At 62.3% G+C, this 56986-nt stretch carries 51 protein-coding genes, 1 tRNA gene and 2 riboswitches (2 of these 54 running past the window's edge); of the genes, 33 read left to right on the forward strand and 19 right to left on the reverse strand.

What is annotated here, in order from left to right; translation table 11 throughout:
* On the reverse strand, positions 1-123 hold the beginning of the coding sequence (locus AC07ZH_RS02035) for a DUF2946 family protein (protein ID WP_495198340.1). Its footprint begins 273 nt before the window's first position; 123 of the gene's 396 nt are visible here — the first part of the coding sequence; its start codon is at positions 121-123; its stop codon lies beyond the left edge, outside the window.
* 210 nt (positions 124-333) lie between these two features.
* Here AC07ZH_RS02035 and AC07ZH_RS02040 point away from each other — a divergent pair, with 210 nt between their 5' ends.
* Positions 334-1023 carry a glutathione S-transferase family protein gene (locus tag AC07ZH_RS02040; protein WP_495198341.1) on the forward strand — a complete coding sequence of 230 codons (690 nt, stop codon included), beginning with the start codon at positions 334-336 and terminating at the stop codon, positions 1021-1023.
* 82 nt (positions 1024-1105) lie between these two features.
* Here AC07ZH_RS02040 and AC07ZH_RS02045 read toward each other — a convergent pair whose 3' ends face one another.
* Positions 1106-1549 (reverse strand): universal stress protein, encoded by a 444-nt coding sequence (locus AC07ZH_RS02045; RefSeq protein WP_495198342.1) that lies wholly within the window; start codon positions 1547-1549, stop codon positions 1106-1108.
* Positions 1550-1658: 109 nt separating this feature from the next.
* Between AC07ZH_RS02045 and AC07ZH_RS02050 the strand changes: the two genes are divergently transcribed.
* The 10 genes from AC07ZH_RS02050 to rraA all read left to right on the forward strand — a co-directional run bounded on the left by AC07ZH_RS02050 (position 1659) and on the right by rraA (position 10265).
* On the forward strand, positions 1659-4070 hold the full coding sequence (locus AC07ZH_RS02050; RefSeq protein ID WP_495198343.1) for a heavy metal translocating P-type ATPase: 2412 nt from the start codon (positions 1659-1661) through the stop codon (positions 4068-4070).
* Between the two features lie 16 nt (positions 4071-4086).
* Positions 4087-4224 carry a cbb3-type cytochrome oxidase assembly protein CcoS gene (gene ccoS, locus AC07ZH_RS02055; protein ID WP_119107944.1) on the forward strand — a complete coding sequence of 46 codons (138 nt, stop codon included), beginning with the start codon at positions 4087-4089 and terminating at the stop codon, positions 4222-4224.
* A 62-nt stretch (positions 4225-4286) separates the two neighbouring features.
* Positions 4287-5729: a cytochrome-c oxidase, cbb3-type subunit I gene (gene ccoN / locus AC07ZH_RS02060; protein ID WP_119107943.1), complete on the forward strand. Its 1443-nt coding sequence runs from the start codon at positions 4287-4289 to the stop codon at positions 5727-5729.
* Positions 5730-5746: 17 nt separating this feature from the next.
* The gene (gene ccoO / locus AC07ZH_RS02065) at positions 5747-6376 is read left to right on the forward strand and encodes a cytochrome-c oxidase, cbb3-type subunit II (protein ID WP_119107942.1); all 630 of its coding nucleotides are present in this window, start codon (positions 5747-5749) and stop codon (positions 6374-6376) included.
* 15 nt (positions 6377-6391) lie between these two features.
* Positions 6392-6529 (forward strand): cbb3-type cytochrome oxidase subunit 3, encoded by a 138-nt coding sequence (locus tag AC07ZH_RS02070; protein ID WP_119107941.1) that lies wholly within the window; start codon positions 6392-6394, stop codon positions 6527-6529.
* 30 nt (positions 6530-6559) lie between these two features.
* The gene (gene ccoP, locus AC07ZH_RS02075) at positions 6560-7474 is read left to right on the forward strand and encodes a cytochrome-c oxidase, cbb3-type subunit III (RefSeq protein ID WP_119107940.1); all 915 of its coding nucleotides are present in this window, start codon (positions 6560-6562) and stop codon (positions 7472-7474) included.
* 131 nt (positions 7475-7605) lie between these two features.
* Complete coding sequence (gene ccoG, locus AC07ZH_RS02080) at positions 7606-9051, forward strand: cytochrome c oxidase accessory protein CcoG (RefSeq protein WP_495198344.1); 1446 nt, start codon at positions 7606-7608, stop codon at positions 9049-9051.
* A gap of 54 nt (positions 9052-9105) precedes the next feature.
* Entirely contained in the window at positions 9106-9387 is a 282-nt protein-coding gene (locus tag AC07ZH_RS02085; RefSeq protein ID WP_119107938.1) for a FixH family protein, read from the forward strand.
* Positions 9388-9425: 38 nt separating this feature from the next.
* On the forward strand, positions 9426-9719 hold the full coding sequence (locus AC07ZH_RS02090) for a hypothetical protein (RefSeq protein ID WP_119107937.1): 294 nt from the start codon (positions 9426-9428) through the stop codon (positions 9717-9719).
* Positions 9720-9740: 21 nt separating this feature from the next.
* Positions 9741-10265, forward strand: coding sequence for a ribonuclease E activity regulator RraA (gene rraA / locus AC07ZH_RS02095; protein ID WP_495198345.1), 525 nt, complete (start codon positions 9741-9743; stop codon positions 10263-10265).
* A gap of 208 nt (positions 10266-10473) precedes the next feature.
* Here the strand turns inward: rraA and AC07ZH_RS02100 are convergent, their stop codons facing one another.
* Both AC07ZH_RS02100 and AC07ZH_RS02105 read right to left on the reverse strand, forming a co-directional pair.
* Positions 10474-12684, reverse strand: a complete 2211-nt coding sequence (locus tag AC07ZH_RS02100) for an AsmA family protein (RefSeq protein WP_495198346.1) — start codon at positions 12682-12684, stop codon at positions 10474-10476.
* 125 nt (positions 12685-12809) lie between these two features.
* The gene (locus AC07ZH_RS02105) at positions 12810-13367 is read right to left on the reverse strand and encodes a hypothetical protein (protein WP_119107934.1); all 558 of its coding nucleotides are present in this window, start codon (positions 13365-13367) and stop codon (positions 12810-12812) included.
* Between the two features lie 181 nt (positions 13368-13548).
* On the opposite strand from AC07ZH_RS02105, the gene AC07ZH_RS02110 reads away from it, so the two are divergent.
* Positions 13549-14472, forward strand: a complete 924-nt coding sequence (locus tag AC07ZH_RS02110) for a pseudouridine synthase (protein WP_495198347.1) — start codon at positions 13549-13551, stop codon at positions 14470-14472.
* A gap of 71 nt (positions 14473-14543) precedes the next feature.
* Here AC07ZH_RS02110 and AC07ZH_RS02115 read toward each other — a convergent pair whose 3' ends face one another.
* The 5 genes from AC07ZH_RS02115 to gcvT form a co-directional block, all read right to left on the reverse strand.
* Positions 14544-15212, reverse strand: coding sequence for an RluA family pseudouridine synthase (locus AC07ZH_RS02115; protein ID WP_495198348.1), 669 nt, complete (start codon positions 15210-15212; stop codon positions 14544-14546).
* Positions 15205-17379: a PAS domain-containing hybrid sensor histidine kinase/response regulator gene (locus tag AC07ZH_RS02120; RefSeq protein WP_495198349.1), complete on the reverse strand. Its 2175-nt coding sequence runs from the start codon at positions 17377-17379 to the stop codon at positions 15205-15207. Before AC07ZH_RS02120 ends, AC07ZH_RS02115 begins: the two co-directional genes overlap by 8 nt.
* A 201-nt stretch (positions 17380-17580) precedes the next feature.
* Positions 17581-20463, reverse strand: a complete 2883-nt coding sequence (gene gcvP, locus AC07ZH_RS02125; protein WP_495198350.1) for an aminomethyl-transferring glycine dehydrogenase — start codon at positions 20461-20463, stop codon at positions 17581-17583.
* Between the two features lie 74 nt (positions 20464-20537).
* A complete protein-coding gene (gene gcvH, locus AC07ZH_RS02130; RefSeq protein ID WP_495198351.1) occupies positions 20538-20912 on the reverse strand; it encodes a glycine cleavage system protein GcvH in 375 nt (124 codons plus the stop codon).
* Positions 20913-21000: 88 nt separating this feature from the next.
* On the reverse strand, positions 21001-22134 hold the full coding sequence (gcvT, locus tag AC07ZH_RS02135; protein WP_495198352.1) for a glycine cleavage system aminomethyltransferase GcvT: 1134 nt from the start codon (positions 22132-22134) through the stop codon (positions 21001-21003).
* A gap of 46 nt (positions 22135-22180) precedes the next feature.
* Positions 22181-22308: riboswitch (glycine riboswitch) on the reverse strand.
* 13 nt (positions 22309-22321) lie between these two features.
* Positions 22322-22422: riboswitch (glycine riboswitch) on the reverse strand.
* A gap of 231 nt (positions 22423-22653) precedes the next feature.
* Here gcvT and AC07ZH_RS02140 point away from each other — a divergent pair.
* The 9 genes from AC07ZH_RS02140 (at position 22654) to AC07ZH_RS02180 (ending at position 34600) form a co-directional block, all read left to right on the forward strand.
* Positions 22654-23112 carry an Lrp/AsnC family transcriptional regulator gene (locus AC07ZH_RS02140; protein WP_495198353.1) on the forward strand — a complete coding sequence of 153 codons (459 nt, stop codon included), beginning with the start codon at positions 22654-22656 and terminating at the stop codon, positions 23110-23112.
* A gap of 22 nt (positions 23113-23134) precedes the next feature.
* On the forward strand, positions 23135-24055 hold the full coding sequence (locus AC07ZH_RS02145) for a LysR family transcriptional regulator (protein WP_495198354.1): 921 nt from the start codon (positions 23135-23137) through the stop codon (positions 24053-24055).
* Positions 24056-24372: 317 nt separating this feature from the next.
* Entirely contained in the window at positions 24373-25197 is an 825-nt protein-coding gene (locus tag AC07ZH_RS02150; protein WP_425453067.1) for a putative hydro-lyase, read from the forward strand.
* Between the two features lie 32 nt (positions 25198-25229).
* Complete coding sequence (locus AC07ZH_RS02155) at positions 25230-26174, forward strand: TRAP transporter substrate-binding protein (RefSeq protein WP_495198355.1); 945 nt, start codon at positions 25230-25232, stop codon at positions 26172-26174.
* Positions 26175-26278: 104 nt separating this feature from the next.
* A complete protein-coding gene (locus AC07ZH_RS02160; RefSeq protein ID WP_495198356.1) occupies positions 26279-26791 on the forward strand; it encodes a TRAP transporter small permease in 513 nt (170 codons plus the stop codon).
* Between the two features lie 16 nt (positions 26792-26807).
* Positions 26808-28109: a TRAP transporter large permease gene (locus AC07ZH_RS02165; RefSeq protein WP_425453088.1), complete on the forward strand. Its 1302-nt coding sequence runs from the start codon at positions 26808-26810 to the stop codon at positions 28107-28109.
* A 102-nt stretch (positions 28110-28211) separates the two neighbouring features.
* The gene (locus AC07ZH_RS02170; RefSeq protein ID WP_495198357.1) at positions 28212-29177 is read left to right on the forward strand and encodes a TRAP transporter substrate-binding protein; all 966 of its coding nucleotides are present in this window, start codon (positions 28212-28214) and stop codon (positions 29175-29177) included.
* A 3-nt stretch (positions 29178-29180) separates the two neighbouring features.
* Positions 29181-32843, forward strand: a complete 3663-nt coding sequence (locus AC07ZH_RS02175) for a hydantoinase B/oxoprolinase family protein (RefSeq protein ID WP_495198358.1) — start codon at positions 29181-29183, stop codon at positions 32841-32843.
* A gap of 227 nt (positions 32844-33070) precedes the next feature.
* On the forward strand, positions 33071-34600 hold the full coding sequence (locus tag AC07ZH_RS02180; RefSeq protein WP_495198359.1) for a methyl-accepting chemotaxis protein: 1530 nt from the start codon (positions 33071-33073) through the stop codon (positions 34598-34600).
* Between the two features lie 125 nt (positions 34601-34725).
* Here AC07ZH_RS02180 and AC07ZH_RS02185 read toward each other — a convergent pair whose 3' ends face one another.
* Positions 34726-36432 (reverse strand): electron transfer flavoprotein-ubiquinone oxidoreductase, encoded by a 1707-nt coding sequence (locus tag AC07ZH_RS02185; RefSeq protein WP_495198360.1) that lies wholly within the window; start codon positions 36430-36432, stop codon positions 34726-34728.
* A gap of 141 nt (positions 36433-36573) precedes the next feature.
* Between AC07ZH_RS02185 and AC07ZH_RS02190 the strand changes: the two genes are divergently transcribed.
* Positions 36574-37356, forward strand: a complete 783-nt coding sequence (locus tag AC07ZH_RS02190) for an SDR family oxidoreductase (protein WP_495198361.1) — start codon at positions 36574-36576, stop codon at positions 37354-37356.
* A 151-nt stretch (positions 37357-37507) separates the two neighbouring features.
* Complete coding sequence (locus AC07ZH_RS02195) at positions 37508-37930, forward strand: acyl-CoA thioesterase (RefSeq protein ID WP_495198362.1); 423 nt, start codon at positions 37508-37510, stop codon at positions 37928-37930.
* 98 nt (positions 37931-38028) lie between these two features.
* On the opposite strand, the gene AC07ZH_RS02200 is transcribed toward AC07ZH_RS02195, so the two are convergent.
* The 3 genes from AC07ZH_RS02200 to AC07ZH_RS02210 all read right to left on the reverse strand — a co-directional run bounded on the left by AC07ZH_RS02200 (position 38029) and on the right by AC07ZH_RS02210 (position 40950).
* Positions 38029-38619 (reverse strand): peroxidase-related enzyme, encoded by a 591-nt coding sequence (locus tag AC07ZH_RS02200; RefSeq protein WP_119107916.1) that lies wholly within the window; start codon positions 38617-38619, stop codon positions 38029-38031.
* A 125-nt stretch (positions 38620-38744) separates the two neighbouring features.
* The gene (locus tag AC07ZH_RS02205; protein ID WP_495198363.1) at positions 38745-40193 is read right to left on the reverse strand and encodes a catalase; all 1449 of its coding nucleotides are present in this window, start codon (positions 40191-40193) and stop codon (positions 38745-38747) included.
* 214 nt (positions 40194-40407) lie between these two features.
* A complete protein-coding gene (locus AC07ZH_RS02210) occupies positions 40408-40950 on the reverse strand; it encodes a PAS and helix-turn-helix domain-containing protein (RefSeq protein WP_119107915.1) in 543 nt (180 codons plus the stop codon).
* Positions 40951-41026: 76 nt separating this feature from the next.
* Here AC07ZH_RS02210 and AC07ZH_RS02215 point away from each other — a divergent pair, with 76 nt between their 5' ends.
* From AC07ZH_RS02215 to galE, 3 genes are all read left to right on the forward strand, one after another.
* Complete coding sequence (locus tag AC07ZH_RS02215; protein WP_119107914.1) at positions 41027-41734, forward strand: CoA transferase subunit A; 708 nt, start codon at positions 41027-41029, stop codon at positions 41732-41734.
* A gap of 1 nt (position 41735) precedes the next feature.
* Entirely contained in the window at positions 41736-42374 is a 639-nt protein-coding gene (locus tag AC07ZH_RS02220; RefSeq protein WP_119107913.1) for a 3-oxoacid CoA-transferase subunit B, read from the forward strand.
* 176 nt (positions 42375-42550) lie between these two features.
* The gene (gene galE, locus AC07ZH_RS02225; protein ID WP_495198364.1) at positions 42551-43585 is read left to right on the forward strand and encodes a UDP-glucose 4-epimerase GalE; all 1035 of its coding nucleotides are present in this window, start codon (positions 42551-42553) and stop codon (positions 43583-43585) included.
* A gap of 53 nt (positions 43586-43638) precedes the next feature.
* On the opposite strand, the gene AC07ZH_RS02230 is transcribed toward galE, so the two are convergent.
* The 4 genes from AC07ZH_RS02230 to AC07ZH_RS02245 form a co-directional block, all read right to left on the reverse strand.
* Positions 43639-43728 (reverse strand) — tRNA-Ser (locus AC07ZH_RS02230).
* A gap of 216 nt (positions 43729-43944) precedes the next feature.
* Positions 43945-44217 carry a diguanylate cyclase domain-containing protein gene (locus AC07ZH_RS02235; RefSeq protein ID WP_495198365.1) on the reverse strand — a complete coding sequence of 91 codons (273 nt, stop codon included), beginning with the start codon at positions 44215-44217 and terminating at the stop codon, positions 43945-43947.
* A 72-nt stretch (positions 44218-44289) separates the two neighbouring features.
* Positions 44290-45210, reverse strand: a complete 921-nt coding sequence (locus tag AC07ZH_RS02240; RefSeq protein ID WP_119107910.1) for an SPFH domain-containing protein — start codon at positions 45208-45210, stop codon at positions 44290-44292.
* Between the two features lie 41 nt (positions 45211-45251).
* The gene (locus AC07ZH_RS02245) at positions 45252-45677 is read right to left on the reverse strand and encodes an NfeD family protein (RefSeq protein ID WP_495198366.1); all 426 of its coding nucleotides are present in this window, start codon (positions 45675-45677) and stop codon (positions 45252-45254) included.
* A gap of 150 nt (positions 45678-45827) precedes the next feature.
* Here AC07ZH_RS02245 and AC07ZH_RS02250 point away from each other — a divergent pair, with 150 nt between their 5' ends.
* Positions 45828-48194, forward strand: coding sequence for an arginine/lysine/ornithine decarboxylase (locus tag AC07ZH_RS02250; RefSeq protein ID WP_119107908.1), 2367 nt, complete (start codon positions 45828-45830; stop codon positions 48192-48194).
* A gap of 155 nt (positions 48195-48349) precedes the next feature.
* On the forward strand, positions 48350-48916 hold the full coding sequence (locus tag AC07ZH_RS02255; protein WP_495198367.1) for a fasciclin domain-containing protein: 567 nt from the start codon (positions 48350-48352) through the stop codon (positions 48914-48916).
* A gap of 52 nt (positions 48917-48968) precedes the next feature.
* Here AC07ZH_RS02255 and AC07ZH_RS02260 read toward each other — a convergent pair whose 3' ends face one another.
* Both AC07ZH_RS02260 and fabI read right to left on the reverse strand, forming a co-directional pair.
* Positions 48969-49817, reverse strand: a complete 849-nt coding sequence (locus AC07ZH_RS02260; protein ID WP_495198368.1) for a DNA ligase — start codon at positions 49815-49817, stop codon at positions 48969-48971.
* A gap of 75 nt (positions 49818-49892) precedes the next feature.
* Complete coding sequence (gene fabI, locus AC07ZH_RS02265; RefSeq protein WP_119107905.1) at positions 49893-50681, reverse strand: enoyl-ACP reductase FabI; 789 nt, start codon at positions 50679-50681, stop codon at positions 49893-49895.
* Between the two features lie 107 nt (positions 50682-50788).
* Between fabI and AC07ZH_RS02270 the strand changes: the two genes are divergently transcribed.
* The 5 genes from AC07ZH_RS02270 to AC07ZH_RS02290 all read left to right on the forward strand — a co-directional run.
* A complete protein-coding gene (locus tag AC07ZH_RS02270; protein WP_495198369.1) occupies positions 50789-52615 on the forward strand; it encodes an extracellular solute-binding protein in 1827 nt (608 codons plus the stop codon).
* Positions 52616-52618: 3 nt separating this feature from the next.
* On the forward strand, positions 52619-53650 hold the full coding sequence (locus AC07ZH_RS02275; protein WP_495198370.1) for a microcin C ABC transporter permease YejB: 1032 nt from the start codon (positions 52619-52621) through the stop codon (positions 53648-53650).
* A complete protein-coding gene (locus AC07ZH_RS02280) occupies positions 53616-54791 on the forward strand; it encodes an ABC transporter permease (RefSeq protein WP_495198371.1) in 1176 nt (391 codons plus the stop codon). Before AC07ZH_RS02275 ends, AC07ZH_RS02280 begins: the two co-directional genes overlap by 35 nt.
* Positions 54791-56419: an ABC transporter ATP-binding protein gene (locus AC07ZH_RS02285; RefSeq protein ID WP_495198372.1), complete on the forward strand. Its 1629-nt coding sequence runs from the start codon at positions 54791-54793 to the stop codon at positions 56417-56419. Before AC07ZH_RS02280 ends, AC07ZH_RS02285 begins: the two co-directional genes overlap by 1 nt.
* A gap of 220 nt (positions 56420-56639) precedes the next feature.
* Positions 56640-56986: the start of a DUF4382 domain-containing protein gene (locus AC07ZH_RS02290; protein WP_495198373.1), read on the forward strand. It continues 817 nt past the right edge of the window; only the first 347 of its 1164 coding nucleotides appear in the window; it begins with the start codon at positions 56640-56642; its stop codon lies beyond the right edge, outside the window.

The raw sequence follows: 56986 nt of genomic DNA on the forward strand, positions 1-56986 counted from the left end.
CGATGCCTGCGCCGCCAGATGTTGGTGGCTGAGCTGCACCATCCACAGCTGCGCCAGCACAGCCAGCAGTGCAAGCAGGCTGGCCGCGCGGTAGCGGTGTTTGGGGATGCGGTGCAAAGTCACAGGGCCTGTATTGTCTGTGGGCGTGCGGGCGTTTGAACGGCCTCACCGTGCGGATGCTGGTCGATATTGCGCTGCATCAAGAGCGCGGCGTGGTGGCGCCAGGGCGCGCGCGTGGGCCCTCAGGTATTCTCGACTCGCTGCCGCCGACGGAGAGGGGACTGTGCCTTGTGCCTCGCGAACGGACGGCCTTCACCCATCAAAAGACGTGCCATGTCCCTGACCATTTACGGCATTGCCGCATCCCGCGCCGTGCGCCCCCTCTGGGCCGCCACGGAACTGGGCCTCGTCTACGACCATGTACCCCTGCGTTACCAGGAAGGCGCCACGCGCAGCGCTGAATTTCGGACGCTCAACCCCAACGGGCATATCCCCGTGCTGGTCGATGAACGCCCAGAGGGCAAGGTTGTGCTGTGGGAAAGCATGGCCTGCACGCTCTACCTTGCGCGCTACCACGGCAAGCCCGATGGCGTGGGGATCAGCCCTGTGACGCCAGAGGAAGACGCGCAGGCCTTGCGCTGGAGTTTCTGGACGGTGACCGAACTGGAGAAAGATGCCCTGACCGTGCTCATGCACCGGCGCGTCATGCCAGAAGCCCAGCGCAAGAGCGATCTGGCGGCCGCTGCGGAAAGGCGCCTCAACGTCCCCCTTGCCGTACTGGAGGCGGAACTGCGCACTCAGCATGAGCGCGGCCGAGATTGGCTGGCCGGTACCCGCTTTACCGTGGCTGACCTGTGCGTCGCCAGCGTGCTCGCCTGGGCCATGCCGGCACGCGCCCTGCTGGCAGCACACCCACTGAGCGCGCAATGGCTGGTGCGTTGCCTGGCACGTCCGGCACAGCAGGCGATGCGCGAACTCGCACGCCAGTACGGCGTGGAAGACTATCAAAAAAATAGCTGCTAACGCTTACCCTATAAGCGCTAGCAGCTATTTTTACTTGAAATTTCGCCACCCGCAAGTGGCGCAGCGACGCCTTAGAATTGCCCTAGCGCAGCACCAGCACGGGAATATGCGAATGCGTCAGCACATGCTGGGTTTCGCTTCCCAGAAGCAGGCGCTTGATGCCCTTGCGGCCGTGCGAGGCCATGACGATCAGATCGCACTTGTGCTTCTTGGCCGCGGCAATCACCGCTTCGGCCACCAGATCAGACTTGGCCACCACTGCTTTGGCCGTCACACCCTGGGCGGTTGCATCGGCCTTGATGGCGTCTACCGTTGTTTGGGCGTTTGCGGTCCATTGCGCTTCGATCTGCTTGACGTTCTGGGCGTCCACTGGCAATGCGCCCTCCATGTAGCTGCGCGGGTAGCGCGGCACCACCTTGAGCGCCACCAGCGTCGCGCCCGTCAAAGCCGCGAGGGACAGGGCGCTTTGCACCGCTTTTTTGGAGAGATCGGAGCCATCGGTGGCAACGAGAATGCGCTGGTACATGAGAGGCCTCTTGGATGAACACAACAATGGGCACAGCGTAGGCGCCGAGTGCGCTCTCGGACTTGATTCAAGTCAATTCCATGAAAGTAGTGTGGGTTAAGCTTGCGCCATGTCAAAGAGTTTTTCGGCACCAGCAACTTCGGCACCCCTGCCGCAAGCCCAAGGTGTCTCTGCCGAGCAGCTCCACAGCGTGGAAAATTTGCTCGACGACCCTGCGGAGTGGCCTGCGTTTGGCCGCCCGGTGGAGTCTGCAGGCGAAGGCAATCATTGGGAATCGCATCTTGTCATCGAGGGCATGCATTGCGCAACCTGTGCCTTGACCATAGAAGACGCGCTGCGCGCGGTCCCCGGAATTGCGCAGGTCGATGTCAGCGCCGCGACCCAGCGCGCACGCGTGGTGTGGGCTGCGGATGCCACGCGGCCTTCGCAATGGCTGAATGCCGTGCGCAAGGCGGGCTACCGCGCACTTCCTGCGGTGGATGAGGCAGCGCGCGAGCAGCGCGTGCGCGAGAACCGCCGTGCACTGTGGCGTTTGCTGGTGGCGGGCTTTTGCATGATGCAGGTGATGATGTATGCGTGGCCGGCCTACATCGCGCAGCCTGGTGACCTGAGCGTTGAAATGGAGTCGCTGCTGCGCTGGGCCTCCTGGGTCATTACCTTGCCGGTGGTGCTGTTTGCCTGCGGACCATTTTTTTCCAGCGCCCTGGCAGATGTCTACCATCGCCGCATCAGCATGGACCTGCCAGTCGCCTTGGGCATGGCGATCACGTTCGGGGTGAGTACGCTGGGCACCTTTCAGCCCGAGGGCTTGTTTGGGCGTGAGGTGTACTACGACTCACTGACCATGTTTGTCTTCTTCCTGCTGACGGGGCGTTGGCTGGAGCTGCGGCTGCGTGAGCGTACTGCCGGTGCGCTCGAAGCCGTGATGAACCGGCTGCCGGACAGCATCGAGCGACGCAGCGGCGACGGCAGCTTTGTCCGCGTTCCGGTGCGCCGCCTTGTGGCAGGCGACGTGGTGCGCGTGCTGCCCGGAGAGGCGTTCCCTTCGGATGGGCGTTTGACAGCCGGCAGCTCGCGGGTGGACGAGGCCTTGCTGACCGGCGAGTCCGCACCGCGCTGGCGCACCGTGGGGGCATCGGTTTGTGCGGGCAGCATTAACTTGGAAGCCGCCGTGGAGATGGAAGTCGTTCGCTTGGGCGCCGACACGCGCTTTGGCGAAATTGTCGCGCTGATGGAAAGCGCCTCGCTGCAAAAGCCCCGCCTGGCCCAGTTGGCTGACCGTGTGGCGCGGCCGTTTTTGGTTTTCGTGCTGCTGGCAGCGCTGGCGGCGCTGCTGTGGTGGTGGCCGCGCGACCCGCAGCATGCGCTGATGGTGGCGGTATCGGTGTTGATTGTCACCTGCCCCTGTGCACTGTCGCTGGCCACCCCCGTGGCCATGCTCTCGGCCGCTGGTGCCTTGGCGCGCGAAGGCGTTCTGGTGCGCAATCTGCAGGCGCTTGAAACCCTGGCTGGCGTTGATACGGTGGTGTTTGACAAGACCGGCACGCTGACGCTCGACCGCATGGTGCTGCGCCACACCGAGGCGACGGGCGGCTTGTCGCCTTCAACCGCGCTGGAGCTGGCGGCAGCGCTGGCGCGGCACTCGCTGCATCCGGTATCGCGTGCGCTGGTGGCGGCTGCGGAGCAAGCCTTGCCGCAAGGCGCTCCGTCTTGGGACGTGAGCGAGGTTGTCGAAATACCGGGGCGGGGCCTCAGCGCGCAAGTTCGGACTATCGGTGGCACCGGTCCAGTGCGGACGCTGCTGCTGGGCTCTGCCGAGCATGTGGGCGTGGCGTTGCCTGAGCGTGACTGCGTGCAGGTGTGCATGGGCTGGGCCGAAGACGCAGTTTCGCGTCGCGTGAGCGCACGTTTTGAATTGGACGAGCAATTGCGCGGTGATGCCGGGTTGTCGCTGTGTGCGTTGGCACAAGCCGGTATTGCAGTACAGGTGCTTTCGGGCGATCGGTCTGCATCGGTAGGCCGCGTGGCGCGGCGGGCGGGTATTGCCAATTGGCGGGGCGATTGCACGCCGGCCGACAAACTGGCTGCGCTTTGCGCCTTGCAGGCAAACGGGCATCGCGTCGCCATGGTGGGTGACGGGCTGAACGATGGCCCCGTGCTCGCCGCTGCCCACGTCTCCTTCGCTTTCGGCAGCGCTGTGCCGCTGGCGCGCTTGCGTTCCGATTTCGTGATGCTGGGTGGGCAGTTGCGTCTGATTGCGCAATCCATCGTGCTGGCGCGCAAGACGCTGCGTGTGGTGCGGCAAAACCTTTGGTGGGCGGCTGGCTACAACGCCTTGTGCGTTCCGCTGGCCATTGCTGGGTGGATGCCGGCATGGCTCGCTGGCCTGGGCATGGCCACAAGCTCCTTGTTGGTGGTGCTCAACGCGGCGCGCCTGGCGCGTGCCATGCCGCCGCTCGCGCCACTGGTAGAGACACAGGCGCAATGCACTTCCCTCGTCCATGCGCAGATGCGTGCCTGATCTTCAAGGAACTTCCATGGATATTTTGTATGTGCTCATCCCGCTGTCCGTAGGTTTGGTGCTGCTCGTGCTGCTCGGTCTTTGGTGGGCGGTCTATCGTGGCCAGTTCGAAAATATCGACCAGGAAGCGGAGCGCATTCTTCGAGAGAATTGACGTTAGTCAAAAACATTACTTACAGCACGGTTAATATTTTTGCAGACTTCCAGAGGTAATTGATGACTCCTTCAACCACAGCAAATGCCGGCTATTACAACGACACCGTTGTCCGGCAGTTTTCCATCATGGCCGTCGTATGGGGCGTGGTCGGCATGCTGGTCGGCGTGTTTATCGCCTCCCAGCTGGCTTGGCCAGAGCTGAACTTCGGCATACCCTGGCTTAGCTACGGGCGTTTGCGCCCACTGCACACCAACGCGGTGATCTTTGCCTTCGGTGGCTGTGCACTGATGGGGACCAGTTATTACGTCGTACAGCGCACCTGCCAGGTGCGTTTGTTTGGTGGGCCGTTGGCGGCCTTTTCTTTCTGGGGCTGGCAACTGGTGATTCTTGCTGCGGCCATCAGCCTTCCGTTGGGCTATACCACCAGCAAGGAATATGCTGAGCTTGAGTGGCCCATCGACATCCTCATCACCATCGTATGGGTAGCCTATGCCATCGTGTTCTTTGGCACCATCGGCATACGCAAGGTGCGCCACATTTACGTGGCGAACTGGTTTTACGGCAGCTTTATTCTGGCGGTGGCACTGCTGCACATCGTCAACAGCGCGGAAGTGCCCGCCGGCTTCATGAAGAGCTACTCGGCCTATGCCGGCGTGCAGGATGCCATGGTTCAGTGGTGGTACGGCCACAACGCGGTCGGGTTCTTCCTCACGGCGGGCTTCTTGGGCATGATGTACTACTTCATTCCCAAGCAGGCGAACCGGCCTGTGTACAGCTACCGCCTCTCGATCGTCCACTTTTGGGCGCTGATCTTCACCTACATGTGGGCGGGCCCGCACCACCTGCACTACACGGCCCTGCCTGACTGGACGCAGTCGGTCGGCATGGTGTTCTCGCTGATTCTGCTGGCTCCCAGTTGGGGCGGCATGATCAACGGCATGATGACGCTGTCGGGCGCATGGCACAAGCTGCGTGAAGACCCCATCCTGCGCTTCCTGATCGTTTCGTTGTCGTTCTACGGCATGTCCACTTTTGAAGGTCCGATGATGGCCATCAAAACGGTCAATGCGCTTTCGCATTACACGGACTGGACGATCGGCCACGTGCATTCGGGTGCACTTGGTTGGGTGGGACTGATCACCATCGGCTCGCTCTACTACCTGATTCCACGCCTGTTCGGTCGCGAGAAGATGCATTCTGTCAAGGCCATTGAACTCCACTTCTGGCTTGCCACTATCGGCATCGTGCTCTACATCGCGTCCATGTGGATTTCCGGGGTGATGCAAGGCCTGATGTGGCGTGCAGTGAACGCGGATGGCACGTTGACCTATACCTTCGTCGAGGGTGTCAAGGCCACCTATCCCTTCTATGTGATTCGGGTGATCGGCGGACTGCTGTACCTCAGCGGCATGCTCATCATGGCTTGGAACGTCTGGCTGACGGTAAGTTCCGGCCGCTCCTCCACGGTGGCGATACCGGCCCTCAAGCCCGCCCACGCCTGAGTTTTGAGGATTGATTCATGTCACATACCAACAAAGTATCCAAAGGCTTCTCGCACGAGAGCATCGAGACCAACAACTTCTTGATGATCGTGCTGATCGTTCTGGTGGTTGCGGTGGGCGGCCTGGTGGAAATCGTGCCGCTGTTCTTCCAGAAATCCACGACCGAGCCCATCAAGGGACTCAAGCCCTACACGGCGCTGCAACTGATGGGCCGTGATATTTATCAGCGCGAGGGTTGCTACAACTGCCACTCGCAAATGATTCGGCCTTTCCGTGCGGAAACTCTGCGCTACGGCCACTATTCGGTGGCGGGTGAGTTCGTCTATGACCATCCCTTCCAATGGGGCAGCAAGCGTACTGGTCCGGACCTGCAACGCGTAGGCGGCAAGTACAGCGACGAATGGCACCGCATCCACCTGAACAACCCGCGGGACGTGGTGCCTGAATCCAACATGCCTGCCTACTCCTGGCTCAATACCGGCATGGTCGATCCGCAAGATGTTGCGCCGCACATGAGAGCCCTGCGCAGAGTAGGTGTTCCGTACACCGACGAGGAGATTGCCGCCGGAGCCAACGAAGTCAAGGGCAAGACGGAAATGGACGCCGTCGTGGCCTATCTGCAAGTGCTGGGCCGCTCGCTCAAATAACGGCAGGAGAACACCATGGATATCACTACCTTGCGCATCGTGTTCACGCTGCTGTCGTTCGCCTGCTTTCTGGGTATAGGCATATGGGCATTTTCCAGCCGCAACCGCGAGCGCTTTGAAGAAGCGGCGCGCCTTCCCTTCGAACAAGATTGATCCGATCAGCTCCGAAAACGAGAACATCCCATGAGCGATTTCACCCACAATTTCTGGTCGATCTACGTCGCCGGCATGACGCTGGCCGGGATCATCGGCTGCCTGCTGCTGCTGTGGTTCACCGCCCGCAAGAAAGTCGATGCCACAACCGACAACACCACCGGCCATGTCTGGGACGAGGACCTGACAGAGATGAACAACCCCATGCCGCGCTGGTGGATGTGGCTGTTTGTCATCACCATCGTTTTCGGCCTGGGCTACTTGGCGTTTTATCCTGGGTTGGGAAATTTCGCCGGCAAGCTGGGTTGGACCGAAGTCAAGGAATACCAGGAGGAAATGCAAAAGGGCGAGGCCGAGATCGCTCCTGTGTATGCACGGTTTGCCTCTTTGACGACGGAGCAACTGGCGGGTGACCCACCGGCCATGGCCATTGGCGAGCGCCTATTCATGAACAACTGTGCGCAGTGCCATGGCTCTGATGCCCGCGGTAGCAAGGGTTTTCCTAATCTCACGGACAAGGATTGGTTGCACGGTGGACTGCCAGAAAACATCAGTGAGACGATCCACAATGGCCGGATTGGCATGATGCCGCCTATGGCTGCGGCGGTCGGTACGGCGGACGACGTGCGCAATGTGGCGAATTACGTGCTCAGCCTCTCTGGCAGCCCGCACGATTCGGTGCGCGCATCGCTAGGCAAGTCCAAGTTTGTTGCTTGCGCTGCCTGCCACGGCATGGACGGCAAGGGCAACCAGGTGATCGGAGCGCCTAACTTGACGGACGACATCTGGCTTCATGGTTGGGGCGAGGCCGCCATCACTGCCATGGTCAACAATGGGAAAACCAATGAGATGCCCGCGCAGGCCAGTAAGCTCACCGAGCCACAAATACGGGTGTTGACCGCCTACGTGTGGGGTCTGTCGAACCGGCCCAAAGCTGCACAATGACCCTGCGGATTTCCCTGGTTTCCGGGGTCGGTATCCGATCGCTGCAACCAGGGGAATTGTCCCGAGGGTCTGAAATTTCTTTGTACGTGGCACTTTCGTTCTGATGTGCTGAATTTCTAAAGCAGTTTTCCATGAATACCCCAGGCGATAAGCCTCGCAAGGTCATCCCGATTGCCCCAGTGGCATCGGAGCCATCTGCACAGAACTCTGTGTCTTCTCTCTACGAGGCGCAGAAGAAGATTTACCCACGTTCAATTAGTGGGTTTTTCGCGCGGTGGCGCTGGGCCCTGGTGTTTCTCACCCAGGCCGTGTTCTACGGTCTGCCGTGGCTGGAGTGGGGACAGCGACAGATGGTGCTGTTCGACTTGGGCGCGCGCCGTTTCTATATGTTCGGCCTGGTGCTGTACCCGCAGGACTTCATTTATTTGACGGGCTTGCTGATCATCTCCGCGTTGTCGCTGTTTCTGTTCACCGCAGTGGCCGGTCGCTTGTGGTGCGGCTTTGCTTGTCCACAAACGGTCTACACCGAAATATTCATGTGGATCGAGCACAAGGTCGAGGGCGATCGCAGCGCCCGCGTGCGACTCGACAACGGTCCGTGGACGGCCGAGAAAGTCTGGAAAAAATCGCTCAAGCAAGCACTGTGGGTGCTGATTTCGCTATGGACAGGCTTCACGTTCGTCGGCTACTTCGTGCCCATTCGCCAGTTGGGTATCGAGCTGCTGGCGCTCCAGGGAAGCTGGCAAGTGTTCTGGGTGCTGTTCTATGGGTTCGCAACGTATGGCAATGCCGGCTTCTTGCGCGAGCAAGTGTGCAAGTACATGTGTCCGTACGCACGTTTCCAGAGTGCGATGTTCGACAAGGACACACTGATCGTCACCTACGACGAAGCACGTGGCGAGCCGCGTGGTCCCCGCGTCAAGACGGTGGATTACAAGGCCAAGGGGCTGGGCGATTGCATTGATTGCACTTTGTGCGTCCAGGTCTGCCCCGTGGGCATTGATATCCGTGATGGCCTCCAATACGAATGTATCGGTTGCGGTCTGTGCGTGGATGCGTGCAACAGCGTGATGGACAAGATGCACTATCCACTCGGGTTGATCCGGTTTTCCACGCAGAACGCCGTGGTCAAAGGCTGGGGCAAGGCGGAGATTTTCCGCCACGTGCTGCGCCCGCGCGTGCTCATCTACACTGGTATTCTGGTGGCGCTGTGCGTGGGCATGCTGACAAGCCTCATCATGCGCACTCCGTTGAAGGTCGATGTGGTGCGGGACAGGGCTGCACTGTCGCGTATCGTGGCAGGGGGAAAGCTTGAGAATATTTATCGACTTCAGATCATGAACGCCACCGAAACCACGCACCGCTACCGCATCAGTGCCGCGGGGCTCGATGGGCTGGAGTTGGCCTCGGAGCCCGAATTCGAAATTGAGGCTGCGCAGTCGCGTTGGGTGCCGGTTAATCTGCGCATTCCCTATGGCTCGGCCGAGCCTGGATCTCACCCAGTGCATTTTGATATTGAAGCCATTGGCACGAATGCGCATGTCCGCGAAAAATCGGTTTTTCTGGTGCCACGCTGATCAGACTGAATTCGCAGCCATGGTCGGTGCCGCCTACCTCCCTGATTGACCCTCATGATCAACCCATCCGCTCCTTCTGCTGATTCTTCCAAGCCCCAACCCTGGTGGAAATTTGGCTTTGTCTGGCTCATTTTTGGTGGACCTGCCGTCGTCGTGGTGGCATCGTTTGTCACCCTGTGGCTGGCCATTCGAACGCCGGATCCGGTGATCGATGAAAACTACTACCAGCATGGCATGGCCATCAACAAGACGCTCACCGCACAGGAGCACAGCCTTGCCCCTGCGATGAAAGGGCGCAACCATGCGGCAACACCGGCTGAAGACGTACCGCGCTGAAATCGCTGCGCCCAATCACCTTTAGAGGAAGCAAGCAGATGTGGACCCAACGCCTGATGTGGATTGCATGGCCCGCCTTTTTGGTCGCGGGCCTGCTCGAAATGCTGGTTTTTGCCATGGTCGATCCGAGTGATCTGCACTGGTTTGGTGAGCCGCTTGGATTGTCTCGCCAGGGCGTGTACACGCTGGCGTTCTTCCTGTTTTGGGCAATGACGATTGCATCCAGCGCATTGACCACCTTGCTCTCGTTTTCACCTTTCGAGGTCAATCGCTGTCCTGTGCCCAATGGCGAACGACCAGACGATTGCCGAAAAATCCACATGCGCACCTGACTTTCGCTTGGAACCCGACACATGGCAGACGCTGCAATGTCCCCTTTCCCATTTTTTTCAACCTGCGACTTCTGCGACCTGCGCAAGACAGACGACAGCGGCGCTTTTCGCGTGCTGCCTCCGAGCTTGTCATCGTTCGGAGGCAAGCGCGTATTCGCCGGGCCTGTGAGCACAGTCAAATGTTTTGAAGACAATGCTTTGGTAAAGGCGGCGCTCGACACGCCCGGCGAGGGCCGCGTTTTGGTGGTCGACGGTGGTGGCTCGCTGCGCCGCGCTCTTGTGGGGGGCAACCTGGCGGCGGCGGCTGCGGCGAATGGGTGGGCCGGCGTCGTGGTCGACGGCTGTGTGCGCGATGCAGCAGAACTGGCGGCTGCGTCAGTGGGGATTTGCGCCCTCGGCCTCATGCCCCTGCCAACCACCAAACGTGGCGAAGGGCAGCGCGATGTCGCGATTCAAGTGCTTGGGGTATCGGTGCGTCCTGGTGATTGGCTGTATGCCGATCAGGACGGCATAGTGGTCAGCACTACTGCGTTGCACGCCCCCTGAGTGCTGTGCCAGAGCGGCACCAGCACTTGCAAGGCACCCATGGCGCTGGTTGTGCCCCTCTCATCCCGTCGTATGGGCGACGAACCAGAAACCGTTTGGCTGACGAGCGCTCGCATGCGGGTCAGCCGCCCCGAAGCCTTGTCCGTGGTGGGCACTGCACGTTGTGCATGCAGTCCAGGGCAAGTGGCTAACGGCTAACGGCTAACGGCTAACGGTGGTCCGAATATTTGTGTGCATGGGTTATTGGCTTGGGCTTCGCACCTTCTGGCCCCGCCTTGACCGCCTTATCGGCGTGGGCAAGCAGCTGGGCACATTCGGCGTCGTCTTCTGCCGCTGGAACCGTGATGGGCACAAGTGCCAGGGCGGTGGGGGCCGCGACCGCGGCGACGATTGCAGCACCAGCACGAGCCAGTAAGGGGCCTGCCTCAAATCCCACCTTGGGATCGATGAAGGGGCCGCGTACGGTGAGTGGCGTACGCAGCGAGAAGAATTTCCATTGCAACGATTCAGGTTTGACACGCAGGTTGATGTATTCATGCCCAAAGTCAACCGTTCCGACCGCCTCGACTACCGCCTCGTTGGTGCTCAATTTGACCGAGCGCGTTTGGGCCATGCCGTTCTTGATGCCAAAGTCCGCCATGGCGCAACGCAGTTTCACTTCCTTGTCGGCGCCAAACAGCTTGGTGACAATTACGCTGCCCAAGTTGAGCGCGGCCAGATCCAGGAGCTGCTTGCTTAGTGTGCCGTCACGCACATACAGGCGCGCCTCGCCAGAGCTGCTCGCGAGCATGCTGGCAATGGAGTCCCCCCTGCTTGCCAGAGCAAATGCGCCGTCCATACGACCGAGGCTCTTGTCCATCAATGCCACTTTGGGAAACAACGCAGACAGTTTAAGGCCGTCCACCGTCGCATGAATGCGGGCATTCAGAGGGTCTGTATGGCCATCAAGGTCCACTTGGGTATCAATCCGCCCTTTGGCTACGCCGAAGCGCAAGGGGTTCAGGTGCAATGTGCCGTTCTTGAGGGTGGCACGCATACTCAGGTTGTCCAAGGGCAGAGACGATGGGCCCAACAATTTTTCGCCGAGAAAGGCGATGTCCAGGTCCATTGCCACCCAGCGATCTGTTGCGAATTTGGTGTTGGGCAGAACCTTCCCGGGGCGGGCAGTTTCCTTTTTGTCTGATTCTGTGCTTTGGGTCGTGCCAATGATGGGGCCGAGATCCGCCAAGCGGAGTTTTTTGGACTTCAATTGCCCCCTCAAATGCGGCCGAGGTTGCCCGGAGGTGTAGGTGAGATGCCCTTCCAGGTCGCTTTCGCCCACGGTGCCGGAGAAGTCCTCGTAATCCCACGTTGCGTGTTCTGGCTCCAGGCTGCCGACCAGATGGCCACTGGTCTTATAAGGTGGCGTATTGGGAAGCACGAGCCCTGTCAGCCCGTAGAGATCGGCCATGGAGTCGCCCTCGAGCTGCACCTGCAAATCGACGCCAGAGAGCTTGCGGGGGTTGGACACAGTGCCTCGCGCCTGCGCGCGCGTGTTCCCGGCACGCACTTCGAAGTCCACGGGGTAGTCCACTGATGCATCGCGCAGTGACAGCAACTGCCCCACACGTCCCCAGCCTTTAAGTTTCGCATTGCGGAACTTGCCGCTCATCTCGACGCGCAGCCCATAGCGGGCACTGTCCTCGTCAGTCGATGCCGTTTTGTCTTGCTCTTCAATGGCGGCGCGCAGCGCCAGCTGCTGCATTTGGTCGGCGTACGAGAGGCGGGCCTGGGTAAGCCCCAGCTGTCGCACGTCTACTCTCCAGGGATTGGGCTGTGCCGTATCGGCTTCCTGCGTCTGGCGGGGAAAAGTCCAGTTGTTTTCGCCATTTTCCTTGCGCGCAAGCGCTATGTCGGGGGCAGAGAGCATCAGCGTGTCGATCAACACCACGCGTCCCAGCAAGGGCAGCAGCCGCAGGCTTGCGCTGGCTTGCTTGACTTGCGCCATGAGCGGTTGTGTGTCGGCAGCCCCATCCTTGCGGGCAGGTGGGGCCAGGGAGGGTGGCTGGGAGTGCGTGCTTGGCGCATCCAGGGAGCCAAGATCGCCAAAATGCTTGCGATTGGCCAGTTCCAGATCCCTTGCCTGAACCAGAAGTCCCGGAACCCAGTGGCGCCACCCGGTGTCCAGGGGCTGGGGCCAGATCCAGTGGGCCTCAAGATTTCCCTTGATTTCAAAATGCCGGCCACTGGCTGTACTGACCTGTTCATTGATCCATGGCCTGGCGCGGTTCCAGTCGATCAGGTGTACCGCCAGCAGCGTGGCGAACGGAAACACCAAGGTGGCCGCGCACAGCACAAGCGCAGCGCGCAGCCAAAGGAGGCGTGCCAGGGCAGGGCGTTGCGGTGACGGCGGAGCGCTTGGGGGGTCGATGGTGACCATAGGCCCGCTATGCTACGGCGGCCCCAGCAGGAGTTGGCGCGTGGGCGAGGTTTGCCGCCCTTGTCCTACATCAAGACCGCTATACCCCGTCGTTCATGTATTGCGCAGGCAAGCAGAACATACTGCTACAGCACTGCAAAAAGTTTTTCTCGCAGTTCTGGCAGGCGCTTGTGACCTATTGAATTGGATTCCAGTGCCTGGGCCCAAGCGTGGTACACCTCGCGCAATTCACTGCTGCTCTTGCAGTTGTAGATCGACTCGATCAGACTGATACGGTTGTGGTGTCCGAAGATGTTGTTGACGGTATTGGTCATGAAATTGCGCGCCATTTCCATTTCCTTGGCGCTGCGCGATTCTGCTGGTGGCAAAACGGCCAGCCAGTCGGTGGAGGCAGGAGCAAGCATGGATGCCTCGGCCGCAGAGCCGGTTGCCGGGGAGGCCTTCGCTGGCAGCACAGCCTTCATTTCTACGCAGTCGCGGTCAAGGAGTTCGTTCAGGTATTGCGCAAGCTCGTGCCCGGCCACAAAGGGCTCCAGGTCGTGTCCGGTGCGGCGTCCGTCAATCAGCACCAGCAGCCGCCGCGCCAAGGGGCTGAGTCCCAGCGAACGCGAGGCGATTTCTTGCTGCCCGGTGGTGGTTTTGGAGAAAATGGCGGAGCGTAAGTCGGTGGGGGTATCTGGCATGAAGCCGGGATCCTTGAAAAAGCGGAATTCCTCTCTCGATAGTGATCTACGGGATAGGGACTGCACACTGGGGTTTTTACCGATTTTGCGGAGAGATACCAAGAAAGCGGGTGATTGGCCGTTCCTTGCCGCCGCAGGGCTACAATTTTTCGGCCCCCGACAGGCCTATCTACCCAACGCCATGCAAAAAAACCGCCGCCCAGCTGTACTGCCGATGCGCGATGGTGTGAGCCCGAGCTGTGTGGTGCTGCCTTCCAAAGGGCATGGATTGGCGTTGGATTTTCTCTGCGATCGCATTCCCAAGGTCTCCCGTGCCGACTGGGAACGGCGTATGGCGGCGGGGGAAGTCGTGGATGAGCACGGTCAAACGGTGCTCCCTGTAAGTTTGTTTGTACCCGGTCTCAGGTTGTTCTACTACCGCAGCCTGGCGAGCGAGCCCCGACCGCCGGACGCAGAAGTCGTGGTGTACCGCGATGCCCACCTATTGGTGGCCGACAAGCCGCACTTCATGCCGGTCACGCCCTCGGGCCGCTATCTGCACCACAGCCTGCTCGTGAGGCTCAAGCGGGCCTACGGCTTGAGTGAGCTCTCGCCCCTGCACAGGATTGACCGGGACACCGCGGGCCTGGTCCTGTTTTCGGTGCAGCAGGCCACACGTGGCACCTACCAGGCGTTGTTTCGCGAGCGCTGTATCGACAAGGAATACGAGGCCATTGCGCCCATCTGGCCGCACGGGACGCCGCCACGTGAGCGCGCCAGCCGCCTTGAGGAAAGCCCGCAGTTTTTTCGCATGCACGAGGTAAGCGGTCCGGCCAACAGCCTCACGCATATCGATGTGTTGGAGACGGGCACTGATTGGGCACGTTACCGCCTGCGGCCGGTCACGGGCAGACGCCACCAGTTGCGCGTGCACATGGCGGCGCTTGGTCTGCCGCTGCGCAACGACGCGTTCTACCCCGAAGTGAACGACCCGCCGGAGGGCGATTGGTCTCGGCCCTTGCAGTTGCTCGCGCGCTCGCTGGCCTTCACCGACCCCTTGACGGGGGAAGCCAGGTTTTTTGCCAGCCAGCGGTCGCTATTGCCACTGGGCGATGGTGGTGCCTGAGTCCATCCCTTACTGCTACTAAATTGATATCTGGAACCGCTTACCTGGTAAGCGGTAGAGGCCGAAAACACCTAAAACTCTGGCGCCGAGGTGAACTGCAGTGGTTCCGCGGTTCGCGGATGCGCGAAAGCCATTCGCGTGGCATGCAGCAGCAATCGGGGGGCGCTGGCCGCGTCGCCGTACAAGGCATCACCCAGGATGGCGTGGCCGATGGCCGACAGGTGCACGCGCAGCTGGTGCGTGCGCCCTGTGAGCGGTGCGAGTTCCAGCCGAGTGGCATCGCTACCTTGGGCCGGTCCGAGGATGCGCCACTGGGTTTGGCTGGCTTTGCCCAGTGCGTGGTCGATGACGCGCAGCGGGCGGCGCGGCCAGTCTGCGGCGATGGGCAGGGAGATGGTGTTCCAGCCGCCATCCGCTTGCGCTGCGGGCCCGCCGTGCGGTCTTCCGTGCACGATGGCCTGGTAGCGTTTGTGAACCCGCTGCTCGGCAAATGCGGCCGACAGAAGGCGCTGCGCCTCGGGATTGCGTGCCATCACCAGCAGCCCAGAGGTCGCTTGGTCCAGGCGATGCACCACCAGTGCGCCCGGCCAGCGCTGACTGGCACGCTGGCTCAGGCAGTCGCTTTTGTCAGGCCCGCGCCCTGGCACGCACAGCAGGCCGGAAGGCTTCTCCAGCACCAGCAGATCCGCATCAGCGAATATGGCGACCACGTCTGGCGGTGGCGCCTGCGGTTCAGGCATCGCCACGCACCAGGCGCTGCACGGTGGTGCAGAGTTCTTCGACGTCGTTGGGTTTGTGCACCAGCGCGCGCGCGCCAGCGCGGATCGCCGCTTCTTCGATCTCTTGCGTGACGTAGCCAGAGGCCAATGCAACCGGCAGATCGGACCGCAGCCTTTGCGCCTCGCGCAAGAGGTCCAGCCCGGAAAAGCCCGGCATGTTGTAGTCGGTCACCAGCAGGTCGTATTTCCAGGGCGCTTCCGCCAGGGCCGCGAGGGCGCCGCGCGGATCGGTGAATCCGCTCACCTGGTAACCGCGCCGGCGCAGGAGGCGCTGCACCAGAAAGACCAGCGCCTGGTCGTCGTCCACGTACATGACATGGTGAGGAGTGCCCGTGCGCGACGCCTCGGCCACCAGCGGCGCGGGGGTGCTGGCAACGAACTCAGGCGCCTGTGCCTCGTCTTCGGCTGTGGGGAAGTAAAGAGTGAAGCAGCTTCCTTCGCCCAAGGTGGCGCGCACATCCACAGCGCCTCCGTGGGCGCGCATCACGCCATGCACGACGGCAAGACCGAGCCCTGTTCCCTGGCCCACGGGCTTGGTGGTGAAGAACGGCTCGAACACGCGCGTCAACGTATCTGCATCGATGCCCGGGCCATTGTCGTGCACGATGATGGCCACATAGCGGCCCGCTGCGAGACCCAGGCGCTCGCGAACGCGGGCATCGGGTTGGGCCGGGTGGGCTTGTACCGTGACGTGGCCGCGGCGCCCGGTCATCGCCTGGATGGCGTTGGTGCACAGGTTGAGAACGGCCTGTTCGACCTGTGTCGCATCGGCCAGTATGGGGGGCAGGGCGCTGGACGCGCGCACCTGCAGTTCAACCGTGGGCGGTAGCGTGACCCGCAGCAGACGCTCGGTGTCGTGCAGCAGCGCCTCCAGGCGAACCGGTGTTCGCCGAGGTGGCTCGTTGCGGCTGAAGGTGAGGATTTGGCGCACCAGGTCGCGGGCGCGGCGGCCGGCTTTGGCGATTTCGCGCAGGCTTTCCTGCACAGGAGAGTCTGGTGGGCAATCCGCCCGCGCCAGCTCCACGTTGCCCAGAATAGCCCCGACGATGTTGTTGAAGTCGTGCGCAATACCGCCGGCCATGGTGCCGATGGCCTGCATCTTGTGCGATTCGCGCAGTTGCAGTTCCAGTTCGCCACGCCGCTCCTCTGCACGCTTGCGCGCCGTGAGGTCACGGGCAAACACAGTGGTGGTCTCGCCGTCGGCGTGCTGCTCGAACGAGACGCTCACCTCCACGGCCAGTTCGTGTCCGCTTGCGGTGCGCGCCGTCATTTCACCCAGCAGGGCCTGTGTGGTGAGCGGTGCAAACAACAGCGCCTCGGCCGCCTTGGGCAGAAAGCGCTCGAGCGGGCTTCCCAGGGCGTCGCTGACCGCGCACTGAAACAGCGCGGCAGCCGTGGGGTTGAACACGGTAATGCGCTGGTGCCGGTCCACGCACACGATGGCGTCGAGCGCTGAGTTGATCACGGCCGCCAGGCGCTTTTCACCAGCGTAGAGCTGTTCGTTGCGCTGTTGAAGCTCTCTTGTGCTTTGTTGCAAGGCGCGGCGCTCGGCCAGCAGCGGCCCCTGGTCTACCAGGGCGCAGAGGAACTGGTATTGCGAGAGATTGTTCTCCTGTGGCGTCTCGATGCGCGCGATGTGCAGGTCGCCCGTGATGTGCGTGGTCTCGCCAATGCGAAATACGACTTCGGTTGCTTCGGCATGTCCTTGCGCCGCCGCCTGCGAAAACGCGTGCTGCACGCGCTGTGCGTGTGCAGCATCCACAAAGGGCATGAGCGCAGTCAGCGGGCGATCGCCTTCGCCTGGCTGAAACGAGCGGTGCGCCATGGGATTGGCCTGAACCACCATGTCGTGTGCATCGATCACCATGAGTACCAGTGGCACACTGGCAAACAGCGCTTCGAAACGCTCGGATGCACTCTCGGCTGCGGCCTGGCTGTAGCGCAGCACCTCGTTTTGCGCCTTCAGTTCGGCCTGGGATTTGCGCAGCTCCGCGATCAGGCTCGCGACAGAGCCGGCGGGGCGAGCGTCGAGGTTGCGGCGCTCTGACACCGGCCAGTCCTGTGCTTGCGGCGGATACGCAGCCGGATCGGATTTGCGCAGCAGGTAGGAGAGATCAGGCTCATTCATGGGGCAAGCACCCGTGGCGCAGGCGCGCACGGGCGGCGGGCATGCGAGCGAGTGTACGCGGGAGCGCTGCGACGCGGCTGGAGCGGCGTTGGTTCAGCGCCCCGAATGCCATCGGGCCATGGCGGGCTCCGACTGCACCAACGCATACCGTGCCGAGGGCTGGCAGGCCAGGCAGGCGCGGGTGGGGCGCATCGCGCGGGGCTATTCGGCAGCGCTGACCGGAATGCAGCTACAGAACAGGTTGCGGTCGCCGTACACGTTGTCCACGCGGCCCACGCTCGCCCAGTATTTGTTGCTGCGCAGGGCCGCGACAGGGTAGGCCGCCAGCGCCCGGGGATACGGGTGGTCCCAGGTTTCAGACACCAGGCTGTGGGCGGTATGGGGCGCATTCTTGAGCGGGTTGTCGTCGCGCGGCCAGGCGCCCGATTCGATCTGGCGGATCTCGTCACGGATGGCAATCATGGCGCCAATGAAGCGGTCCAACTCGAACAATGTCTCGCTCTCGGTGGGCTCGACCATCAGCGTGTTGGGCACGGGGAACGAGAGCGTGGGCGCGTGAAAACCGTAGTCGATCAGGCGCTTGGCCACGTCTTCGGCCATCACGCCGCTGGTGTCCTTGAGTTGCCGCAGATCCAGGATGCATTCGTGCGCGACGTGACCGTTGGCCGATGCATACAGCGTCGGGTAATGGGGTTTGAGGCGCGCGCTGATGTAGTTGGCCGAGAGGATGGCCACTTCGGTCGCGGCCTGCAAGCCGACTGCGCCCATCATGCGGATGTACATCCAGGAAATCGGCAGCACCGCGGCGTTGCCCAGCGGCGCGGCGCTCACCGCGCCCACGCGCCCAGCGATACCGCCTGTGGCATGGCCTGGAAGGTAAGGCACCAGGTCTTCCACCACGCATACCGGCCCCACGCCCGGCCCGCCGCCGCCGTGTGGGATGCAGAAGGTCTTGTGCAGGTTCAGGTGGCTGACGTCGCCGCCAAATTCCCCCGGTGCGGCAATGCCGACCAGCGCGTTCATGTTGGCACCATCGACGTACACGCGGCCCCCATGCTGGTGCACCAGGGCGCACAGCTCTTTCACCTGTGTTTCAAACACGCCGTGCGTGCTGGGGTAGGTGATCATTACGCAGGCCAGATGGGCGCTGTACTGCTGGCATTTGGCCGCCAGGTCAAGCATGTCGACGTTGCCGTTGGCATCGCACGCCGTGACCACCACCTGCATGCCGGCCATCTGTGCGCTGGCCGGGTTGGTGCCATGCGCGCTGGCCGGAATCAGGCAGATATGGCGGTGCGCACCGCCGTTGGCAGCGTGGTAGGCACGGATGGCCAGCAGGCCGGAGTATTCACCCTGCGAGCCGGCATTGGGCTGCAGGCTGACGCCCGCGTAGCCGGTGGCCTCACACAGCCAGGCGCGCAGCTGCTCATCGAGCAAGCGGTAGCCTTCCAGTTGGTTGGCGGGCGCGAACGGGTGAATGTTGGCAAATTCCGGCCAGGTGATGGGCACCATCTCGCTGGTGGCGTTGAGCTTCATGGTGCAACTGCCCAGCGGGATCATGCTGCGGTCCAGCGCCAAGTCCTTGTCCGAGAGCAGACGGATATAGCGCAGCATCGCGGTCTCACTGTGGTGGGTGTTGAACACCGGGTGCGTGAGAAAGGCGCTGCTGCGGCGCAGGGCGGGCGGAATCAGCGACTCAACGCCGTTCTCGAATGCGCCGAAGGAAGGAGTCGCCTGCCCATCCTTGGCGAAAATTTTCCACAGCAACTCAATATCGGCGCGGGTAGTGGTCTCGTCGAGCGAGATACACAGCCAGTTTTCAAAGTAAATTCGCAGGTTGGCGCCCATGGATACTGCGCGAGCAGCTATTTCTTTGGTAGCGCCATCGGTCTTGAGCGTGACCGTGTCGAACGTGGCCTGCTCACGCACCGGCGCACCCAATTGCTGCAACCCGCGGGTCAAAATGGCCGTGTAGCTCGCCACGCGCTGCGCAATGCGCGAGAGGCCCTGTGGCCCGTGGTACACGGCGTACATGCTGGCCACCACGGCTGGCAGCACCTGCGCGGTGCAGATGTTGGAGGTGGCCTTTTCGCGACGAATGTGCTGCTCGCGCGTTTGCAGCGCCAGGCGGTAGGCGGGGTCGCCATGCACGTCCACGCTCACGCCTACGAGGCGGCCGGGCATGGAGCGTTTGAAGTCATCGCGGCAGGCCATGAATGCGGCGTGCGGGCCGCCCGCGCCCATGGGCATGCCAAAGCGCTGCGTGCTGCCAACGACAATGTCGGCGCCCCATTCGCCCGGTGGGGCAATCAGCGTCAGCGCCAGCAGATCGGCAGCCACGACAAAGGCCGCCTGCTTGGCATGCACCTTCGCCACGTCGGCGCGCAGATCGTCGATGCGGCCGCTGGTGGCGGGGTACTGGGCGAGCACGGCAAAGTAGTCGCCATCCAACGCGGCGTTCCATTCTTCGAGCGAATTGGCCAGCACCACCTCGATGTCCATGGGCGCGGCGCGCGTCTGTAGGACTTCAATGGTTTGCGGGTGCGCGTCGCCGGCCACGATGAAACGCATGCTCTTCGATTTGACCGAGCGGCGCGCCAGCGTCATGGCCTCGGCTGCGGCCGTGGCTTCGTCCAGCATCGACGCGTTGGCCACCGGCATGGCGGTGAGGTCGCAGACCATGGTCTGAAAGTTGATGAGCGCCTCCATGCGCCCCTGCGAAATCTCGGCCTGGTAGGGCGTGTAGGCGGTGTACCAGGCGGGGTTCTCCAGCACGTTGCGCAGGATGACGCCCGGCGTGTGTGTGCCGTAATAGCCTTGGCCGATGAAGCTGCGCAGTACCTGATTTTTCCCGGCGATGGCCTTGAGTTCTGTCAGCGCATCCGCTTCGGTGCAGGCGGGCGGCAAATCCATGGGTGTGCGGCGCGCAATGGAGCGCGGCACGATGGAGTCGATCAGCGTTCGGCGCGAGGCCTCGCCAATGGCCGAGAGCATGAGCGCTTCGTCTTCGGCGTCAATGCCGATGTGGCGGGGCAGAAATTCGGCTGCGTTTTCAAGCGCGCGCAGGGCAGGGGTGGAAGTCATCGGCGTGGACAGAAAAATAGAGCTTTCGCCCGCGCGGGCTGCGCAGGCGAAAGCGGGGGAAACGAGGGAGTCGCTCAGGCGCCCTTGGTGAAATTGGCGTAGGCCGGCTCATCCATCAGGGCATCGAACTGCGTCAGGTCGCTCACGCGCACCCGGAAGAACCAGCCCGCGCCCAGCGGGTCGGTGTTGGCAAGCGAGGGGTCGGCGCGCAGTGCTTCGTTTACTTCCACCACCTCGCCGGCGACCGGCATGTAGACGTCGGCGGCGGCCTTGACCGACTCCACGACGCCAGCCACCTCACCCTGGGCAAAAGTGGCACCCACTTCGGGCAGGTCGACGAATACCACGTCGCCCAGCGCGTCCTGTGCGTGCAGCGTGATGCCCACCGTGGCGGCTTCGGGGTTGCTGATGTTCACCCATTCGTGGTCGCGCGAGTATTTGACGGTCATAAAAATGCTCCAGAAAAAAGCTTGAAGAAAGAGGACCGGCCACTGTAGCGGTCGGTGTCGCAGGGGGCAATGCGGAACTGCCGCAGGGTTACCCGCGGAAATAGCGTGCCGGGACAAACGGCATGGCACCGACCTGCATCGGCACGGGCTTGCCGCGCACCATGGCAAACAGTTGGGTGCCGGGCGCTGCATAGTCCGAACTGACATAGGCCATGGCAATCGGCTGGTTCAGCGTGGGGCTCAGCAGGCCGCTGGTGACCTGGCCGACTTGCTGGCCGTCCATGTTCTCCAGGACCGCGGGTTCGCGCACCGGCACGCGCTCGGTAGCGATCAGGCCGACGCGCTTGCGGATAAGCAGGGTTGGGTCGTCGATTTGCGCCAGCACCTTTTCGGCGCCAGGGAAACCGCCAGCGCGCGCCCCGCCCGTACGGCGCACCTTCTGGATGGCCCAGTTCAAGCCCGCTTCGCTGGGGGTGGTGCTGGTGTCCAGGTCGTTGCCGTAGAGGCACAGGCCGGCCTCCAGTCGCAGCGAATTGCGCGCGCCCAGGCCGATGGGCGCCACTTCCGGCTGGGCCAGCAGCGCACGTGCCAGGGCCTCGGCCTCGCTCGCGGGCACCGAAATCTCAAACCCATCCTCCCCGGTGTAGCCACTGCGCGTGACGAAGCAGTCGGTGCCAGCGACGGCAAAGTTGCCGCCTGTCATGAAGACAAGTTGGTCGATGCCGGGTGCCAGCCGTGCCATCACGTTGGCCGCCTGCGGGCCTTGCAGGGCGAGCAGGGCGTGGTCTGGCAGGGGCTGCACGGTGCAGCGCTGGCAGATACGCGCCGTGATGTGGGCGATGTCGGCCACCTTGCAGGCGCCATTGACGATGACGAACAGACTGTCGGCGCTTTCCTTGAAGAACATCAGGTCGTCGAGGATGCCGCCCTCGTCGTTCAGCAGCAGGCCGTAGCGCTGTTTGCCCACCGCAAGGCCGATCACGTCCACGGGAATCAGTGTTTCAAAGGCAGCCGCAGCGTCGGTCCCGGTCAGGCGCAGCTGGCCCATGTGCGAGACGTCAAAAAGGCCCGCCGCCGTGCGCGTGTGGCGGTGTTCGGCCATCAGGCCGGCGGGGTACTGCACGGGCATGGAATAGCCGGCAAACGGCACCATGCGCGCGCCAAGCTCCAGGTGCAGGGCGTTGAGCGGTGTGGTCTTGAGGTCGGTAGCAGGAGCGGTCATGGGCAGATCTCGGGGCAAATGCGGGCCGCAGCTCGGAGGCCACGGAATTTGCCCTGCTGTCCGCTTTACCTGAGAGATTCACCCCATCGCCCTGGCTGGCCGTGCGGCTTGCTCCTTCGGTGGGCCAGTGGCGCTGCTCTGCGCAGCGCCCGGCCTCTCTCCAGCAAGGAAACGCCCGCATCGCTGCGGGCGGTTGCCAGTCCTTTTGCCTGAGCGTTCGGTGAACCTGCGCCTTCGGCGGCGCCGCAGCCCCGGTGCGGGGCGGGCGCTCTCTCCTGACCTGTGGAATTCTACGGCAGGCGCGCAGCAGGGGATGACCAGCCGGCAATTACCGGTCTGACTGTGCCCTGGCTAGTGGTAACCAGCCAGGGCCCCGGCAGTTCGTGCGTTCCGGTAAGAGCGCCTTGATGTCCACAGTGTGCCGGAAAGCTCAAAGACGAATTTGCTGAATTTCCGTCAATTTCCGAAAATTGAAGAATAATTTTCTGTATCGCAGAGTTTTATTGAATAATTTTGGATATGGATCGTCTCGACAGAAAAATTCTCGCTGTACTGCAACACAATGCCCGTGCCAGCCTGCAAGAGATTGGCCAAGCCGTGGGCCTGAGCCCCTCGCCGTGTTGGGGCCGCATCAAGAAGATGGAAGAGGCCGGCGTGATCGAGGGCTATACGGTGCGCATCAACCCGCAGGCGCTGGATCTGGCCGATACGGTGCTGGTGCAGGTCACGCTCGACAGCCATTCCGACAACACGCTGGAGAAGTTTGGCGAGATCCTCGCCAGCATTCCCGAGGTGATCGAGGCGCATCTGGTCTCGGGCGACTACGACTATTTGCTGCGTGTGGTGGTGAAAGATACGCGCGATTACGAGCGCCTCCTGCGCGAAAAACTCTACAAAATCAAAGGCATACGGCACAGCCGTTCCAGCTTCGTCCTGCGTACCTTGAAGAAGGCAGACCTTCCCCTGGAAATCTATTGACTCTGCATTGCCTGAGACCGCCATGAATTTGCGATTTGTTGAAGCCTTCTATTGGGTCGCCGCCCTCAAGAGCGTGACGCGCGCGGCAGACAAGTTGTTTCTTACGCAGTCGGCCATGTCGAGCCGGGTAGCAGCACTGGAAGACGAGTTGGGCGTCGTTCTGCTTGACCGCCGGGACAAGCAGTTCAAGCTGACCGTAGCAGGAACACGTTTCCTTGTGTATGCCAAGCGCATGCTTGAACTGCAGCGACAGCTCAAAGCCGAAATGGGCTCGGGCGCGCCGCTGGAGGTTTCGATTCGTCTTGGTGTCATTGAATCCGTTCTGCATTCCTGGTTGATCCCGTGGGTGGAGCAATTGCGCCGGGACAACCCGCTGCTTGAACTGGAACTGACGGTGGAGACGACCCCTGTTCTTCTGGACCAGATCAGGCGCGGCATGCTCGATGCCAGCTTTGCGGCGCTGCCAGTTTCGGGCGATGGAATACGCACGCAGGCGCTCGCGCCCATGGAAATGGTGTTTGTCGGAAATCGGAAACTGCACAGAAAACGCAGCTATGCGCTTGGCGACTTTGCTGCGACCGATATTCTTACGTTCCAGCGTGGCTCGCAGCCGCACGTGTATCTGCTCGATCTGTTCCGAAATGCGCAAGTGGAACCGCGCTGCGTGCACGCGATTTCATCCATTTCGGCAATGGTGCAGCTCGTGCAGGCGGGATTTGGGGTAGCGACGCTGCCTCGGCAAGCGGTGGAGCGAATGCTGTCGTTTCCAGACCTGCGTGCACTGCCTTGTGAGGTAACGCTCAAACCGCTACCGATTCATTTGAGCTACCACGAAGATCCTGCGTCCGCCGCTGCAGAAACGGTGGTGCGTTCTGCGTTGGCATTCATTGACGCGCACAAGCTGTTGACTGCGCTGGACACCTTGCCTGTTCAGAACAAGTAGATCCGGCGGCGTTATGCGCACGGCCCCGGTCTGCTGCCCTGGACGTTGCATCGCAAAAGGTGTCCGACGTTCTCGCAGATGGCACGCCGAGCCCTTGCTTCTGGTTTCGCCGTGAGCCTTTGAAAACCTCCGTAAAAACCCTCAGAGAAAAACCTAGGGATATCCCTATGTTTTTCTCTGAGGTGGGCCGCTCCTCTGTAATGCATCGAAAAAATCGATGCATTGACAAGAAATTTTTGAGTTTGCCAGCGCGATTCCAGGCCAACACAATCCGCCCAACGTCATGCATTTGACTTCTCTCAATGCAAGGAAATACGGTGGATTCAACTCAAGAACAAGTGCTTGCGGTCTTTGGAGCCGAGGGCAGCAGCAACCCGCATCAGGTACGTGACGCCATCCGCCGGGGCCTGTGGACCTCGCATACCAGTGGTCTGGCAGACGGCCACGTGCAGGGCAACGTGGTCATCCTGCCCAAGGTGCTTGCCTGTGATTTTCTGCGGTTCTGTCAGCGCAACCCCAAGCCCTGTCCGGTGTTGGCCGTGAGCGAGCCCGGCCAGTTCACCCTGCCTTCGCTGGGTGAGGGCATCGATATCCGCAGCGACGTGCCGCTGTACCGCATCTGGCGCCATGGAGAGCCAGCGGAGGAGGTCGCGGACATTGTCAGCGTCTGGCGGCCGGACCTGGTCACCTTCATCCTCGGTTGCTCGTTCTCCTTCGAGTACGCGTTGATCGAGGCTGGAATTCGCCTGCGCCACGTCGACGAAGGCAAGAACGTCGCCATGTTCCGCACCAATGTGCAAACCGTGCCGGCCGGCCCCTTTGGCGGGGCCATGGTGGTGACCATGCGCCCCATGCCTGCCGCCGATGTGATCCGCGCCGTGCAAGTCACCTCGCGCTTTCCCAACGTGCATGGGGCACCGGTGCATATCGGTGACCCGGCGCTGATCGGTATCGCCGATCTGGCCCGCCCCGACTACGGCGACGCCGTATCGCTGATGCCTGGCGACATCCCGGTTTTCTGGGCCTGCGGGGTGACGCCGCAGTCGGTCATCCTGAATGCGCAGCCGCCTTTTTGCATCACGCATGCGCCGGGGTGCATGTTGGTCACCGATCTTCTGAACCACCAGCTAGCCAGTTTTTAAAGGAGATAGACATGAAGAAATTTGCACTGTGCATGACGGCCGCCCTGAGCATGTGGGGCGCCCACGCCGAAGTTAAATGGGACCTGCCGACCGGCTACGGGGCCAACACGTTCCAGACGGAGAACGTGCAGCAGTTTGCCAAGGACGTCGACAAGGCGACAGGTGGACAGCTCAAGATCACACTGCACCCCGGAGGTTCGCTCTACAAGGCGAATGAAATCAAGCGAGCCGTTCAAACGGGTCAGGTTCCGGCCGCCGAGTTCATTCTTTCGGGGGCATCGAATGAGAACCCGCTGTTCGGTATCGATTCTGTGCCGTTCCTGGCAACCAACTATGCCCAGTCCAAGCGGCTGTATCTGGCGGCCAAGCCCGCGCAGGACAAGTTGCTCGCCTCGCAAGGCCTGAAGGTTCTGTTTACCGTGCCGTGGCCGGGCCAGTCGCTGTATTCGCTCAAGCCGGTGACCACACCCGCCGATTTCGTCGGAACGCGCATGCGTGCCTACAACCCGGCCACGACCAAAATCGCTGAAATGCTCAAGGCGCAGCCGGTCACGATCCAGCTCTCGGAACTGGGGCAAGCGCTGGCGACCAATACGGTCCAGAATTTTCTGACTTCGAGTGCGAGCGGTGTCGAGTCCAAACTGTATGAGCAGGTGAAATATTTTTATCCGGTCAGTGCGTGGTTGCCGCGCAATGCCACGGTGGTGAACATCAAGGCGTTCGAGGCGCTCGACAAGCCTGCCCAGGAGGCGGTCATGAAAGCTGCCGCGGACGCGGAAGCACGCGGTTGGGCCGCCAGTGAAAAACTCGATTCCGAGTACATCAAGGAGCTGGGTGCCAAGGGCATGGTGATTGGCGAGCCCAGCGATGCCATCAAGAAGACCCTCGCCGATATCGGCGAGAAGATGACCGCGGACTGGATCAAGTCGGTCGGGCCGGATGGCAAGGCCATTGTCGACGCCTATCGCAAGCCATAGAGCCACCAACGCTGCGGGTGACATTCGCGAGGCCCGCAACCCTGTGCTTGCAGCGCAGGACCAGCGAAAACCAATACGTTTATTCAGCGGCAAGGGAGCACGCGATGGACCACTTCGTCCGAAATTTCTACAGGCTGCTGATGGTGCTCTCAGGCATCTCCATGGTGGCAGCCTTTGTCATCGTCATCTTGGGCGTCATTTCACGCGAGGTGCCGTTCATTGCGATCAATGGACTGGATGCGTATGCGGGATATGCCATTGCAGCGGCGCTGTTCTTTGCGCTGCCAACAACGCTGGTGAACGGCGACCACATTCGCGTCACCTTGGTTATCAACCGCCTGTCGCCAAGAGGCCGGGGAATATTCGAGATCGGTTGCCTGTTTGCGGCAACTGCTCTTGCATTGTTCGTTGCATGGTATGCGTGCCGGGCGGTCTGGATCTCCTACATCACCCACGACGTATCGCCTGCTGCAGACGCGTCGCCGCTGTGGATTCCGCAGATCAGCATGGCCATCGGTTGCCTCGGCTTCGTACTGTCTTTTGTGCATGCGCTGCTGCTGTGTTTGCGGGGCGGCGCTCTGATTGCTGAAGGCGGCGAGGCCGCACGTACCGAATAGCCTGACAGGAACACCCATCATGGATTTGATTATTGCCGTTGCGCTCGTTGTGCTGCTGTTTGCAGTGCTTGGTTCGGGATTGTGGATTGGCCTGTCGCTGTTGGGCGTGGGGCTGATCGGCATGGAGCTTTTCACCAGCCGTCCGGTGGGCGACAGCATGATGCTGACCATCTGGGGCTCTACGTCGACCTGGACGCTGACCGCGCTTCCCCTGTTCTTGTGGATGGGCGAGATATTGTTTCGAAGCCACCTTTCGGACAACATGTTCAAAGGGCTGGCGCCTTGGCTGGATCGGCTTCCCGGCCGGTTGCTGCACACCAACGTGGTGGGCTGCACCATTTTCGCGGCGATCTCCGGTTCCTCTGCCGCAACCTGCGCCACCATCGGAAAGATCACGCTGCCGGAGTTGAAGAAGCGCGGCTACCCCGACGACATTTCGGTGGGGACCTTGGCTGGCGCCAGTACGCTGGGCCTGTTGATTCCGCCTTCCATCATCATGATCGTGTACGGCGTAGCGGCCAACGTGTCCATCGGCAAGCTTTTTCTGGCCGGCATCATTCCAGGTCTGGTTCTGGGGGCCCTGTTCATGGGCTACATCGTCGTCTGGGCCTTGCTGAACAAGGACAAGGTCCCCGCGCCGGATGCGCCCACCACCTTCGTGCAAAAGCTGCATGCCTCGCGCTTTCTGATTCCGGTGGTGTCGCTCATCGTGCTGGTGCTCGGCGGTATCTACACCGGTATTGCTACCGCCACCGAGGCCGCTGCGCTGGGGGTTGCAGGGTCTTTGTTGCTGGCCACGATCGAGGGCTCGCTGAGCTGGGAGCGCTTCAAGGACGGACTGGTGGCCGCATGCCGCGTCTACTGCATGATCGGTCTGATCCTGGCAGGGGCCGCGTTTCTTACGCTCTCCATGGGTTTCATCGGCCTGCCGCGACACCTTGCGGAATTCATTGGTTCGCTGCATCTGGCACCTTTTGCGCTGATGGTGCTGCTGGTGATCTTCTTCATCGTGCTCGGCTGCTTTCTGGACGGAATCTCCATGGTGGTGCTGACCATCGCCGTGCTGCTGCCCACCGTGCAGGCGGCAGGGTTTGACCTGCTGTGGTTCGGCATCTTCATCGTGCTGGTGGTGGAGATGGCGCAAATCACGCCGCCCGTGGGCTTCAACCTGTTCGTGCTGCAGGGGCTCACCCGGCGAGAGGTGACCTGGATTGCACGCACCGCGATGCCGCTCTTCTTCCTGATGCTGGTAGCCGTGCTCATCACCTACTTCGCACCCGACATCGTGCTCTGGCTGCCACACCAGATGCAGAACTGAAGACGTTTGCAAGACCCGGCGCAAGGCGCAGAGCCTCTGCCAGCGTGCGCGGCGGTGGCGCCCACGGACGAATCGCCCGACCCTTTTCACAAGGAGCTTTGCATGAAAGTCATCTTGATGGCGGCAGCGTTGTTCGCTGTTCCTGTCCTGCATGCGCAGACCCAGTGGCAGCTGGCTACCGGCTATGGGGTCAACACGTTCCATACCCGCAACCTGGTGCAGTTCGCGAACGATGTCGATCAAGCTACCCAGGGCGGGTTGCACATCGATGTGCACCCGAACAACACGCTGGTGAAACTGGCCGAGATTCCGAAAGCGGTTGAGAGCGGCAAGGTGCAGGCGGGCGAGGCGATCATGACCAGCTTTGTGGGCGAGGTTCCGATCGCGGGTGCCGACGCCGTGCCGTTCGTGGTTCGTACCTATGCAGACGCCAGGCGCATGTGGCAGCTGCAACGGCCGCTGATCGACGCGCATTTCAAAGCAATCGGCTTGAAAGCCCTGTACGCGGTGGCGTGGCCACCACAAGGGCTCTTCTCCATCGCACCGGTGCGCAGCAAAAGCGATTTCCAAGGGACACGCATGCGCACCTACAACCCGACCACGGTGCGCATCGCGCAGCTGCTGGGTACGCAACCGGTGGATGTTCCCATGGTGGGCGTCCATCGCGCGCTGTCCGCCAATCGGCTCGATTCGATGATCACTTCCGCTTTGACCGGTGTGGAAAACGAGGTCTGGGGAAAGATCAAGTACTACTACGACATCAATGCCTGGTTCCCCAAGAACATCGTGTTTGTGAACCAGAAGGCCTTCGACGCACTGACGCCGGCCATGCAGCAGGCGCTTGTGACGGCCGCCGCCGATGCCGAAAAGCGCGGCTGGGCTATGAGCCAGGCCGCCGCCGAGGCGTCCGTTACAGAACTCCAGCACAACGGAATCCAGGTGGAGCGCGTACCGCCTGATTTCGATGCAGATCTCAAGCGCCTGGGAGAACGCTTTTCCCGTGAATGGGTAAACAGCGTCGGCTATGAAGCCACCAAGATTTTCATTCCTTATTACTTCGAACGTTGAACCATGGCTCTCAATACCACGCAAACTTCCTCCTCGACCCATGCCAGCCGCTGGCAGTTCTGGATAGACCGAGGCGGTACCTTTACCGATATCGTCGCCAAGGCTCCCGATGGTTCTCTGTTCACCCACAAGCTGTTGTCGGAGAACACCGAACAGTACCGGGATGCGGCTGTGGCGGGCATACGCCACCTTTTGGGGGTTGCACCTGGCCAGCCAGTCACATCCGATCTGGTCGAGTGCGTGAAGATGGGAACCACGGTTGCCACCAATGCGTTGCTGGAGCGCAAGGGCGAGCGCACCTTGCTGGTCACGACGCGCGGATTTCGCGATGCGCTGCGCATTGCCTACCAGAACCGGCCACGCCTATTCGACCGGGAGATTCATCTGCCTGAACTGCTGTACAGCCAAGTGGTGGAAGCCAAGGAGCGTGTCGGCGCGCACGGCAAAGTGCTGGAGGCGCTGGACGAAGAGGCGCTGCGTGCCGACCTGGCCGGCGCCTACGCCAGTGGAATCCGCAGCCTGGCCATCGTATTCATGCATGGCTACCGGTATACGGAGCATGAAACCATCGCCAAGCGGCTTGCGCAGGAAGTTGGATTCACACAAATCAGCACCTCGCACGAAACCAGCCCCATGATGAAGTTCGTCAGCCGGGGCGATACCACGGTGGTCGATGCCTATCTCTCGCCCATCTTGCGGCGCTATGTCGATCAGGTGGCCAGCGAAATGCCCGGAGTCCGGCTGTTCTTCATGCAGTCGTCCGGTGGCCTGACCGACGCCAACCTGTTTCAGGGAAAGGATGCGATCCTGAGTGGCCCTGCCGGTGGCATTGTGGGCATGGCGCGTACGGCAGCCATAGCAGGGCAGGGGCGGGTTATTGGCTTCGACATGGGCGGCACATCGACCGATGTGAGCCACTATGCAGGCGCCTTTGAGCGCGAGTTCGAAACCCATGTGGCCGGCGTGCGCATGCGTGCTCCCATGATGAGCATCCACACGGTGGCTGCCGGTGGGGGGTCGCTGCTGACATACGACGGCGCGCGTTTCCGCGTTGGACCAGAGAGCGCAGGCGCCAACCCGGGTCCGGTCAGCTACCGCCGCGGGGGGCCGCTCGCTGTGACGGATGCGAACGTCATGGTGGGCAAGGTCCAGCCCCGGTATTTCCCCAAGGTGTTTGGTGCAAATGCCGACGAGGCGCTAGACGCAGACGCCGTGCGCGCCAAATTTGCTGAACTGGCGGCCACCACCCACCGCAAGCCAGAAGAAGTAGCGGAAGGCTTCATCCAGATCGCGGTCCAGCAGATGGCCAACGCGATCAAGAAGATCAGTGTGGCGCGCGGGTACGACGTAACGCGCTACACGCTGCAATGCTTCGGCGGCGCGGGTGGGCAGCACGCGTGCCAGGTGGCCGATGCCTTGGGCATGTCGCGCGTGTTTGTGCATCCCTTGGCGGGCGTTCTGTCTGCCTACGGCATGGGTCTGGCGGACCAGACAGTGATCCGTGAGCAGGCAGTGGAGATGCTGCTCGATACCCAGAATCTGCCGCTGATCGCGGAGCGACTCGAAGCGCTGGGCGCATCCGCCCAGACCGAACTGGAGTCCCAGCAGGTGGGGAACAACCCAGTCGCCGTCCACCACAACGTTCACGTGCGTTATGAAGGCACGGATTCGGCTCTGATCGTGCCGTTTGGCGATATCGATTCGATCAAACAGGCGTTTGAGGCGGCTTACCGGCAGCGTTTCGCGTTCCTGATGCAAGGAAAGCGCCTGGTGGTGGAAGCGGTATCCGTGGAGGCCGTGATTGCCGGCGACGCGCCCGAAGAGCCGAGGATGGATGTGCACCCTGAGCGCGCGGTGCCGCTGCGCGAGAAAGCGCCCATGTATTCCGGCGGCCAATGGCACCAAGCGGCCTTGGTCGTGCGCGAGGACCTGCGGCCTGGCGACGTGATTCCCGGACCAGCGATCATTGCCGAGAAGAACACCACCACCGTGGTGGAGCCCGGCTGGTCGGCCCGCCTGACGGACCGAGACCACCTGGTGCTCGACCGTGTCGAGGCGCGCGCCCTGCAATACGCCGCCGGTACCACGGTGGACCCGGTGCTGCTGGAAGTGTTCAACAACCTCTTCATGAACATTGCCGAGCAAATGGGCCTGCAACTGCAGAACACCGCCTACTCGGTCAACATCAAGGAACGGCTCGACTTCAGCTGTGCGCTGTTCGATGCCGAAGGCAATCTGATCGCCAATGCGCCGCACATGCCGGTGCACCTGGGCTCCATGGGCGAGAGCATCAAGACAGTGATTCGCGAGAACGCTGGGCGCATGCACCGGGGCGACGTGTACATGCTCAACGACCCGTACCACGGAGGCACGCATTTGCCCGACGTGACGGTGATCACGCCGGTGTATGTATCGGACGCGAACGCGCCCACGTTTTACGTGGGAAGCCGCGGGCACCATGCCGATATCGGCGGCACGACCCCAGGTTCCATGCCGCCGTTTTCCACCCGCATCGAAGAAGAGGGCGTGCAGCTCAACAACGTCAAGCTGGTGGACCGTGGCACTTTGCGGGAGACCGAAGTGTTGGCGCTGCTTGCCACGGGCGGCGGCACCACGCCGTACCCCAGCCGAAATCCTGCGCAGAACATGGCAGACCTGCGTGCGCAGATTGCGGCCAATGAAAAGGGCGTACAGGAACTCACCCGCATGGTGGAGCAGTTCGGCCTGGACGTCGTGCAGGCTTACATGGGCCACGTGCAGGACAACGCCGAAGAGTCGGTGCGGCGCGTCATCACGCACCTCAAAAGTGGCCGCTTTACGCTGCCACTGGACAACGGCGCGCAGATCAGCGTGTCGATTGAAGTGAATGCCACAGAGCGCAGCGCGGTAATTGACTTTTCCGACACCAGCGCGCAACAGACGAACAATTTCAATGCGCCTCGTGCGGTGTGCATGGCGGCGGTGTTGTACGTGTTCCGCACATTGGTGGACGACGATATTCCACTCAACGCCGGCTGTCTCAAACCACTCGAGGTAGTCATTCCGCAGGGCTCCATGCTGAACCCCAATCCTCCGGCTTCCGTGGTGGCGGGCAATGTGGAAACGTCCACCTGCATCACCAATGCCCTGTTCGGTGCGCTGGGCGTGATGGCGGGCAGCCAGCCCACCATGAACAACTTTACCTTTGGCAATGCGCGGTACCAGTACTACGAAACCATTGCCGGCGGCAGTGGCGCTGGCGCTGTGCTGGATGCCAATGGAGCGGCCTTGCGCGGCTTTGACGGTACCGGCGTCGTGCAGACCAACATGACCAACTCGCGTCTGACCGACCCGGAAATTCTGGAGTTCCGCTTCCCGGTGCTTCTGGAGAGCTTCGAGATCGCCCAGGGTTCGGGTGGTGCCGGGCGATGGACCGGTGGTGATGGTGGCGTGCGCAGGCTGCGTTTCCTCGAGCCGATGACGGCCAGCATTTTGTCCAACGGCCGAGTCCATGCTGCTTTCGGCATGGCCGGCGGGGCGCCGGGCCGCCCTGGCGCCAACCGGGTGGTGCGCGCCAATGGCGACATCGAGGCGCTTGGCCACATCGGTGAGGCTGAGATGGCTGCGGGCGATGTCTTTGAGATCGCGACGCCTGGCGGCGGCGGGTTCGGCGCGCCAGGTGCTTGAGTGTCTTGCGAGGAGGGCGCCTTGTTCGCTGGGGATGCGGCGGCGCCAACAGCGTTTGCACAACCGTTTTGCTGGGCTCTGTGGAATGCAAAGGAATCAAAATGAACCACTTGCCTGCTGTGCCGGTATATGGATGTTTGGGCAGCAGCACTGAAGCCGGCCTCCCGGCGGATGTTGCGGCTGTGCGCGCCCCATCGCCGGCGCCTGGGCGAAGGGTTGGCTTGAGCGTGGGCCAGAAACTGGCGCTCAGCTTTGGCCTGCTGGGGCTGGCGGTGGCGGTTCTGGGCGCGGCCACCTGGTTCACCGGAGAGGCCACGCAGCATCAGGCGGGCTTGCTGGTGCGCGAACAGTTGCCCATAGAGCGCGCCGTGCGCGACTGGAAAACCCAGTCCGTGCTGATTGGTCAGATTGCGTTGCGCGCCACGGCGACGCAGGAAGTGTTTCCCCTGCTGACCGAAATGCGCGCGCAGTTGGTCAAGGAGGAGGCATCGCGCAAGCGCATCGAAGCGGCGCGCGCGCAGTCTTCCACGCGCGATGCGACCGAGCTGGTCTGGGCGGCTGTGCTGGCTCAGCGCGCCCAATACAGCGCGCTGCGCGACGCGCTAATGAAGAATGCGCTGGAATCCAAGATCGCCAGCCAGAAAGACTTGGCCGAGCATGCCCAGGCGCTGACCGCGTACCTGGGCGCGATTGACCAACTGCTGGTCGATTCCGAAAAGGCGTCACTGGCCGAAGGAGACGCAATGATTGCGGGCGCCTCGCGCGCCCAATGGATCAGCGGCGTGGCGGTGTTGATCGTGCTGGTGTTGTCGGCGCTGTTCGGCTGGCTACTGCGCCGCTCCATCGTGTTGCCGCTGCGCCAGGCGTCAGAGGCGGCGACTACGGTGGCGCGTGGGGATCTCACGGTGCATCTGGAGACGGAGCGCGGCGATGAAATCGGCCAGCTTCTCACGGCGTTGAACCAGATGGTGGCGTCCCTGCATTTCGTCGTCACCGAGGTGCGCGATTCTGGCGACTCCATCCATACGGCCGCGGTGGAGGTGGCCGCCGGCAATGCCGACCTGAGCGCGCGCACCGAACATGCCGCCAGCAACCTCCAACAGACCGCCGCCAGCATCACCCAGCTCGCGCAGATGGTGTCCGCCAACGCGGAAAGCACCCGCCAGGCCAATGTGCTGGCGTCCGACGCCTCGCAGGTGGCCGGCAAGGGCGGCGCGGTGGTGAGTCAGGTCGTCAGGACCATGGAGGACGTGAACGCCAGCAGCCAGAAGATTGCCGAAATCGTCGGCATCATTGACGGCATTGCTTTCCAGACCAACATCCTGGCACTCAACGCGGCCGTTGAGGCGGCACGTGCTGGCGAGCAGGGCCGGGGTTTTGCCGTGGTGGCCAGCGAGGTGCGCGCGCTGGCGGGGCGCAGCAGCGCGGCGGCGCGCGAAATTCGCGTTCTGATTTCCGACAGCGTGACCAAGGCCAGCGATGGAGCGAAGCTGGTGGTGGCGGCAGGCAGCGCCATGGGGGATATCGTGCGCAGCGTGGAACGCGTCAGCACGCTGATGTCGGAGATTTACGCCGCCTCCACCGAGCAGAGCGAGCAGATTGGGCAGGTAAGCCAGTCGGTGGACCAGCTCGACCAGATGACGCAACAGAACGCGGCGCTGGTGGAAGAGGGGGCGGCCGCTGCCCAGAGCCTCAAGGAACAAGCCAACCGGCTCGCCGGTGCGATGGGCCAGTTTGTGCTGTCCCCGGCGGCTTGACGCATTCGCGGGAGGAAGCCGAAGCGCTGCACCACGCCAACGCCTTCCACCGTGAAAGTTTCAAGGGAAAACAGCCTCTATCGCAGGTAGATAAAGGGCTCTTTGCTATCGAATTTGATGCGTTGTCACATCCCCGAGTAGTTCGGCCCGCCACCGCCCTCGGGAGGAATCCAGACAATGTTCTGCGTCGGATCCTTGATGTCGCAGGTTTTGCAGTGCACGCAGTTTTGCGCGTTGATCTGCAGGCGCTGTGCATTGCCGCCCTTGGCCTCGTCCGGCACGAACTCGTACACGCCGGCCGGGCAGTAGCGCTGCTCGGGGCCGGCGTATTTCGCCAGGTTGATGGCCGCCGGCACGCTGGCGTCCTTGAGCGTGAGGTGCGCCGGCTGGTTCTCGGCGTGGTTGGTGTTGCTGATGAATACGCTGGAGAGCCGGTCAAAGGTGAGTTTTCCATCGGGTTTCGGATACACGATGGGCTTGCATTCGGCGGCGGGCTTGAGGTAGGCGTGGTCGGGCTTGTCGCGGTGCAGCGTCCAGGGAATGCTGCCTTTGAGCACGAATTGCTCGATGCCGTTCATCAGCGTGGCGGTGGTCAGGCCCTTCTTGAACCAGGCCTTGAAGTTGCGCGCCTTGTTCAGCTCGGTGTAGAGCCAGCTTTCTTCAAATGCCTTGGGGTAGGCGGTCAGCTCGTCGTGCTGGCGGCCGGCGGCAATCGCGTCGAATGCCGCTTCTGCCGCCAGCATGCCGGTCTTGATGGCGGCGTGGCTGCCCTTGATGCGGCTCACATTCAGGTAACCCGCCTCGCAGCCCACCAGCGCACCACCGGGGAACACGGTCTTGGGCAGGCTCAGCAGGCCGCCCGCCGTGATGGCGCGTGCGCCGTAACCAATGCGCTTGGCTGGTTTGATGCCCTTGGATTCATCGCCTTCTAGGTACCAGCGAATGTTCGGGTGCGTCTTCCAGCGCTGGAATTCCTCGAACGGGCTGAGGTAGGGGTTGCTGTAGTCCAGCCCCGTAATGAAGCCCAGCGAAACCTTGTTGTCCTCGGCGTGGTACAGAAAGGCACCGCCATAGGTGTCGCTGTCCATGGGCCAGCCGGCGGTGTGCAGCACAAAGCCGGGCTGGTGGCGGGCCGGGTCGATCTCCCACAGCTCCTTCACCCCCAGGCCGTAGGTTTGCGGATCGCACCCCTCATCGAGCTTGAAGCGGGCAATCAGCTGGCGGCCGAGGCTGCCACGTGCACCTTCGGCAAACACGGTGTACTTGGCGTGCAGCTCCATGCCAAGCTGGAAGTCGCCCGTCAATTCGTGGTCTTTGCCCACGCCCATGTTGCCGGTGGCCACGCCCTTGACGCTGCCGTTGTCGTTGTAGAGCACTTCGGCGGCGGGGAAGCCGGGGAAAATCTCCACGCCCAGCGCTTCCGCCTGCTCGGCCAGCCAGCGCGTGACATTGCCCAGGCTGACGATGTAATTGCCGTGGTTCTGAAAGCACTTGGGCAAAAAGAGGTTGGGCGTGCGGAACGACGATTTTTCGCTCAGGAACACCATGGCGTCGCCGGTCACGGGCTGGTTGAGCGGGGCGCCGCGCTCCTTCCAGTCGGGGAACAGCTCGGTCAGGGCCTTCGGGTCCATGATGGCGCCAGACAGAATGTGCGCGCCCGGCTCGGAGCCCTTCTCAAGCACCACCACCGAAACTTCTTTCGCGTGCTGCGCGGCGAGCTGCTTGAGCCGGATGGCGGTGGACAGGCCCGCCGGCCCGCCGCCGACGATCACCACGTCGTATTCCATGGATTCACGGGGGCCGTGGGCGCTGAGGATTTCTTCGTTGGTCATGGCGTGGGATCTGCGTTTGATAATGAAGGGGATTCTCCCGGCAGCGCATGGGGCGCAACTGTCCGGCATGCGACCGATTGTATGCAACGGCGATGATAAAAGAACGACCGTTCTATTTTTGATTTTTCAAGGAGTGCAGTGATGGCCTACAGCATCGATCTCTCGGGCCGTGTGGCCTTTGTCACCGGCGCGTCCAGCGGCCTTGGGGCGCAGTTTGCGCGCACCCTGGCCAAGGCCGGCGCTGGCGTGGTGCTGGCGAGCCGCCGCATAGAGAAACTCAAGGAACTGCGCGCCCGTATCGAGGGCGAGGGCGGCGACGCGCACGTGATCGAGCTGGATGTGACCGATTTCGATTCCATCAAATCCGCCGTGGCGCATGCCGAGACGGAGATGGGCTCCATCGACATCCTGGTCAACAACTCGGGCGTCTCCACCACGCAGCGCCTGCAGGATGTGACACCCGACGACTACGACTACATCTTCGACACCAACGTCAAAGGCGCCTTTTTCGTCGCGCAGGAAGTCGGCAAGCGCATGCTGGCGCGCTCGCGCGGTGCCGCGCCCGGCAGCTTTACCGGTGGGCGCATCATCAATATCGCTTCCATGGCGGGGCTCAAGGTGCTGCCGCAGATTGGCGCCTACTGCATGAGCAAGGCGGCCGTGGTGCAAATGACCAAGGCGATGGCGCTTGAATGGGGGCGTTTTGGCATCAATGTGAACGCGCTGTGCCCCGGCTACATCGACACCGAGATCAACCACGACCACTGGCACACCGAGCACGGCCAGAAACTTGTTGCCATGCTGCCGCGCAAGCGCGTGGGCCAGCCGCAAGACCTGGACGCGCTGATCGTCATGCTGGCCAGCGACCAGAGCCATTTTGTCAATGGCGCGGTGATTGCCGCCGACGACGGTTTTGCGGTTTGAATTCCCCCTGCTTCGCTTCGTGCCTTCCCCCAAGGGGGACACCTCCGGTGGACTGGCGAAGCCAGATCCACGGCGGCACTGGTATTGGCGCGCGCCAGTTTTTGCGCTTCGCATCACGCCAGGCCTTCCTAGCTTTAACCGGTTGCATTCCATGAAAATCGATATCCCCGAACACAAGAAGCTGGTGCACGAAATGCGCTTTCCCGTGCGCTGGGGCGACATGGACGCCATGGGCCATGTGAACAACACGGTGTACTTCCGCTACCTGGAGACGGCACGCATCGACTGGATGGTGGCCGCGGGCTGCAACCCCGATCCGGCGGGCCAGGGGCCGGTCATCGTCAACGCTTTCTGTAACTTTTACCAGCAGCTCCAATATCCCGACGAGGTGCTGCTCAAGCTCTACGTCAGCGACCCGGGCCGCACCACGTTTGAAACCTGGGGAACGATGGAGCGCATTGCTGCGCCTGGCGTGGTCTGCGCAGCCGGCGGGGCGACGACCATCTGGGTGGATTTCCCCAGGCAGAAGGCGATGGACTTGCCCGGCTGGATGCGGGCGCTGGTGACGCCGTGAGCCGCGCGGTGGTGCGCAAGCGCCGCATTGTCAAAATTTCAAGGAAAATTGGCCTCTATCGCTTATCCCATAAGCGCTAGCAGCTATCAATTCAGGAGTTATTGCTTCTGCCGAGGCACGCGCCCCATCAGGTAGAACTCGGGATTTGGCTGCATGCCGGCAAAGCTGGCCATGCGGTTGGACAGGCCGAAGAACGCGGTGATGGCAGCAATGTCCCAGATGTCCTCGTCGTCAAAACCATGCGCGTGCAGCGCCTCGAAATCGCTGTCGTCAAGTTCGGCCGAGCGCAGACAGACCTTCATCGCAAAATCGAGCATGGCGCGCTGGCGTGGGCTGATATCGGCCTTGCGGTGGTTCACCGCCACCTGGTCGGCCACAAAAGGCTTCTTCTCGTGGATGCGCAGGATGGCGCCGTGGGCCACCACGCAGTACAGGCACTGGTTGGCCGCGCTGGTGGTGGTGACGATCATCTCCCGATCGCCCTTGGTGAGATGGCTGGTGCGGCCCGCGCTCTCGGGGTCCATCAGCGCGTCGTGGTAGGCAAAGAAGGCGCGCCACTCTGCGGGGCGGCGCGCGAAGCCCAGAAATACGTTGGGGATGAAGCCCGCCTTTTCCTGCACTTCCAGCACTTTGGCCTTGATGTCGTCGGGCAGGGCGTTGAGGTCGGGCGCGGGGTAGCGGGCGGTCATGGGTGGGCTCCTTGGTTTCAGCTGTTGTCTCTGCCGGGAATGATACGTGCGGCCATCTTTGGGCAGAGGCGGGCACGAAAAAGGCGCCGGGCCGAAGCCGAGGGCCTTGCGTCATGCCGCGCTGCTTACTTGAGCGTGCCCGCCTTGAGTGCTGCGAGTGCCGCCGCCACGCCGGCGCCGTAGGCCGGGTCGGCCTGGGTGCAGTGGGCAATGTGGCGTTCCTGGATGGCCTTTGACGCGCCACCGACCGAGCGGGCGGTGTTGTCAAACAGCACTTGCTGCTTTTCCGGCGCCATCAAACGGAACAGGTTGCCCGGCTGCGTGTAATAGTCCTCGTCCACGCGGTGGTTCCAGTGGTCGGCAGCGCCTTCGAGCGACAGCGGTGGCTCGGCAAAGTCGGGCTGCTCCTGCAATGCACCCTTGCTATTGGGCTCGTAGCCCACCTCCGCGCCGTTGTTGCTGTCCACGCGCATCGCGCCGTCGCGGTGGTTGCTGTGGAACGGGCACTGGGGCGCATTCACCGGAATCTGGTGGTGGTTCACGCCCAGGCGGTAGCGCTGCGCGTCGCCATAGCTGAAAAGGCGCGACTGCAGCATCTTGTCGGGCGAGAAACCGATGCCCGGCACCACGTTGGCCGGGTTGAAGGCCAGTTGCTCGATTTCGGCAAAGTAGTTCTCGGCGTTGCGGTTGAGCTCCAACACGCCCACGTCGATCAGCGGGTAGTCGCCGTGCGGCCAGACTTTGGTCAGGTCAAAGGGGTTGAGGTGGTAGGTGGCCGCGTCTTTCTCGGGCATGACCTGGATCTTCAGGTTCCAGCGCGGGAAGTCCTTGTTGTCGATGGCGTTCAGTAAGTCGCTTTGCGAGCTTTCGCGGTCCTTGCCGACCAGGGCCTCGGCTTCGGCGTCGGTCAGGTTCTGGATGCCTTGCTGCGTGACGAGGTGGAACTTGACCCAGAAGCGCTCGTTCTTCGCATTGATCAGGCTGAAGGTGTGGCTGCCAAAGCCGTGCATGTGGCGGTAGGACTTGGGCAGGCCCCGGTCGCTCATCACGATGGTAATCTGGTGCAGCGCCTCGGGCAGCAGGGTCCAGAAGTCCCAGTTGTTCTCGGCGCTGCGCATGTTGGTGCGCGGGTCGCGCTTGACGGCGCGGTTCAGGTCGGGGAACTTGAGCGGGTCGCGCAGGAAGAACACCGGCGTGTTGTTGCCCACCAGGTCCCAGTTGCCTTCTTCGGTATAGAACTTCATGGCAAAGCCGCGTATGTCGCGCTCGGCGTCGGCAGCGCCGCGCTCGCCGGCCACGGTGGAAAAGCGCATCGCCAAAGGCGTTTTCTTGCCGATGGCTGAAAACAGCTTGGCCTTGCTGTAGCGCGTGATGTCGTGCGTGACGGTGAAGTGGCCAAACGCACCCGATCCCTTGGCATGCATGCGCCGTTCGGGGATCACTTCGCGGGCAAAGTGGGCGAGTTTTTCCAGGTGCCACACGTCCTGCAGCAGCATCGGGCCACGTGGCCCTGCTGTCATGACGTTCTGGTTGTCGGCAACAGGTGCGCCGGCGGCGGTGGTGAGCTTGGACATGGTGAATCCTTTCATACGAAAACAAAATATTGAGCGCTGGCTCCTGGCCAGATGGCAAGGGGCAGGGTCTCTATCCCAATTAATAGCTAATAACTATTAATGTGAATTTATTATTTTCATTTTCTATTAAAAGGGCAAGCCTTGGCCCATCGTATTTATGCAAGGCGGTGATAGCCGGTGCCTTTGAAGGCGGGCAGGGGTGAGAGTCTCGGCTTCAGCCCGTGACGAGTTTGTGCACCAAGTCCACGGCGGTGGATGCGCTGTATTTGCGCATCAGCCGGGCGCGGTAAATTTCTACGGTGCGGTGGCTGATGTCCAGAATTTTGCCAATTTCCTTGGACGTCAGACCTTCGAGCAGGCGTGCTGCCACCTCACGTTCGCGTCCTGTCAAACTGGATTTCACGGCGCGGCGCTCGCTCAGGTCTTCCAGCGTCCAGATGCCAGCAGCATGGGGATCGGCGCGGTCGAGCGCACGGCCCGAGACATGGCACCAGAACATCTCGCCGTTGGCCCGCTTCATGATGCGGTTGTCCGAGTAGTGCCCCTTGGCGTTCAGGATGGGTTCCATGTGCGCGCCCAGGCGTTCGTATTCCTCGGCGCTCGGGTAGAGAATGCGAAACGACTGCCCCACCAGCACCTCGCGCGAGGCACCAAACATGGCGCAGAGATGGTCGTTGCAGTCGATCATGTCCCGATTGCGGGACACCACCATGCCCACCGGGGCCATTTCAAATGCAAGACGATAGTCAATGGGCATGGTGAAAATATCTACGAAAAACTACCTATATTAATACGTAGTATCGTTCGATAAACCTAATCAACAGGAGAGACGCGTGAACAAGGTATTTGCTTCAGCCACCGAAGCCCTCGCGGGGGTGGTGGAGGACGGCCAGTTGCTGGCGGTTGGCGGGTTTGGGCTGTGCGGGATTCCGGAGGCCCTGATCGAGGCGCTCCAGGCCAGCGGGGTCAAGGATCTCACCGTGGTCTCCAACAACGCAGGCGTGGACGGCTTCGGTCTTGGCAAACTGCTTGAGACGCGCCAGATCAAGAAAATGATCTCCAGCTACGTAGGGGAAAACAAGGAGTTCGAGCGCCAGTTCCTGGCCGGTGAGCTTGAATTGGAATTCACTCCCCAAGGTACGCTGGCCGAAAAGCTGCGCGCGGGTGGCGCCGGCATTCCAGCGTTCTTCACCAAGACCGGCGTGGGCACCATGGTGGCCGAAGGCAAGGAACTGCGCGAATTCGACGGCGAAACCTACGTCATGGAGCGCTCGCTGGTGCCGGACGTGGCGCTCGTCAAGGCGCATCGCGCAGACAAATCGGGCAACCTGCAGTTTCGCCTGACGGCACGCAACTTCAACCCGGCCGCGGCCATGGCCGGCAAGGTCTGCATCGTGGAAGTCGAGGAAATCGTCGAGACCGGAGCCATGGTGCCTGACGAAGTGCACCTGCCTGGCATCTACGTGCACCGCATCGTGCACAACCCGAACCCGGAAAAGCGCATTGAAAAGCGCACGCTGACCGACAAGAAAGGAGCCTGACATGCCTTGGACCCAAGACCAGATGGCGGCCCGCGCCGCGCAAGAACTCGAAGATGGTTTCTATGTGAATCTCGGCATCGGGATTCCTACGCTCGTCGCCAATTTCACTGGTGACAAAGAGGTGTGGCTGCAGTCGGAAAACGGCATGCTGGGCATCGGCCCCTTTCCCACCGAAGACCGGGTGGACGCCGACCTGATCAACGCCGGCAAGCAGACCGTGACCACGCTGCCCGGATCGTCCATTTTCGGCAGCCACGACAGCTTTGCCATGATTCGCGGCGGCAAGATCAACCTCTCGATTCTCGGTGCCATGCAGGTGAGCGAAGAAGGCGACCTGGCCAACTGGATGATTCCCGGCAAGATGGTCAAGGGCATGGGCGGCGCCATGGACCTGGTTGCCGGTGTGAAGCGCGTGATCGTGCTCATGGAGCACGTGGCGCGCAAGAAGGACGGCACCGAAGACCTGAAAATTCTGCCCAGCTGCACGCTGCCGCTCACGGGTGTGGGCGTGGTGGACCGCATCATCACCGACCTGGCCGTGATCGACGTGACGCCCGAGGGCCTCAAGGTGATCGAACTCGCACCGGGGGTAACGTTCGAGGCATTGCAGGCAAAGACCGGGGTGACGCTGCGACAATAGGACTGCACGGAGAGGTTGGATTAGCGAAAACGGGCCCGTCAAGGCCCGTTTTTCTTGTAGGGGTTTCGTTCGCTGCCTTCTCCAAAGCAAGCACAGGATTTTTCGATGTATTCATGCCGCTTCTGCTCTGTTGACCTCGCGTTCGCCATCCAATCGCTACTAATGGGAGCCGCTACATGATTCTGGTGACCGGAGGCGCCGGCTATATTGGCTCACACACTGGCGTGGCGCTCGCAGCGGCAGGCCAGCCGTATGTCGTACTCGACAATTTCAGCAACAGCCGCCGCAGCGTGCTGGAGCGCGTCGGCCGTATCACCGGGGTGGTGCCCCAGTGCATTGAGGGCGATGTGCGCGATGCGGCCTTGCTGGACAGCGTGTTTGCGAACTACCCCATTACTGCCGTCATGCACTTCGCTGGACTCAAGGCCGTGGGTGAGTCTGTGCGTGAGCCCTTGCGCTATTACGACAACAACGTGGTGGGCACGGTATCGCTGTTGCGCGCCATGCAGCGGGCACAGGTGCACACGCTGGTGTTTTCTTCCTCCGCCACGGTGTACGGCGATCCGGCCAGATCGCCCATCCGCGAAGATTTCCCGCTCACTGCCACCAACCCTTATGGCTGGAGCAAGCTCATGATGGAGCAGGTGCTGGCCGATGTGGATACGGCCAATCCTGGCCAATGGCGCATTGCCCGGCTGCGTTACTTCAACCCGGTCGGGGCGCATGAGAGTGGTCTGATTGGAGAGGACCCGCAAGACGTTCCGAACAACCTGTTGCCCTATGTGGCGCAGGTGGCCGCTGGCCAACGCAAATGCCTCAGCGTGTATGGCGACGACTACCCCACACCCGACGGCACGGGTGTGCGCGACTACATCCACGTTTGCGATTTGGCAGAGGGCCACGTGGCGGCGCTGCGCTACCTGCAAAGCCACACGGGCGTACTCACCGTGAATCTGGGAACTGGGCGACCCGTGTCCGTATTGGAGATGGTTCGCGGTTTCGAGCAGGCCAGCGGCCGCCCAGTACCCTACCAGGTGGTGGCGCGCCGCCCTGGCGACGTGGCCGAGTGCTGGGCCGACCCGGCGCTGGCCGAGCGCCTGCTGGGCTGGCGGGCGCGTCATGGCGTGGAGCGCATGTGCCAGGATGCTTGGCGCTGGCAGGACGGTGTCGGGCGCAGCCTGAATCGAGAGCCGTTAGCTGCTTCAGCGTGAGTGCTTTTAAAAATAAAAAAGGCCTAAGTGAATCAATCACTTAGGCCTGTATCTGGCGGAGAGGGCGGGATTCGAACCCGCGGTGGGGATAAACCCACACACGCTTTCCAGGCGTGCGACTTAAACCGCTCATCCACCTCTCCGAAGCCCGCGATTATGCCATGTACGCGGTGCGTGCCCGGCGCTTTGGCGTGATTAAGCGCGTGACTGGCGCGTCTGTCTTGCGCCCGTGTGCGATTTCAGCGCCCTGGCCAGTTTCATGGGGGATGGGGCCGCAAGCTCGGGCAGTGTGTCCGCCTCACCGTCAATGGTCGTCGTGCGGATCGCCTGCTCTGCCTGCAAGGCAGGTTGGTGGACGGTCACCAGAAATTTTCGCCGCCATGGTTCGGTTGCGCCCCCTCGTATTTGGCTTGCCAGAGTGCGTCGTCTGCATGCTGGAGCCAGGCGTCCAAGCGCTGTGTACTTCCTGCCGCCATGCAAGCCAAGCCTATGTTGGCAGCCCCGAGCGTGCCCAGGCTGGCAACTGGCGGATCGGCGAGTTTTTGTCGCAGCTTGTGGGCCAGGTGCAGGGAATTCTCTTCCGAGGTATCGGGCTGCAACAGTACCAACGCTTCTCCACCAAACCCGGACACTTGGTCCGTTTACCGCATGGCCTGTGCCATCCGTTCGGCTAGCAATGCGAAAAGCGTTGGAAGAAAGAACCTCTACGCGGCGCGCTGCCCAGTGCTCTGCACCATCTTCATCGCCGACCCGATCAATGCCGATACCTCGGTCATGTTGCTGGGCACGATCAGCGTCGTGGTGGCGTCGGCTGCGACCTTGCTGTACGCCTCCACGGCTTTTTCTGCCACCTTGAGCTGCACCGCCAGATCGCCGCCGGGCTGGCGAATGGCGTTGGCGACGCGTTCAATGGCCTGGGCCGTGGCATCGGCGACGGCCAGAATGGAGGCCGCTTGACCCTGTGCGTTGTTGATGACCGCCTGCTTCTCGCCTTCTGAGCGGGCGATGAAGGCCTCGCGCTCACCGGTGGCGATGTTGATCTGCTCCTGGCGGCGGCCTTCGGAGGCGGCAATCAAGGCGCGTTTTTCGCGCTCGGCGGTGATCTGGGCCTGCATGGCGTGCAGGATTTCCTTGGGAGGCGTGAGGTCCTTGATCTCGTAGCGCAGCACCTTTACGCCCCAGTTCAGCGCTGCCTCGTCAATGGCTTGCACTACCTGGGCGTTGATGATGTCGCGTTCTTCAAAGGTTTTGTCGAGTTCGAGCTTGCCGATGACGCTGCGCAGCGAGGTCTGCGCCAGTTGCGTCACGGCGACGATGTAGTTGCTCGAACCGTAGCTCGCGCGCATCGGGTCGGTCACTTGAAAGTACAGGATGCCGTCCACCTGCAACTGCGTGTTGTCGCGCGTGATGCAGATCTGGCTGGGCACGTCGAGCGGGATTTCCTTCAGGCTGTGCTTGTACGCCACGCGGTCCACGAACGGCACGAGGAAATTCAGACCGGGCGTGAGGGTGCCGGCGTACTTGCCCAGGCGCTCCTTGACCCAGGCGTTTTGCTGCGGCACGACCTTGATTGAGCGCGCGATGAACAGAATGGCGATGACGAGAATGACGATGGCGACTTGCATGGAGAACGTTCCCTCTGTGTCGTTGAAATAGGTGTGGGCGCTCAGACTGGATCGACCAACAGACGGCTGCCCACCAGTTCGGCCACACGGTGCATGCCCACGCTGGGCGTGACGCCATTGCGGTGCACGGCAGTCCAGTTGGCACCGCGGTATTTGACAGCGGCGGTGCCATCGGCATTCCAGCTGTCGATCATGACCAACTCGCCCACGTCGAGATTCACGCTGCGGTCTGCCCGGGCAGAAGGATCGCCGGGGCGCCGGCGCCGGACCCAGTGCCACGCGACGACTGCGCCGCCTCCCACCAAGGCGGCGGTCACGATTTGCACCACGGTGGACGCGCCCGCGTGCGCCGCGAGGGCTGCCGCTGCAAAGCCCACGGCCAGCATCAGCAGGTAGAAGGTGCCGGTCAGCAGTTCGGCCACCACCGTGCCCCCCGCCAGCAGCCACCAGATTGTCGATTCCGCCATCCCGCCGCCTCCGTATGCTTATTGCTTCATGAGCCCGCATTCTGGGTCAAAAGACAGAGACTTACGCGATCGGGTCGACATATTCCTTACACTGCGCGGCTATTTCGCTTTTTATCGCCGCGCAGAGGCGCGGCTGCTCGGAGGCCCCGCATGAAGTTTCGCTTTCCCATCATCATCATCGATGAGGATTACCGCTCGGAAAACACGTCCGGGCTGGGCATTCGCGCGCTGGCCCAGGCGATTGAGTCCGAGGGCTTCGAGGTGCTGGGGGTGACGAGCTACGGCGATCTGTCGCAGTTTGCGCAGCAGCAAAGCCGGGCGAGCGCCTTCATTCTGTCGATTGACGATGAAGAATTCACCCTGGGATCAGGGCTGGATCCAATCGTGCTGAGCCTGCGCAGCTTCATTGGAGAAGTGCGGCGCAAGAACGTCGATGTGCCTATTTACGTGCACGGTGAAACCAAGACCAGCCGCCACTTGCCCAACGATATCCTGCGCGAGCTTCATGGCTTCATCCATATGTTCGAGGACACGCCCGAGTTCGTGGCCAAGCACATCATCCGCGAGGCCAAGAGCTACCTCGAAGGCGTGCAGCCGCCGTTCTTCAAGGCGCTGCTCGACTACGCAGAGGATGGGTCGTATTCCTGGCACTGCCCAGGGCATTCGGGTGGTGTGGCGTTCCTCAAAAGCCCGGTGGGGCAGATGTACCACCAGTTCTATGGTGAGAACATGCTGCGCGCCGACGTCTGCAATGCGGTGGAGGAGCTGGGCCAGCTGCTCGACCACAACGGCGCCATTGGCGAGAGCGAGCGCAACGCGGCGCGCATCTTCAACGCCGACCACTGCTTTTTCGTGACCAATGGCACCAGCACGTCGAACAAAATGGTGTGGCACCACACCGTAGCGCCGGGTGATGTGGTGGTGGTGGACCGCAACTGCCACAAATCCATCCTGCACAGCATCATCATGACGGGGGCGATTCCGGTTTTCCTGAAACCCACGCGCAACCACTTTGGCATCATTGGCCCGATTCCGAAAAGCGAGTTTGAGCCTGCCACGATCCAGGCCAAGATCAAAAAGAACCCACTGCTCAAGGGCGTGGATGCCAAAAAGGTGAAGCCGCGCGTGCTGACGCTTACGCAGTCGACTTACGACGGTGTGCTCTACAACACCGAAACCATCAAGGGCATGCTCGACGGCTACGTGGAGAACCTGCACTTTGACGAGGCGTGGTTGCCGCATGCAGCGTTTCACCCGTTTTATGGCAGCTACCACGCCATGGGCAAGAAGCGTACGCGGCCCCAGCATTCGGTGACCTACGCTACGCAGTCCATCCACAAGCTGCTCGCCGGCATCAGCCAGGCGAGCCATGTGCTGGTTCAGGATTCGCAGACCACCAAGCTCGACAGGCACCTCTTCAATGAGGCCTATCTGATGCACACCAGCACGAGCCCGCAGTACAGCATCATTGCCAGTTGCGACGTGGCCGCCGCCATGATGGAGCCGCCCGGTGGCACTGCCTTGGTGGAAGAAAGTATTTTGGAGGCGCTGGATTTTCGCCGCGCCATGCGCCAGATTGAAGAAGAGTTCGGCAAGAAAGATTGGTGGTTCAAGGTCTGGGGGCCGGAAAAGCTGGTCGACGAAGGCATTGGCCGCGCTGAAGACTGGATCATCCGCAGCGACAGCAAGAGCCGCAAGGTGGGCAGCAAGTGGCACGGCTTTGGCCAGCTGGCCGACGGCTTCAACATGCTCGACCCGATCAAGTCGACCATCGTCACGCCTGGGCTGAACCTCGACGGCAAGTTCGACAAGACGGGCATTCCGGCATCCATCGTCACCAAGTATTTGGCCGAGCACGGCGTGGTGGTGGAGAAGACGGGGCTTTACAGCTTCTTCATCATGTTCACCATCGGTATCACCAAGGGCCGCTGGAACACCTTGCTGACCGCGCTGCAGCAATTCAAGGACGATTACGAGAAGAACCAGCCCATGTGGCGCATCCTTCCCGAGTTCTGCCAGCAGCACAAACGCTACGAGCGCATGGGGCTGCAGGAGTTGTGCCAGCACGTGCATGAGATGTACGCCAAGTACGACATCGCGCGCCTGACGACCGAGATGTACCTCTCGGATCTGACCCCGGCCATGAAACCATCGGATGCCTTCGCGCATATCGCGCACCGTACGACCGAGCGGGTGGAAATCGACCATCTGGAGGGCCGCATCACCGTCGGCCTGGTCACGCCGTACCCACCCGGCATTCCGCTGCTGATTCCGGGCGAGGTGTTCAACAAGAAGATCGTGGACTACCTCAAGTTCGCGCGCGAATTTGCCAAGCTGTGCCCAGGCTTCGAAACCGACATTCACGGTTTGGTGGAAATCGAGGACGACGCGGGCACCGTGCGCTACTACGCCGATTGCGTGGCCGCGGGCGATGCAGAACGCGCGCCCAAGCCCTTGGCCACTGTCGAAAACCTGGTGCAGGTGGGCGACGATGGACCGTTTCACCGGCAGGTCTGACGCGAAGACGCCGGCATGAGATCGCTCCCGGCGCAGGCCGTGGAGCGATTTTTTTTGAGGCCCTCCGAATCCACTCGGCCAACGCATGCGTATGGGTTGTCAGCCGCCCGATTTTTTGTTCGAGCGGTCTGTCTCAAACCCCACAGGAGTTTTCCATGCGCATTCATTTCAAACCCCGTCTTGCCGCCATCGGCCTGTCTGTTGCCCTGTCTGCCGCTGCAGTGCCTGCCATGGCACAGGTCATGGTGGGCGGCGCGCCCATGCTGCCCAGCAAGGACATTATCGACAACGCCGTCAACTCCAACGACCATACAACCCTGGTCGCCGCCGTCAAGGCTGCAGGCCTGGTCGAGACGCTCAAGGGTCCAGGTCCATTTACCGTCTTTGCCCCCACCAACGACGCCTTTGCTGCACTGCCCGCCGGCACGGTGGACACGCTCCTCAAGCCCGAGAACAAACCCACGCTGACCAAGGTGCTGACGTACCACGTGGTGGCCGGCAAGTACGACGCGGCTGCCATCATGAAAATGATCGCCGACGGTCACGGCATGGCCAGGCTCAAGACGGTAGAGGGCGGCACGCTGACAGCCAAGGCGGGTGCCATGGGCAAGGGCGTCACGGTGACCGACGAAAAGGGTGGCACGGCTGACGTGACCATTGCCGACGTGGTCCAGTCGAATGGCGTGATTCACGTGGTCGACAAGGTGCTCATGCCCAAGTAAGTGCGGCTTGCCCAGCCCGACCCGCTCGCCGTGCACATGGCCGGCGGGTTTTTTAATGCTCGGTCGGCATGTCCTCGCGCACCCTGACAAAGCTGGCAAAGCGCGGCAGACCGCTGTCGTGCGTGCCGAGAAAGCGGTAGGTCACCCAACTGCCCACCGGAGGCGGTGCGGCGCGGTCTGCATCGCTAAAGCCCGTGCCCAGCTTGAAGCGCTGGCCACCCGGCATTTCGAGCAGCAGCGCCCCCATCTTGCCGGCGTGCTTGCCCTTGCCGGGCAGGTGAGCGACCACACGCGCTTCGGCGTCGTCGTGGGTTTTTACTTTGACGAGATCGTCGCTGCGACCTTCGCGGTAGAGCGAATCGCTGCGGTGCAGCACCAGCCCCTCACCCCCGGCGCGCACGGTGCGCAGCAGCAGGGCGTGCAGTGCTTCCGGGCTGCTGATGCGGTGTTGCGCAACCGCCTGTACCCAGGGGTGACCAATGTGCGCGATCGTTCTTTGCAGCTCTGGCAGGCGGTGGTCGAAAGTGCCAGGGTATGCCGGCAGGTCAAACACCATGTAGCGCATCTGCCGCCAGGCGGCGTCGCCAGCGTCCACGCTGCGCACGGTGGATTGCGCCTGTGCAAACTGGCCCCGACCCGCCCACAGTTCACCGTCCATCGCCGTGCTCGGCCAGTTGGCGGTGAACCAGGCGGGTGGGGTGACGGGCTCGCCGCCTCGGGTACGCAGGTGCTGGCCGTCCCAATAGCCGCGTACGCCGTCGTACTTTTCGCTCACCCAATAGTCGGCCAGGGGCAGGCCCGGCCGGTAGACGCTCGCCAGCAGCAGGGCCGGCGGTTCCCCGGCCTGGGCGGGTGCCCACAGCGCCAGCGCACACCAAAAAAGCGCGAGCCGTCTCTGCATGTTGCTATGTTAGTGAGAGCTGCATGCGCATAAGGGGTAAGCGATAGAGGCTGATTTGGCTTTAAATTTTGACGCCTACACCATGTCGCGGCTGATGCCTGCCGTCTGGCTGAAACCGCCATCCACGTAGGTAATTTCGGCCGTCATGCCACTGGCCAGATCGCTCAGCAGAAACGCTGCCACGTTGCCCACGTCTTCGATGGTCACGTTGCGGCGCAGGGGTGAGGCGCTGGCCACGCCGGACAGCAGCTTGCCGAAATCCTTGATGCCGCTGGCGGCCAGCGTCTTGATGGGGCCGGCGCTGATGCCGTTGACGCGCATGCCCTTGGGGCCCAGCGCTTCGGCCAGGTAGCGCACGCTCGCCTCCAGGCTGGCCTTGGCCAGGCCCATGGTGTTGTAGTTGGGAATGGTGCGCAGCGCGCCCAGGTACGACAGCGTCAGCAGCGCCGACTTGTCGTTCAGGTAGGGCAGGGCGGCCTTGGCCATGGCCGGGAAGCTGTAGGCGCTGATGTCGTGCGCCACGCGAAAGCCTTCGCGCGAGAGCCCTTCGAGGAAATCCCCGGCAATCGCTTCGCGCGGGGCAAAGCCGATGCTGTGCACGAAACCGTCGAGCTTGGGCCAGGTGGCTGAAAGATCACGGAACATGCGCTCGATCTGCTCGTCGCTGGCCACGTCGCAATCGAACACCAGCTCGGAGCCGAACTCGGCGGCGAATTCGGTGATGCGGTCCTTGAAGCGTTCGCCGACGTAGCTAAAGGCGAGTTCGGCGCCCTGCTGGTGGCAGGCGCGTGCAATGCCGTAGGCAATGGAGCGGTTGGACAGCACGCCGGTAATCAGCAGCTTCTTGCCGGTTAGAAAGCCCATGGTGGTTCTCCTGTAGCGAAATGGGAAAGTGAATGCGCTGGCCAGGGCAGGGTTTGCCGCATGCCTTGTGGGGCGGGAGCCTTGCCAGCGTGGTGCAGAATTCTCGCATGCGAATCTGGCTGATCTTCCTGTCCTGCTGGCTGGCGCTGCCGGCCTGGGCAGCGCATGCGTATGCGCTGTGGGGCGAACCGCTGTATGCGCCCGGATTCACGCGCTTCGCCTATGTGAATCCTGATGCTCCCAAGGGTGGCGAGTTGCGCCTGGTGAGCAACCAGCGCACCTCCACCTTCGACAAATACAACCCCTTCACCATGCGCGGCGCGGCGCCGGCCTACCTGACCGAGCTGATGTTCGACAGCCTGCTGACCGGCTCGCTGGATGAAACCGCCACCGGCTACGGCCTGCTGGCCGAAGACGTGAGCGTGGCGAGCGATGGCCTCTCGGCCACCTTCCGTCTGCGGCCCGAGGCGCGCTTTCACAACGGCGACCCGGTGCTGGCGCAGGACGTGGCCTGGACGTACGAGACGCTGGTGGGGCCCTTTACCTCGCCCGCCTACAAAACGCTGCTGATCGACGTGGCGGGTGTGGATGTGGTGAACGACCGCACCGTGCGCTTTCGTTTCAAGAAGCCCAGCCGCGAACTGCCACTGACCGTCGGCGGCCTACCCATTTTCAGCCGTGCCTGGGGCAGGGAGAACGGCAAGCCCAAGCCCTTTGACCAGGTGGTGACCGACATCCCCATCGGCAGCGGGCCTTACAAGATTGGCCCGGTCCGGTTTGGCAAGGACATCACCTACGTGCGTGACCCGAACTACTGGGCGCGCGATTTGAACGTGCGACGCGGCCAGAACAATTTCGACCGCATCGAGGTGAAGATCTACAAGGACGCCACGGCCCGGCTCGAAGCCTTGAAGGCGGGCGAATTCGACCTGATGCGTTTCTTCAGCGCGGGCGATTGGGCCCGGCGCGTGAACGGCAAGAAGTTCGACACGGGCGAGTTGGTGAAGGGCGAATTCGCGCACAAGCTTCCCACGGGGTTTCAAAGCTACGTGCTCAACACGCGCCGGCCTTATCTGCAAGATGAGCGCGTGCGCGAGGCCTTGGGCCTGGCAATCGATTACGAGTGGATGAACCGCCAGCTCTTCTATGGCGCCTACCAGCGCGTGCACGGCCTCTTTGGCAACACCGCTTGCGAGACGCACGGCAGCCCCTCGTCCGAGGAACTGGCGCTGATGGAGCCCTGGCGCAAGAGCATTCCCGCTGCTGCGTTCGGTCCCATGCCGCAGCCCCCGCGCACCGATGGCGACCACAGTTTGAGAGACAACCTGCGCCATGCGAAAACCCTGCTGAATGAGGCAGGCTGGGCCGTGAAAGACGGACTGCTGCGCAACGCTCAGGGCGAGCCCATGGTGCTCGAATACATGGACAGCAACGAGGGCGGCGTGCGCACCGTCTCACCCTGGATGCGCAATCTGGAAAAGCTCGGCATCACGCTCAAGTTTCGCTCGGTGGATTTCGCGCTGTACCAGGAGCGGCTGCAGAAGTTCGATTTCGACATCACGTCGATTGCGTACCAGGGCACCAACAACCCCGGCCAGGAATTCGCCGACCTGTTTGGCAGCAAGGCGGCAGACACGGAGGATTCGGGCAACTTCGCCGGGGTGAAGAGCCCGGCGGTCGATGCCATGATCAGCGCCATGACCAGCGCCAAAACGCAGCAACAGTTGCTGCCCGCCTGCCACGCGCTCGAACGCACCATCGTGGCCGGCCATTACCTCATCCCGCAGTGGAGCGCGGGCACGCACCGCATGGCTTACAACGCCTGGCGCTTGGCCAAGCCAGACGTGGTGCCGCCGTATTCTCCGGGAGAAACCTGGGTGATCGACACCTGGTGGGCACGCATTCCACCTCAGACCGAACCCAGCCCGCGCTAAGCCATGTTCGCCTACATCCTCAAACGCATCCTGCTCATGCTGCCCACACTGCTGGGCGTACTGATGCTCACCTTCGCCGTGGTGCAGTTCGTGCCCGGCGGGCCGGTGGAGCAGTACCTCGCCGAGGCCAAAGCGGGCGCAGGGCGGGCGGGGGCCGAAGGCGGCGGGCTGGGCTACCGCGGCGCGCAGGGCGTGGACCCCAAGCGCCTGGAGCAAATCAAGAAGTTGTATGGCTTTGACAAGCCGCCGCACGAGCGTTTTCTGCAGATGCTGGGCCAGTTCGCACGCTTCGACCTGGGGCGCAGCTTCTTTCAGAACAAGGACGTGTGGCAACTGGTGAAGGAAAAGATGCCGGTGTCCATCAGCCTGGGCCTGTGGACTTTTTTCATCAGCTACCTGGTCGCCGTGCCGCTGGGCGTGGCCAAGGCCGTGCGGGCGGGCTCCCGCTTCGATCTGGTCACCACGCTGCTCATTCTCGTGGGCTATGCCATTCCGGGTTTTGTGCTTGGTGTGGCACTGCTAGTCATATTCGGCGGGCAGTTGCAGTGGTTTCCGCTGCGCGGGCTGACGTCGAGCAACTGGGACGAGCTGGGTTGGGGCGCACGCATCGCGGACTACCTCTGGCACATCACGCTGCCCATCATCGCCATGGTGGCGGGCAGCTTTGCGGTGACGGCCATGCTGACCAAGAACGCCTTCCTGGAAGAGATTCGCAAACAGTATGTGCTGACCGCGCGTGCCAAGGGCCTGTCTGAACGCCAGGTGCTGTGGAAGCATGTGTTTCGCAATGCGCTGATCCCCATCATCACGGGGTTTCCGGCGGCGTTCATTGGCGCGTTTTTCACGGGGTCGCTGCTGATCGAAACGCTGTTTTCGCTCGACGGCCTGGGGCTGCTGAGCTACGAGAGCGTGATCCGGCGCGACTACCCGGTGGTGATGGGCACGCTGTACCTGTTCACGCTGATCGGCCTGGTCACCAAGCTGATTTCCGACCTTTGCTATGTGTGGGTGGACCCGCGTGTCAAATTCGATTAACCCCCCTGCATCGGCCGAAGGCCGCCTTCGCACCGCAGGGAGGCCGCCCCTGGCGGCAGGACAAAGCCCGATCCGTGGGGGCTCTGGCGATGGCGCTGTGGTGGCATCGGCGCCGCCGTCCTTGTCGCCCAGCCGCCGCGCCTGGCTGCGCTTCAAGCGCAACCGTCTGGGCTACTGGAGCCTGGTGATTTTCGTGGTGCTGGTGGCGGTGAGTCTGTGTGCCGAGCTGGTCAGCAACGACCGGCCGCTGGTGGTGCGCTACGAAGGGCAACTCTACTTTCCCATGTTGAAAGACTACCCCGAGACGACCTTTGGCGGCGACTTTCTCACCGCCACCGACTATCTGGATCCGTACATTCGAAAGAAGTTGAAGGAAGGCAGCAACTGGGCGCTGTTCACGCTCAACCCCTACGGCCCGAACACGCTGAACTACTTTGCCAAAGAGCCCAATCCCTCAGCGCCCACGCGCGACAACTGGCTGGGCACGGACGACCGGGGGCGCGACCTGGCGGCGCAGCTGCTCTACGGCTTTCGCGTCAGCGTGCTGTTTGCACTGGCGCTCACCGCCACCGGCGTGCTGCTGGGCATGGTGACGGGCGCCATCCAGGGCTTCTTTGGCGGCAAGACGGACCTGGCGTTCCAGCGCTTCATCGAGATCTGGGGTTCCATGCCCGAGCTGTATCTGCTGATCATCTTCAGCGCAGTGCTCGCGCCCAGCATTGGGCTGCTGCTGGTTTTATTGAGCCTGTTTGGCTGGATGGGCCTCTCGGACTATGTGCGCGCCGAGTTCCTGCGCAACCGCCAGCTCGATTACGTCAAGGCCGCGCGGGCGCTGGGCGTGGGCAACGGGCAAATCATCTGGCGCCACATCCTGCCCAACAGCCTCACACCCGTGGTCACGTTTTTGCCGTTTCGCATGAGTGCCGCCATTCTGGCGCTGACCTCGCTGGATTTTCTGGGCCTGGGCGTGCCGCCGGGGACGCCGTCGCTGGGCGAACTGCTCAGTCAGGGGAAGAACAACATTGATGCGTGGTGGATTTCGCTCTCCACCTTCGCCGTGCTCGTGGTCACGCTGCTGCTGCTGACCTTTATGGGCGACGCGCTGCGCGACGCGCTCGACCCCCGCAAGGCAGATAAGTGATGGCAACTTCGGCCCAGCCTTTGCTGCAAGTGCACGACCTGTGCGTGCGCTTTGGCGCCAAGGAAGTGGTGCGCAATGTGAGCTTCGAGATCGCACCCGGCGAAAAACTCGCACTGGTGGGCGAATCGGGCTCGGGCAAAACCATCACCGCGCTCAGCCTGCTGCGCCTGGCAGGCGATGCGCTGGTGCAGGGCCAGGCGCTGTTCGATGGCCGCGACCTGCTGGCGCTCACCGAGCGCGAGCTGCGCGGTGTGCGCGGTGGCGACATTGCCATGGTCTTCCAGGAACCCATGACGGCGCTCAATCCGCTGATGACGGTGGGCCGGCAGATCAGCGAAGTTTTTGAGCTAAAACAGGCGCTGACGCAGGCGCAGTCTTGGCAGGCAGCTATCGAATTGATTGCAAGCACGGGCATCCCCGAGCCTGCGCGCCGCGCCACCGCGTTCCCGCACCAGCTCTCGGGCGGGCAGCGCCAGCGCGCCATGATTGCCATGGCGCTGGCCAGCCGCCCCAAACTGTTGCTGGCCGACGAGCCCACGACGGCCCTCGATGTCACGCTGCGCGGGCAAATTCTTGACCTGCTGTCCGACCTGCAGCGCCAGACTGGCATGGCGGTGTTGCTCATCACGCACGACCTGAATCTGGTGCATCGCTTTGCCGACCGCGTGGCCGTGATGGAGCAGGGCGTGCTGGTCGAACAGGGCCCCGTGGCCGACATCTTTCAGGCCCCGCAGCACGCCTACACGCGCCGGCTCATCGCCAGCCAGCCCAAGCGCGACGTGGTGGAGGGCGCGCCGGATGCGGCCGCAAAGCCGCTGTTGCGTGCACAACACCTGCGCGTGGGCTACCCGACGCCGTTGCCGGGGGTGCGCGGCTGGTTCAAAAAGGGCGAATTCATTGCGGTGCACGGCGCCGACCTGTGCCTGTTGCCCGGCCGCACGCTGGGCGTGGTGGGTGAATCGGGCTCGGGCAAATCGACGCTGGCGCAGGCACTGCTGGGCCTGTTGCCGTACCAGGGCAGCGTCGAGGTGGTGGGCAGCGCATGGCAGGCGCCCAGCGCGCGCAACACGCCCGCCAACCAGCGCTTGCGCCGGCAGATTCAGGTGGTGTTCCAGGACCCGTTCTCGTCCCTCTCGCCGCGCCTGACGGTGGAGGAAATTGCCGGTGAGGGCCTGCGCGTGCATGAACCGGCTCTGCCCTTGCCCGAGCGCCGGCGCCGGGTGGAGGCTGCGCTCGCCGAGGTGGGCCTGACAGACGCGCAATTTCCGGGCCTGCTGGAGCGCTACCCGCATGAGTTTTCGGGTGGCCAGCGCCAGCGCCTGGCGATTGCGCGGGCGCTCATCGTGCAGCCGCGCGTGCTGGTGCTCGACGAGCCCACCAGCGCGCTCGACGTCACCATCCAGCAGCAGGTGCTGGCCCTGCTGCAGCGCCTGCAGAAGGACAAGGGCTTGGGTTACCTGCTCATCACGCATGACGTGGAGGTGATCCGCGCCATGGCGCACGACGTGCTCGTCATGAAGGATGGCGAGGTGCTCGAAAGCGGCAGCGTCGGCCAGGTGCTCGACGCACCGCGCCACCCCTATACGCAGCGCCTCGTGGCGGCGGCCACGGTGCCGCTGGCGCGCTGACCGGGGCGCCGGCGGCAACAAGACGCAGGCCAAAGCCGGCGCGCCATGGTCTGGCCCCGTGCGCAGGCTGGGAGATCGTGAACACACGTTCTTACATCTGTTGCCACGCGGAGGGCGCAGTCCTACGGGTCGCGGGGTGTCGGGCCTTTATTCTATGAATGTGAAAAATTCGCATTCAATCGCACTGCCTGAAGAGTGTGCCAACCGAGAGAGACCCCTCATGACCTTATTCCGAAATATGAAGTTCACCCTGGGCGCCGCCCTGCTGGCCGGTCTGGCGGCTTGCGGTGGTGGTGGCAGCGACAGCGCCGCGGGCAGCGGTACGCTGCGCCTGGCACTGACCGATGCGCCCAGTTGCGGTTACGACGCTGTCAATGTCACCGTCACGAAAGTCCGTGTCCACCAGAACAGCAGCGCCAGCGATGCCGATGCCGGCTGGTCCGAAATTGTGCTGAACCCCGCGCGCCGGGTGGACCTCCTCGGTCTTACCAATGGCGTGTTGATGGAACTGGGCCAGGTACCGCTGCCCACGGGCAAATACACCCAGATGCGCCTGGTGCTGGCCGA

This window comes from Simplicispira sp. GW247-4R2A, assembly GCF_059424465.1.

Coding starts and splice junctions, on each gene's coding strand:
- AC07ZH_RS02040 (WP_495198341.1), top strand. CDS start 334: ATGTCCCTGACCATTTACGGCATTGCCGCATCCCGCGCCGTGCGCCCC.
- AC07ZH_RS02045 (WP_495198342.1), bottom strand. CDS start 1,549: ATGTACCAGCGCATTCTCGTTGCCACCGATGGCTCCGATCTCTCCAAA.
- AC07ZH_RS02050 (WP_495198343.1), top strand. CDS start 1,659: ATGTCAAAGAGTTTTTCGGCACCAGCAACTTCGGCACCCCTGCCGCAA.
- ccoS (WP_119107944.1), top strand. CDS start 4,087: ATGGATATTTTGTATGTGCTCATCCCGCTGTCCGTAGGTTTGGTGCTG.
- ccoN (WP_119107943.1), top strand. CDS start 4,287: ATGACTCCTTCAACCACAGCAAATGCCGGCTATTACAACGACACCGTT.
- ccoO (WP_119107942.1), top strand. CDS start 5,747: ATGTCACATACCAACAAAGTATCCAAAGGCTTCTCGCACGAGAGCATC.
- AC07ZH_RS02070 (WP_119107941.1), top strand. CDS start 6,392: ATGGATATCACTACCTTGCGCATCGTGTTCACGCTGCTGTCGTTCGCC.
- ccoP (WP_119107940.1), top strand. CDS start 6,560: ATGAGCGATTTCACCCACAATTTCTGGTCGATCTACGTCGCCGGCATG.
- ccoG (WP_495198344.1), top strand. CDS start 7,606: ATGAATACCCCAGGCGATAAGCCTCGCAAGGTCATCCCGATTGCCCCA.
- AC07ZH_RS02085 (WP_119107938.1), top strand. CDS start 9,106: ATGATCAACCCATCCGCTCCTTCTGCTGATTCTTCCAAGCCCCAACCC.
- AC07ZH_RS02090 (WP_119107937.1), top strand. CDS start 9,426: ATGTGGACCCAACGCCTGATGTGGATTGCATGGCCCGCCTTTTTGGTC.
- rraA (WP_495198345.1), top strand. CDS start 9,741: ATGGCAGACGCTGCAATGTCCCCTTTCCCATTTTTTTCAACCTGCGAC.
- AC07ZH_RS02100 (WP_495198346.1), bottom strand. CDS start 12,684: ATGGTCACCATCGACCCCCCAAGCGCTCCGCCGTCACCGCAACGCCCT.
- AC07ZH_RS02105 (WP_119107934.1), bottom strand. CDS start 13,367: ATGCCAGATACCCCCACCGACTTACGCTCCGCCATTTTCTCCAAAACC.
- AC07ZH_RS02110 (WP_495198347.1), top strand. CDS start 13,549: ATGCAAAAAAACCGCCGCCCAGCTGTACTGCCGATGCGCGATGGTGTG.
- AC07ZH_RS02115 (WP_495198348.1), bottom strand. CDS start 15,212: ATGCCTGAACCGCAGGCGCCACCGCCAGACGTGGTCGCCATATTCGCT.
- AC07ZH_RS02120 (WP_495198349.1), bottom strand. CDS start 17,379: ATGAATGAGCCTGATCTCTCCTACCTGCTGCGCAAATCCGATCCGGCT.
- gcvP (WP_495198350.1), bottom strand. CDS start 20,463: ATGACTTCCACCCCTGCCCTGCGCGCGCTTGAAAACGCAGCCGAATTT.
- gcvH (WP_495198351.1), bottom strand. CDS start 20,912: ATGACCGTCAAATACTCGCGCGACCACGAATGGGTGAACATCAGCAAC.
- gcvT (WP_495198352.1), bottom strand. CDS start 22,134: ATGACCGCTCCTGCTACCGACCTCAAGACCACACCGCTCAACGCCCTG.
- AC07ZH_RS02140 (WP_495198353.1), top strand. CDS start 22,654: ATGGATCGTCTCGACAGAAAAATTCTCGCTGTACTGCAACACAATGCC.
- AC07ZH_RS02145 (WP_495198354.1), top strand. CDS start 23,135: ATGAATTTGCGATTTGTTGAAGCCTTCTATTGGGTCGCCGCCCTCAAG.
- AC07ZH_RS02155 (WP_495198355.1), top strand. CDS start 25,230: ATGACGGCCGCCCTGAGCATGTGGGGCGCCCACGCCGAAGTTAAATGG.
- AC07ZH_RS02160 (WP_495198356.1), top strand. CDS start 26,279: ATGGACCACTTCGTCCGAAATTTCTACAGGCTGCTGATGGTGCTCTCA.
- AC07ZH_RS02170 (WP_495198357.1), top strand. CDS start 28,212: ATGAAAGTCATCTTGATGGCGGCAGCGTTGTTCGCTGTTCCTGTCCTG.
- AC07ZH_RS02175 (WP_495198358.1), top strand. CDS start 29,181: ATGGCTCTCAATACCACGCAAACTTCCTCCTCGACCCATGCCAGCCGC.
- AC07ZH_RS02185 (WP_495198360.1), bottom strand. CDS start 36,432: ATGACCAACGAAGAAATCCTCAGCGCCCACGGCCCCCGTGAATCCATG.
- AC07ZH_RS02190 (WP_495198361.1), top strand. CDS start 36,574: ATGGCCTACAGCATCGATCTCTCGGGCCGTGTGGCCTTTGTCACCGGC.
- AC07ZH_RS02195 (WP_495198362.1), top strand. CDS start 37,508: ATGAAAATCGATATCCCCGAACACAAGAAGCTGGTGCACGAAATGCGC.
- AC07ZH_RS02200 (WP_119107916.1), bottom strand. CDS start 38,619: ATGACCGCCCGCTACCCCGCGCCCGACCTCAACGCCCTGCCCGACGAC.
- AC07ZH_RS02205 (WP_495198363.1), bottom strand. CDS start 40,193: ATGTCCAAGCTCACCACCGCCGCCGGCGCACCTGTTGCCGACAACCAG.
- AC07ZH_RS02210 (WP_119107915.1), bottom strand. CDS start 40,950: ATGCCCATTGACTATCGTCTTGCATTTGAAATGGCCCCGGTGGGCATG.
- AC07ZH_RS02220 (WP_119107913.1), top strand. CDS start 41,736: ATGCCTTGGACCCAAGACCAGATGGCGGCCCGCGCCGCGCAAGAACTC.
- galE (WP_495198364.1), top strand. CDS start 42,551: ATGATTCTGGTGACCGGAGGCGCCGGCTATATTGGCTCACACACTGGC.
- AC07ZH_RS02240 (WP_119107910.1), bottom strand. CDS start 45,210: ATGCAAGTCGCCATCGTCATTCTCGTCATCGCCATTCTGTTCATCGCG.
- AC07ZH_RS02245 (WP_495198366.1), bottom strand. CDS start 45,677: ATGGCGGAATCGACAATCTGGTGGCTGCTGGCGGGGGGCACGGTGGTG.
- AC07ZH_RS02250 (WP_119107908.1), top strand. CDS start 45,828: ATGAAGTTTCGCTTTCCCATCATCATCATCGATGAGGATTACCGCTCG.
- AC07ZH_RS02255 (WP_495198367.1), top strand. CDS start 48,350: ATGCGCATTCATTTCAAACCCCGTCTTGCCGCCATCGGCCTGTCTGTT.
- AC07ZH_RS02260 (WP_495198368.1), bottom strand. CDS start 49,817: ATGCAGAGACGGCTCGCGCTTTTTTGGTGTGCGCTGGCGCTGTGGGCA.
- fabI (WP_119107905.1), bottom strand. CDS start 50,681: ATGGGCTTTCTAACCGGCAAGAAGCTGCTGATTACCGGCGTGCTGTCC.
- AC07ZH_RS02270 (WP_495198369.1), top strand. CDS start 50,789: ATGCGAATCTGGCTGATCTTCCTGTCCTGCTGGCTGGCGCTGCCGGCC.
- AC07ZH_RS02275 (WP_495198370.1), top strand. CDS start 52,619: ATGTTCGCCTACATCCTCAAACGCATCCTGCTCATGCTGCCCACACTG.
- AC07ZH_RS02280 (WP_495198371.1), top strand. CDS start 53,616: ATGTGTGGGTGGACCCGCGTGTCAAATTCGATTAACCCCCCTGCATCG.
- AC07ZH_RS02285 (WP_495198372.1), top strand. CDS start 54,791: ATGGCAACTTCGGCCCAGCCTTTGCTGCAAGTGCACGACCTGTGCGTG.